We start from the raw sequence: 55,141 nt of genomic DNA on the forward strand, positions 1-55,141 counted from the left end.
TGCTATTTGGAAACTACAAGACCGTGGTCGTATGTTTGTAAAGCATGGCGATCCTGTTTATGAAGGCATGGTGATTGGTATTCATAGTCGCGACAATGACTTAGTTGTGAACCCAATTAAAGGTAAACAATTAACTAACGTACGTTCCTCAGGTACTGATGAAGCGGTTCGTTTAGTGACACCAATCGACTTGACTTTGGAATACGCTGTTGAGTTCATTAGTGATGATGAGTTGGTTGAAGTAACACCGAAGAGCGTACGAATCCGTAAACGCCACTTGAAAGAGCATGACCGTAAGAAAGCTTCCCGCGAGTAATTTCGCGAAGTTGCTACACTGAGGCGCTTTAATCAGTCATCTAGTGAGTTAATAAGAGTCACCTTTGGGTGGCTCTTATTTTTCCTCCAGAGCAATATTCTTAAAATCTTAGTAAATTAATCATTTCATGCTGCCATCCATTGAACAACGCCTTGCCCAAGAGTTATCTGCTAAACCTGCACAAGTGGCTGCCGCCATCGCATTGATGGATGAAGGTGCAACCGTTCCCTTTATTGCACGTTATCGCAAAGAGGCAACTGGCGGTTTGGATGATACGCAGTTACGTTTATTAGAGGATCGACTCAGTTATTTAAGAGAGTTGGAAGAGCGTCGTAAAGCAATTGTTGCGTCGATTGAAGAGCAGGGCAAGATGACTCCGGAGTTACTCAAAGCCATCCTTTTGGCAGAAGATAAGACGCGCCTAGAAGATCTCTATCTTCCTTATAAACTCAAGCGTCGCACCAAGGCGCAAATCGCTCTGGAGGCTGGATTAGAGTCTTTAGCTAATGACTTATTGGCTAACCCCATGTTGGATCCAGAAGTGGAAGCAAGCAAATATCTCAAAGAAGCATTTACATCCGACCAGGGTGATAACCCTGGTGTGGTTGACACCAAGGCCGCTCTTGAAGGCGCTCGTCAGATTTTGATGGAGCGTTTTGCTGAAGATGCTGGACTGGTGCAATCACTTAGAACGTATTTGCAGGAGCATGGCGTTGTGGAATCTAAAGTCATTGCTGGCAAAGAACAAGAGGGTGAGAAATTTTCAGATTACTTTGATTACTCAGAACCTATCTCAGCAATTCCGTCGCATCGTGCCTTGGCATTATTTCGAGGTCGTCGTGAGCAAATGCTCATGGTCAACTTGCGTCTAGACACCGAAGAAGAAAAGCCCAAATGGGACGCACCGCATAATCCTTGCGAGTCCCGTATTGCCAATCAGTTCAAGATTAAAAACGAAGGTCGCCCTGCCGATCAGTGGCTCGCAGACACTGTACGCTGGACTTGGCGCATCAAGTGCTCGATGCACTTGGAATCTGAGCTGATGAGTGCGTTGCGTGAACGCTCTGAAGCGGAGGCGATTAACGTCTTTGCACGTAATCTCAAGGCTTTACTCTTAGCAGCACCTGCAGGACCAAAGGTTACTATTGGCTTAGATCCAGGCATGAGAACCGGCGTTAAAGTGGCCGTAGTAGATGCAACAGGTAAGGTGGTAGACACCGATGTGATTTATCCACACCAACCTAAGAATGATTGGGATGGCTCATTGCATACGCTTGCTAAATTAGCTGAGAAACATCAGGCTAACTTAATCTCCATCGGAAACGGTACCGCCTCACGTGAGACCGATAAGTTAGCGCAAGATTTAATCAAAGCTAAACCTGAACTTAAGCTAACCAAGATTGTGGTCTCTGAAGCAGGGGCATCGGTTTACTCTGCCTCTGAGTACGCCTCAAAAGAATTACCTGGTATGGATGTGTCATTGCGTGGAGCGGTATCGATTGCGAGAAGGCTCCAAGATCCCCTAGCCGAGCTAGTGAAGATTGATCCAAAGTCTATTGGCGTGGGCCAATATCAGCACGATGTGATGCAGACTCAGTTGGCTAAGTCATTGGTAGCAGTGGTGGAGGATTGCGTCAATGCGGTTGGTGTTGACGTGAACACGGCATCTGCACCCTTATTGGCAAGAGTCTCAGGCTTAAGTACTACGGTTGCTGAAGGAATCGTGACTTATCGAGATAGCCATGGCGCCTTTCAGACGCGGGCAGATTTGCGGAGCGTGCCTCGCTTAGGCGAGAAGACTTTTGAGCAAGCAGCTGGTTTCTTGCGCATTATGAATGGCAAAGATCCTTTGGATGCTTCTGCTGTCCACCCAGAATCCTATCCTTTGGTAGAAAAGATTCTGAAAGATATCAAGAAGGGTGTTAAAGAGGTCATTGGCGATATCGCAATACTCAAGGGGCTCAATCCAGAAAAGTATGCCGATGAGCAGTTTGGCCTTCCTACAGTTACCGATATCATTAAGGAATTAGAAAAACCTGGCCGCGATCCACGTCCTGAGTTCACTACAGCGACATTTAAAGATGGTGTCGAAAAAATCAGCGATCTTAAGACCGATATGATTTTAGAAGGCGTAGTTACTAACGTGGCAGCCTTTGGGGCTTTTGTTGATATTGGTGTTCATCAGGATGGCTTAGTGCATATCTCCGCATTGGCCAATACCTTTGTAAAGGATCCGCACACGGTAGTCAAAGCAGGGCAGGTGGTAAAGGTCAAAGTGCTTGAAGTAGATGAAAAGCGCAAGCGTATTGCACTCACCATGCGACTCTCTGATGAAGCGCCTAAAGTGTCGGTAGGCTCAAAACCTGAGCAAAGGTCAAATAGACCTGGCACTTCAAGAACTCCAGAAGCTAGAAGACCGCAGGAAGATAGAAGATCTGCGCCTCAAATGAATAATGCAATGGCTGATGCCTTACGAAAGCTTAAGGGTTAAAAAAATCGTTACACTGAAGTGGTAGAGTGCACCCGACAATAGGCATAGAGATATCAGCTAAATGAATCCGATCAAATATATTCTTCTGACTTTGATGGCTCTGTACGTCTCTGCTTCTTTAGCTCAAACAGCGCCAACAGTAGCTGCAGCCTCAGACCTCAAGTTTGCTTTGGAAGAAATTGCTGCTAACTATAAGGTCGACAAGGGGCAAGAGGTGAGGCTGGTATTTGGTTCATCTGGTGTGCTCTGGCAGCAAATCAAAAACGGAGCGCCCTTTGGTTTGCTGATGTCTGCAGATGAGGCGTATATCGATGACTTACATAAAAATGGCTTAACAGTAGATCAGGGAAGTCTTTACGCTATCGGCAGAATAGCCCTCTTGCAGAAAAAGGGTAATCCAATCAAGCTTGCTACAGATAAAGATGGTTTGATTAAAGCCATTACAGAGGCCAAGAAAATTGCCATAGCCAACCCAGAGCACGCCCCTTACGGCAGGGCTGCAAAAGAATACCTCATTGGCATTGGTGTTTGGGATCTGGCCCAGCCTAAGCTAGTATTTGGAGAAAATATTTCTCAAGCAACGATGTTTGCCTTAACTGGCTCAGTAGATTTTGCAATTGCAGCCCTATCTTTAGCCATATCACCCCAAGTGCAAACTCAATCTACCTATGTATTCATTCCAGATCATTTTCATAAGCCCTTAAGACAAAAGATGGCCTTGATCAAAAATAGTGCATCTAGCGCAAAAGATTTTTATCAATACCTACAAGAACCTAAGTCTCGGCAAATCATGAGCAGGTATGGCTTTACTGCTCCGTAGTCATCTATTTGTAATATAGTTCGATTATTATAGAATTATGAAAAATACCGAAGCTATTCTGGCGTTCATGGCCCTAGGGCAAGAATCTCGCTTAAACGTCTATCGCCTCATCGTTCAAAAAGGCGATCAAGGTTTATTACCTTCACAAATCCATGAAATGCTGGGTATTCCCAACGCGACGCTCAGCTTTCATCTGAAAGAGCTCTATCAAGCCAATCTCATCACTGTCGAGCGCCAAAGTCGTAATCTGATCTACAGACCAAATCCAGGAATGGTAGAAGATCTTAGTCAATTCTTACTAGCTAACTGCTGTGACGGTAAGCCATGCAAAACCATCAAAACTATCAAAAAGGTGAAGGCTCAATGAAGCAGTACAACATCCTTTTCTTATGTACTCATAACTCTGCTAGATCGATCTTAGGTGAGGCTTTAGCATCCACTCATCCAAGCGGTAAATTGATCGGGTACTCAGCAGGCTCTACCCCGGGTACAAGCGTGAATCCTATTGCTGCTGATATTGCAGAGGAATTGGGTATGGACCGCACTCTTTTGAGATCGAAGAGTTGGGATGAGTTTGCTTTACCAGACGCTCCAAAGATGGATTTTATTGTGACGGTGTGCGATAACGCTGCTGGCGAAGTGTGCCCATTTTGGCCGGGTCAGCCTGCGACAGCGCATTGGGGGTTCCCCGATCCATCGCAAGTGCAGGGCACTGATTTAGAGAAAAAGGCAGCTTTTAATGAGGTCATGAATGGCCTCAAAAGACGTTTAGATATTTTGGCGGCAATGCCATTAGAAAAACTTGATTCTATGAGCCTGAAAGAGATCCACAGCAAAGCATGAGCTCCCTTACTAAAAAACTCTCCTTTCTAGATCGCTATTTGACGGTCTGGATCTTTGCAGCAATGGCCCTGGGTATTGCCTTAGGTCACTTTATTCCAGATGTGGAAAAGTTTATTAATTTCTTTCAGGTTGGAGCCACTAATCTTCCAATTGCTATTGGTTTGATATTGATGATGTATCCACCCTTTGCTAAGGTGCGTTACGAAGATCTGCCTGACGTTTTTAAAGATAAACGTATCTTTCTGATTTCGCTATTCATGAACTGGATCATTGCCCCAACTTTAATGTTCTTTTTAGCGATTACTTTTGTCCCAGATCAACCTGAGTATATAGCTGGTCTGATATTGATTGGCATCGCACCTTGTGTTGCGATGGTCATTATTTGGAATGATCTGGCCAAAGGCTCTACTGAATACGCTGCTGGCCTAGTGGCATTTAATGCCATATTTCAGGTGCTGTTCTTTAGTGTCTACGCCTACTTTTTCCTGACGGTATTGCCTCCATATTTCGGACTCGCAGGATTAAGCGTGAGCATAGGTATGGGCCAGATTGCGCAAAGTGTATTTATCTATTTAGGCATTCCTTGTATCGCTGGAATATTGACTAGGGTAGTGATGCTCAAGTTCATGACTAAAGCGCATTATCACGAGCATCTTGTGCCTCGGATTGGTAAGCTCACCCTGATTGCCTTGCTCTTTACCATCGTCGTGATGTTTAGCCTCAAAGGCGGGGTGATCTTGACGCTCCCGATGGACGTCCTTACCATCGCCGTTCCATTACTCATCTTCTTTCTGATCATGTTCTTGCTGACATTCTTTGTCACTGGCAAGATGGGGATCGATTACCAGCGTTGCTGCACGCTCTCATTTACTGCTTCGAGTAATAACTTTGAATTGGCGATTGCTGTAGCGATTGCGGTATTTGGAATTAATTCTGGAGCAGCCTTTGCAGCAGTCATCGGGCCCTTAGTAGAGGTGCCCATCATGATTGGCTTAGTGACTGTGGCCTTATGGTTTAAAGGGCGCTATTTCTCAAGAAGCGTTTAAGTTACAGGATTTGCAGTTCTTATTCGGCAATTTTTTTATGCTCTGTAAGGCCTAACTAGATTCTCTAAACCAAAGGCATCATTTGCATGCCTGAGTTGGTCAATTGACTCTCTCAGCGCTTTTACTTCTTTGCATTTGAGTTTTTGAAGTTTCTGACGATCCATGCCATAGGTATCTACTAGATAGCGAATTCTAGATAAGCATATTTGTAGACGAATAAGCCAGTAGATGGCAAATATCCCCGGTGCGAATAAGAGCAGCAAAATACTCATTGAAGAATCCATAAAAAAGACAGTCACTTAGACGGCCTATTGAAAATAATCTAGCGATGCACTTTTTAAGCTTACTTGACTAATAAAACAGCTTGCTTGGCTGTATTGCTGACTCTCTGAGCAACAGAACCCATCATGGTATCGACAATACCACTGCGACCTTTTGAGCCCATGACGATCAGATCAAACTTTTCTTTATTGGCAAGTGCAATGATCTCGTTGGCAATATTGCCGCGCTTAATGACCATACTATGTTTTACGCCAGCCGAATCTAATACCTTCTGGGATCCCTTGAGTTCTTTCTCACTCACTTCGCGCAGGTAGTCATCAATGACGCTATTTGCCACAAATTGTTTCACGTGACCCAGGCCAATATCATCATGAACGCTAATTAATGTCACCGTGCACTTGCTGCGCAAATCTTTTGCTAATTTCACAACATACTTAGCTGCATTAAGTGAAGATTTGGAGCCGTCAACCGGTAATAGAATTTTCATAACACCCTTATTTTTATAGTAAATAAATTAGAACCTCATGGATTCAATTTACTCTCTATATCTTCGTAAATCCACAAAGCTTTTTAATACCCCACTAATTTATGCATCTATTTCTTGAGAGGGATTTACTTCAAGAAGGCATCGTAGAAGGTTTTGATAATGAGAATGGTGACCAAAATGAAGAAGCCTTTACGAATAAAGGAGTTGCCATGCTTGATCGCAATCCTAGTGCCAATTTGACCGCCTACCAGATTGGCGCTGGCCATGAGTAAGCCGAGTTTCCAGTCAAAGTAACCTAGATAGAAAAATACGCAGAGCGCACCTAGATTGGAAGCAATATTGAGAAACTTGGCAGGCGCTGCAGACCGCAAAAAATCAAATCCTAAAACACGGGTGTAAAAGAGTTTATAAAAGGCGCCAGCTCCAGGCCCCAAGAAGCCATCATAAAAACCAATGATGCCGGCGCCTGTTGAGGCAATGGCTTTTTGTTTATGGTGATGGTGCTTGGGAGCGTGAACCAGACCAGCGCTCGATTTGATATTAAAGATTAGCAGTGCTAGCAATAAAAAAGGCAGGGCGCCTCTGAGCCATTCGGTTGGTAGGCGAGTAACGAGGTAGGCCCCTGCAACTGAGGCAAAAAAGGCACAGGAGGAGGAGACGATTACCAATCCCCAGGGGCTTTTATTAACTCGACTGTACTGAATGGCTGAGCCAATCGTACCTACGATAGAGCCAAACTTATTGACTGAGAGTAGGGTGGCTGGTGGAAAGCCCGGTAGGGCTGCAAACAGTGCTGGAACCTGAATCATCCCCCCGCCACCAATAATGGAGTCGACCAATCCCGCAAATAATGCGAAGGCAAACAATAAGCCAAGATCGAATACGGAGAGTTCAAGCATGTTGTCTATTCATTTTCTAGTTCTAATGGGCGCTACTACCCCATTTTAGAGGGTTTCATTTGGGTGTACTTGGATTGCCTTGCCTAGCTTGGTGGGAGTGGATAATCTAGTGCAAATGAAAGTCAATTCTGAAGGAGTCTCCTCTTCTAGGGTGTATTTACCTGCTGGGCAGAGCCATGCTTCTTTGCTAGATTTCTTTATTGCCAACTTCCCTCATATCGATAGAGCTGAGTGGGAATCTCGTTTTACAGAGGGTCTCATCATGACTCCGGAGGGAGAGGCACTTGCAGCTAGTGATTCTTACCTACCTAATACCCATTTACTGTATTTCAGGCGCTTAGCTCGTGAACCACAAATTCCTTTCGAAGAAGCCATCCTCTTTCAGGATGAGCATATTTTGGTTGCCGATAAACCTCATTTTTTACCAGTGACTCCAAGCGGTCTTTATCTTCATCAAACCCTATTGAATCGCCTAAAGAAAAAAACAGGTATTCAAGACTTAAGCCCTATTCATCGTATTGATCGCGATACTGCAGGACTAGTCATTTTTTCAGTCAAACCTCAAGAGCGGGCTCAATATCAAAATCTGTTTAGAGACCGAGAAGTTAAGAAAGTATACGAAGCCATAGCACCGTATTCAGAAGAGTTGATCAAAAAACTGCCAATGACTTATGAGAGCAATATCAAAGAGTCAGAACATTTCTTGCAAATGGAGGAAGTCGGGGGCATAGCAAATACAGATACCTACATTGAACTGATTGAAGTAAATATGCCTTGGGCTAAATATCGCTTAACTCCGGGTAGTGGCAAGAAGCATCAATTACGCTGCCACCTTAATGCCCTCGGGGTTCCAATACGTCATGATCAGATCTATCCAATCCTGACCCCTTATCAAGAGTATGATTTGGACTTTTCTAAACCCCTACAGCTCTTAGCAAAAGAGATTCATTTCAAAGACCCGGTAACGGGGCATGAACGATTTTTCATGAGTGAAAGAGTATTAGCTTTAATTCCGTATGACTGTTAAGCCCGCCAAACGATTAGCTGTAGCCCCAATGATGGAATGGACTGACCGTCATTGCCGCTCTTTTCATCGCTCGCTAACTAAAGATGCTGTTCTCTATACCGAGATGGTGACGACAGGCGCTCTGATTCATGGAGATGTACCCCGACATTTAGATTATTCGCAGGATCAGCATCCAGTCGTATTGCAACTAGGCGGCTCCGAACCTTCTGATCTTGCTAAAGCTGCAGACTTAGCTCAGCAGTGGGGCTACGATGAGATTGATCTTAATTGTGGTTGCCCATCTGAGCGCGTGCAACGTGGGGCATTTGGTGCTTGTTTAATGGCTGAGCCACAACTGGTTTCCGATTGTGTCAAAGCCATGAAAGCTGCTGTTGATATCCCGATCACAGTAAAGCATCGCTTGGGCTTAGATTCGATGGATGCTGCAAACTCTGAGAAAGATTATCAATTTGCTTTGAACTTTATTCTTGCGGTAGCGGATGCGGGTGCTAGCCAAGTTACCATTCATGCTCGCAATGCTGTTCTCAAGGGTTTATCCCCAAAAGAGAATCGTAGTAAACCACCATTGCATTATGAAGTCGCCGCAAAACTTCGTCTAGATGCGCAAAAACAATTTCCTAATCTCAAAGTCCTGCTCAATGGTGGCCTAGAAACTAATGAGCAAATTGCTGGCCATTGGGATGACTTTGATGGCTTTATGGTGGGTAGGGTGGCATATCATTTTCCGGCGATGTTGCTTGGTTGGGATGATTTGATTAAGACTAATGGTGAAGCTGCTGGATATCTATTTAGTGAGACCGAGTGGCATCGCATACAGATTGCATTAGTGAGGCAGGTGCAGGCATGGTTTGACGAGTGCCAATCTAAAGGCAAACCGTTTTATATCGGAGCATTTACAAGACATATCCTTGGCCTAGCCCATGGTAGGGCAGGCTCACGCTACTGGCGCCAGCGCCTTTCTGATCACCATGCCTTGGCTAAAGTACAGAGTAAGGCAGCTATTTTGGACTTCTTTATCGATGCTAGCCTCACCTTGGGAGATTGGGCTGCCTTTGAGTTTGCTGAGGCTTAAATCACCTATCTAAGCCATTTTTGACAGGGTTTAGGCTCAAAAGCTATAATCTAGGTCTTCAGTGGCGGACGTAGCTCAGTTGGTAGAGTCCCAGATTGTGATTCTGGTTGTCGCGGGTTCGAGCCCCGTCGTTCGCCCCACTTAGCGCTAGATCCTAAATTTTTATTGTCGAATAGCTGAAAATCTTGATGCGCTACTCTGGCTTGATACCAGACTTCTTAATCAAATTTGTCCAAAGTTCAATTTCAGATTTCAAGAAATTGTTATAAGCGTTAGTACCCAAGGGTGGAATCACAAAGCCAACAGACTCAATGCGTTGTCGAACTTCAGGTGTTTGCAAAGCTTGAATCATGGCAGCTTCTAACTTATCCACGATAGGCTTAGGAGTTCCTTTAGGGGCGCTAATGCCAGCCCAAGATAGCGCCTGAAATCCTGGATAGCCACTTTCTGCCACAGTCGGAATGGTTGGGTAGAGCGGATTGCGCTGCAAACTGCTCACCGCAATCGGACGCAATTTACCAGCCGCAACATAAGGTAGTGCCGCATCTTGATTGATAAAGATCATCGGGATTTCATTGGCGAGAATAGCGTTCATGAGCGGGCCACCACCACGATAGGGTATGCCAACAATCGGGAGTGGATTGCAATTGGTTTTGTTCTTCACATCTTTACAGGTGTTAGTTGCTTGTCGCAGAAGCTCCATCGCCATGTGGCCTGAAGAGGCATAGGTGTATCCATAGTCAAGCTTGCCAGGATCTTTGCGCGCAAAATCCACAATATCTTTTAGGGTTTTAAATGGACGCTCTGGGTTCACTACTAATACGTTGGGGCCTAAATCAATTAAAGAGATATGGGCAAAGTCTTTCATGGAATCGTATTTAAGATTGGGATCTAAACCATGAGCCACCGCATTCTGACCAACACCTGTCATCACTAAAGTGTAGCCATCAGCTTGCGCACCAGCAGCTCGCTCAGCACCAATGACACCACCACCACCGCTAATGTTTTCAATCACAAAAGCCTGCTTAAATATTTTGGTTAACTGTTCTGCAGAAATACGTGCCATAAGATCCGTGGTTCCTCCAGGCGGGAAGGGCACAATGATTTTGACGGGCTTGCTTGGATAATCGGACTGGGCTAATACTGGAAGATGACTTGCGTAACAGAGGGCGCTAATCAGAAATATCTTAGTGAGCTGAGTGAAGAAAGAAAGCCTAGTCATGTATCGATTCCTATTAACAAATTCTGAAGGTAATAAACGCCTAAAGTAAGGTTAAATGTAAGGGTAATTAAATAAGAATCAGAAAACAAGTGCAGGTATACCCTTTCCTGCATATCAAGCATTAATATAGGGATATTCACAGTTGCGCCTAATTTACTATGCCCAAAAAGACTAAAGAATCTCTGCGAAGTGCCCGTTGGTTTGAGCCTGATGATCTCAGGTCATTTGGGCACCGATCTCGCGCCATGCAAATGGGCTACGGCCCTGATGATTGGTCTGGTAAACCTGTGATTGCTATTGTGAATACATGGTCAGACATTAACCCTTGCCATACACACTTTAAGCAACGTGTCGATGATGTGAAGCGTGGCGTATTACAAGCCGGTGGATTTCCAATTGAGTTACCAGCGATTTCGCTTGCAGAGCAATATGTCAAACCAACGACCATGCTCTATCGAAATATGCTCGCCATGGAAACCGAAGAGCTGATTCGTTCTCATCCAGTCGATGGCGCAGTTCTCATGGGTGGCTGCGATAAAACTACGCCAGGCCTAGTGATGGGCGCTCTTTCAGCTGGGCTGCCATTCGTATATTTACCTGCTGGCCCAATGCTGCGTGGTAACTGGAAAGGCAAGATTCTCGGCTCTGGTTCTGATGCTTGGAAGTATTGGGATGAACGCCGTGCTGGGAATATCTCTGAAGCCCAGTGGTTAGAGATGGAGGGTGGTATTGCGCGGAGCCACGGTACCTGTATGACCATGGGTACCGCCGCAACGATGATGGGTATCTCTGAAGCATTAGGTCTTACATTGCCAGGTGCGTCAAGTATTCCGGCAGCAGATGCCAGCCATCCACGCATGGCTGCAGCTTGCGGAAGAAGAATCGTCGAGATGGTTTGGGAGGACTTGACCCCCGCAAAGATTCTCAACAAGACTAGCTTTATCAATGCAATCCATGCTGCCATGGCCATGGGTTGTAGTACCAATGCCATCATTCACTTAATTGCTATGTCACGCCGTGCTGGAAAAGAATGCACGGTAACCTTAGAAGATTTTGATCTAGCGAGTAGGAAAGTACCTGTGATTGCCAATATCAGACCGAGTGGCGATCAATACTTAATGGAAGACTTCTATTATGCCGGCGGTATGCCTGCGCTACTTAAGCAGATGGGAGACCATCTGGACCCAAGTGCGCTGACCATCACCGGTAAAACGATTGGTGAGAACATTCAACACGCCGAAGTCAATAACGAAGATGTCATTAGGCCACTGCACAAAGCGATTTATAAAGAGGGTGCGCTAGCAGTACTCAAAGGCAATATTGCTCCAGGTGGAGCAGTGATTAAGCCAAGCGCCTGTGCTGATAAATTTTTAAAACACACTGGCCCAGCGCTGGTGTTTGATAGTTACCCAGAAATGAAAAAAGCCGTTGAAGATGAAAATCTGGATGTCACTGAAAATCATATTCTTGTATTAAGAAATGCGGGGCCTAAAGGTGGTCCAGGTATGCCAGAGTGGGGGATGTTGCCGATTCCGGTAAAGCTAGTCAAACAAGGTGTAAGAGATATGCTCCGCTTATCTGATGCACGTATGAGCGGTACGAGCTATGGCGCCTGCATTTTGCATGTATCGCCAGAATCCTATATCGGTGGACCACTAGCCCTTGTGAAGACAGGTGACCTCATCACAGTAGATGTGCCCAACAGAAAGATTCATCTAGAGATCAGTGATGAAGAGCTTGATCAAAGAAAAGCAGCATGGACGCCACCAGAACCTAAATACGAACGTGGTTATGGATGGATGTTTAGCAAACACATCTTGCAAGCAGAAGATGGTTGCGACTTTGACTTCCTAGAAACCAGCTTTGGGAAACCAGTGCCAGAGCCGGATATTTTTTAAAGATCAAGAGATGTTGGTGGAGTCGGGCGAGATTCGACCTCGCAACCAATGATTCAAAGTTGGTGAGTGCTGCTAGTAGTCATATTTGCCGTTAGCAGCAACTCAATGCATAGTATTGATCTATTCATTAGAATTAGCTCACCTCATTTAATGCTTTAGCCCATCGCTATTTATGAAAAAATTCGACATTCTCCCAATCCTATTTGGTGTTTTGCTATCAGTCATTGCGCTGTATTTCATGTTGAGACCCTCAACTGCTGCTAGTGCGCCTGAGTCAACCATCCCCGTGGTTAAAGTGGGTAATGTATCTTGGGATCAAACTGAGATGACGATTGGCGATATGAAAACGTTTGCGACTGCTACAGGCTTTGTGAGCCAGGCTGAGAAAAATGGTGGCGGACTGAATTACGAATCTGGATTTGTCAAAAAGTCGGGCTGGACCTGGAAAACCCCCTACGGCGTTCCTGCAAAGGATACTGAGCCCGCAGTTCACCTCAATCAATCTGAAGCGGCATCTGCTTGTCGTTATTTCGGTAAACGTCTGCCTACTGAAGCTGAGTGGACTTCTGCAGCATTTGTAGAGCAACGGGCTAACCCACCTGCAGGCTTTGTCAAGGGTGAGCGTTATCCGTTCCCCGGTGGAAGCACGCCTGCGGTCTCTCATTGCTTAAGTGGCTGTGGTGACTACAAAGGTGTTGCTCCAGCAGGTGCATTAAACCGAGGTACTGGTCATGTCCCTGCGGGCACCACTAAGCCTGGAGTCAATGGTCTATTGGATATGGGCGGTAATGTTTGGGAGTGGACGGCTACTGAGCGCAATGGTGGCTTTATTACTCGTGGCGCTTCCTGGTGGTATGGCCCGGAGAGACAAAAAGAATCTGATGTGGAATCTAAGTCAGCAGATATTGGGGTGGTTTACATTGGATTTCGGTGTGTGGCTGATGCCGTGAAACAATAAGGAATGACCAATCTTGCAGTTGACCCGGCCGCCATTGAAATCACCCCTGAATACCAGGAGGTAATCGATGCCATCGAGCGTCACGACCCTTATATTTTTGTCAGTGGTAAAGCAGGTACTGGTAAAACTACTTTAATTGGCTATCTACGTGAGAACATTCACGGCAACGTAGTGGTCGTTGCACCAACTGGCGTTGCTGCATTGCAAGTGAAGGGTGTCACGATTCACTCCTTTTTTCGCTTGCCACCTCGCTTGATCTTCCCAGAAGAGGATATCAAGCCTCTCAAAGATAAGCGACTGTACAAAGATATTCGGCTCCTGATCATTGATGAGATCTCGATGGTCAGAGTAGATGTAGTAGATGCCATTGATCTATTCCTGCGCGCTAACGGACCTCAAAAGAGTGAACCCTTCGGCGGCATACAGGTGATGTTTGTAGGAGACTTGTTTCAGCTGCCGCCGGTGGTATCTCAAACGGATATGCAAGTGCTCTCAGAGCGCGGTTACGAAGGTCCTTACTTCTTTTGCGCTAATGCGCTGCACCGTAAAGATGTCACGATGGTAGAACTGTCTAAGATCTTCCGCCAAAAAGACGCGCACTTTGCTAGCTTACTTAATCAGATCCGCATCAATCAAGACATTGATGAAGCGCTCAGTACTTTAAATGCCGTCTGCTATGAAACCAAAAAAGAAATTGATGAGCAAACCATCACGCTAACCACCACTAACGCCCGTGCGGACCAAATTAATGGTGCAGGATTACGAGCACTTACAAGCGATGCCAAGGTCTATATGGGAAATAGCACTGGTAAGTTCAATGTGGATGATCGCAATCTACCATCACCCAATCAGCTCACTCTCAAGGTGGGTGCCAAGGTTATGTTTACGGCAACCGATAGCAATTTTCCGAAGCGCTGGGTGAACGGTACTATTGGTGTCGTGCGCGAACTACTACCCAACACTGTAAAAGTGATGGTGCAAAACGGTCCTTACTCCAATACGGTAGAGGTCAAGGGACATCAGTGGGAATCGTATCGCTATGACCACGACATGATGTCTGGCAAGATTTCACCAAACATCATTGGCACCTTTGTGCAGATTCCGCTAATGCTCGCTTGGGCTGTCACCATTCACAAGAGTCAGGGTAAGACTCTGGATAAGATCAAAGTAGACCTCTCCTCAGGGGCATTTGCCTCAGGGCAAGTCTATGTCGCCTTGAGTCGCTGCACATCCATCGAAGGTATTACTCTCGAGCGCCCCATACAACCCAAGGATGTCAGCTGTGACCAAGAGGTGAAGCGTTTCTATCTGAATTGCTTGCCAAGTTAGATTTTCTATCGGCTTGACTCCGCGTTAAAATAGTTATAACATTGTTATTACTATGAAAAAACAGCTGCACCTTCAAATCCGTCAAATAGGTAACTCTCGTGGAGTGGTTATTCCTAAGGCTATTCTTGAGCAGGTAGGTTTTGACGATCAGGCTGATTTGGTGATTGAGGGTGACAAACTCGTCTTAAGTAAACCCAAAAAAAATCCCCGCGAGGGTTGGGCTGAGGATTCAAAAGTAATTGCCGCGGCTGGTGAAGACGGCTTAGTGCTGGGCGACTTTATGAATGAGGGTGATGAGGATTGGGTTTGGTAAAAAGTATCGTTTCTCGTGGAGATATTTGGCTAATTAACTTAGATCCAACCATAGGCAGTGAAATTAAAAAGACTCGACCATGTGTTGTTGTATCTCCACAGGAGATGCATGACTTTTTGCGAACCGTCATTATTGCGCCAATGACTACAAAAGGTAGGTCAGCATCCTATCGCGTGCCAATTACGCATGATGGTAAAAAAGGTTTGGTACTTTTAGACCAGATTCGTACTATAGATAAAGCACGCCTAGTCAAGCGATTAGGTGCCGTCAGTAACAAAACATTGGGGGCTACCCTCGATATTCTCCAGGCAACTTTTGCACCTTAGTGAAAAATTAAAAGCCAGCCGCCAAGCCATCCCGACGATGATCACTTCCGGCAATATAAGCATCCTGAGTTTCTTCACCTAATAGGGCAATCGCTTGAGCGCTTCCAAAGTCTAGGCTGTTCGCTGGCATGACAGTCACTTCATGTCCCATTGCTTTTAATCCTTCGACTACTGCAGTTGGCATGGAAGCTTCAACAGTGAGCTTACCCACATCATCAATTCTCCAGCGAGGCGCATCTGAACAGGCCTGAGGATTGAGGTATTCATCAACAAAGCGCATTACAAACTGAAGATGTCCCTGTGGCTGCATATTGCCACCCATCACACCAAATGCCATAGTGGGTTGATTACCCTTAGTAAGGAATGCGGGGATGATGGTGTGAAAAGGACGCTTACCTGGTGCCACTTGATTCGGATGGCCATCGACCAAACTAAAGCTCATGCCACGGTTATGAAAGGCAATGCCACCTGGAGCAACTACACCAGAACCAAAGCCTTTGAAGTTCGACTGAATATAAGAAATCATCATGCCGCTCTCATCCGCAGCGCACAAGTAAACGGTGCCTCCAGCATGTGGATCTCCAGCGCCGTAGCTGCCTGCTTGATTGTGATTAATCAGAGCAGCACGGCTAGCCAAATAATCTCTGTCTAATAGGGCGCTCGCTGGCACTTTCATGGTGCTGGCATCGGATACATGAGCGTAAGCATCAGCAAAGGCGATACGCATGGCTTCTACTTGCAGGTGGATGCGCTGCGCAGAATTCGCTGGATATTGTTTTGCATTTGCCGCTTGTAAAATACCGAGTGCCATCTGGGCTGCAATGCCAGAACCATTGGGAGGAATCTCATGCAAGGTGTAATCGCCATAATCAAATGCCAATGGCTCAACCCAGTCCGTTTGATTAGCAGCAAAATCTGCCATGGTGAAACAGCCACCCGTGCTTTGAGCAAAGTCAACCATGCTTTGAGCTAATTTTCCTGTGTAAAAAGATTCGCCTTCAGTGTTGGCGATCTCACGCAAAGTATTGGCTTGGGCGGGGTAGCGCCAAAGTTGACCGGCAGTAGGTGCCTTGCCATCAATCAAAAAGGATTCACTAAAACCAGGTTCATTCTTCAAAACGGGAATGGCTTCGCGCCATTGACGGACGATTACTGGTGAGACTGGAAAGCCGTTTTCAGCATAGTCAATAGCGCGCTTGAAGAGTTGCGCAAAAGGCAGCTTGCCAAATTTACGAGATAACTCAATCCAACCCGAAACCATGCCAGGTACGGTCACGGTATTCCAGCCAATCAAATCCATGGCGGTTTTGCCAGAAAAATATTCCGGCGTCCAAGCAGCTGGGGCACGACCGGAGGCATTCATACCATGGAGTTTTTTCCCATCCCAAATGAGAGCAAAGCCATCGCCACCAAGACCATTCATCGTGGGTTCAACCACGGTCAGTGTGATCGCAGTCGCTAAGGCTGCATCAACTGCATTGCCGCCATGTTGTAAAGCCTCAATGCCTGCCTGTGTTGCCAATGGCTGTGAACTAGCAACTGCATTTTTAGCAAGGACTGGGGCACGGCCGCCACCAAAGGGAGGGGAAATTAACATGGATCTGATCTATTCAATAAGAAGGTGTGAGCAAAAGGAATGGGCAATTAGTCAATTTTAACGTTGGCTGCTTTTACTGCCTTCGCCCACTTGTCCTGCTCGCTTTGCGTGATCAAAGTTAATTGCTCGGAGTTAGCAAATTGTGGGTGAATACCTTGGGTTGCTAAACGCGCTTTGAAGTCGGGGTTAGTCAGAATCTTACGGATCTCCCTTTCCAGCTTGGCAATGATTGCTGGAGAAGTACCCTTAGGTACATAAACCGCGTAAAAGTTTTCCACATCAAACTGCTTCATACCATCTTGTCCTAAGGTGGGGACATTGGGCATTAATGGTGAGCGCTCTGCTGCAGCAATAGCAATAGGGCGTAACTTACCACTCTGAATATGTGGCAGTGATGCTGTCACGCTATCAAACATCATGAGCGTGTTACCGGCAATTAAATCAGGTAAGGCGAAAGAACTACCTTTGTAAGGAATATGTGTACCGGTGGCTCCGATACGTTGCATAAATAGAGTGGACTCTAAGTGAGAGAGGCTGCCATTACCTTGAGACGCATAATTGAAGTCACCTTTTTTCGATTTAATGAAAGTAATTAACTCCGACAGGTTTTTAGCTGGAACTGTGGGGTTGACAACAATCAGGTGAGGAATAGTGCCAACGAGAGCAACAGGTGCAAAATCCTTTGTAAGGTCTGCTGGCGGATTTTTGAAGAGTGCTTGTGAAATAGACTGATTAGTCATCGCACTGAAGTGAATGGTGTAACCATCTGGAGCGGCCTTGGCTGCTGCGCCCAAGCCAATCATGCCACCTGCCCCCGGTTTATTTTCAATCACAATCGCTTGTCCGAGAGCCTCGCCCAAGGGAGCCATAACGGCACGAGCAAATACGTCGGTAGAACCACCTGCAGGAAATGACAAAACTGCGACGATTGGTTTTTTAGGCCAATCCGTATCTGGTGCAGCTAGCACTTGTCCACACAAGCTTGAAATGATTGCAAGCCCGAGGAATGGTTTTGAAAAACGATTCAAGAAGTTCATGACATTGTCCAGTGGGTAAGTAGGTAAAAATAAGTAGGTAATATAGTATTGGAAATCACCCAAGGGGTGTAAAGCGAATAATAAAAGTTAAATTGAGACAACTATGACTGCAGCACTTCAAACACCTTCAGCTATTGATATGTCGGCCTATTGGTTGCCATACACGCCAAATCGTTACTTTCATCAGCATCCAAAAGTAATGCAGTCAGCCATAGGAGCTTACTACTTTGATGACCATGGTCGTAAGTTATTCGATGGATTATCGGGCTTGTGGTGCTCACCTTTGGGGCATGCTGATCCACGAATTGGTGCAGCCATTCAAAAGCAGTATGAAACCATGGACTATTGCCCTGCATTTCAGATGGCGAGTGAGGCTACTTTTACTTTGGCCAGTCGCATTGTTGATCTGGCGCCAACAGGCTTAGATAAAGTATTTTTTACCAACTCTGGATCTGAAGCTGTAGATACAGCACTCAAAATGGCGGTTGCCTATCATCGATGCATGGGTAATGCCTCACGCTTTCGGATGATTGGGCGCGAGCGCGCTTATCACGGTGTTGGTATTGGTGGCATCTCCGTTGGCGGCATTGTGGCCAATCGCAAGGCATTTGCTGGAATGATGATGCCCGGAGTAGATCACCTACCGCACACATTCAATCTCTCACAAATGGCTTACTCAAAAGGGCAGCCTACGTGGGGCGCACACTTAGCTGATGAGCTAGAAAATATTGTCACTTTGCATGATGCCAACACGATTGCTGCAGTAATCCTAGAGCCAGTGCAGGGATCGACGGGGGTGATTGTGCCCCCACAAGGTTATTTACAGAAGATTCGGGATATTTGTACAAAGCACGGCATCTTGTTGATCTTTGATGAAGTTATTACGGGCTTCGGGCGCTTAGGAGCGAACTTTGGTGCAGATCGTTTTGGTGTGACGCCAGATATGATCACTTTTGCAAAAGCCATTACCAACGGTGTGATTCCGATGGGCGGTGTATTGGTGCGCGGAGATATTTACGATGCCATCATGTCGCAAGGCGGGCAAGAGCAAGCGATTGAATTCTTCCATGGCTACACTTACTCTGGCCATCCTATTCCTACAGCTGCCGCTCATGCCGTACTGGATATTTTTGAATCTGATGATTTAGTCGATCGCGCTAAAGCACTGGAACCGGTCTTAGAAAATTCCCTGCACGCCCTCAAGGGAAAAACAGGCTTACTGGATATTCGTAACTTTGGTCTTTCTGGTGCGGTCGATTTAGTGCCCATTGCTGGTAAGCCAGGATTGCGAGCCATGAAGACTTTAGAGGCTTGTATTGAAAGAGGTGCCTTAGTGCGTATTACGAACGACACGATTGCAGTTGGCCCTCCATTTATTTCAACGCCAGCCGAAGTCGAGTTCTTGGTGAGTGTTCTGAGTGATGCGATTGATGATGCTATGAAGATCAGCTAATGACGAGCGCTAGCAGAATGCTAGTTAAATAAGTGATACAGAATGGGGATGGCTACCGCGCTAATGACCCCATTCATTCCCATAGCAAGACTGGCATAAGTTCCTGCCTCAGGATGAATGCTAAATGCACGCGAGGTACCAATGCCGTGAGCGCCAATGCCAATAGCAAAACCACGCTGCCACCATGCTTTCATTCCCAGCGCATTCAGAATAAAGGGGGCCAGAATAGCCCCGAGGATGCCGGTAGTGACGGCAAAAATGGCGGTTAAGGTCGGGGATACGCCAATACGCTCAGCAATACCCATGGCAATAGGTGCGGTAACTGATTTGGGATACATGGCACCCGTAATGCTGGAGTCGGCGCCGAGTAATTTAGCAATGTTTACTGCGCCCACAATGGATACCAAGCCACCTGCAATTAAAGAGGCCAGCAAGGGAAGTGATCGACCCTTCAAACTACTCAAGCCTCTATAAATAGGGATGGCTAGAGAGACGGTTGCAGAGCCCAATAAGAAGTGGATAAATTGCGCACCCTCAAAGTAGGTGGAATACGGCATTTCAACAAATTGAATGATGCTGGCGACCAGAATGATCGCAATTGCTACTGGGTTGGCTAAGGGATTCTGTTTGGCAGCTTTATAAATCGAGAGACCTACTTGATAGGCCGCCAAAGTAATAAAGAGGGCGAATAAAGGGCTGCCCGAGAGATAAACCCAAATCTCCACAATCGAGTGTTTTTCGTTCATTGCCCTGTCTCTTTTGGCTTTGCGCTCAAAAAGCGGACCACTATCGCGCTCGTGGCAATGGTGAGAATCACGCTACCGACCAAGGCGCTGATGATTGCTAGGGCATTGGCCTTCAGTTGGGGTAAAAATAGCACCACCCCAACGGCCGCCGGAACAAATAAGAGGCCGAGGTATTGGCTAAAGCCATCGGCCACCAATGCGAGTTCATGATTAATCCCTTTGCGGAGCACCAGCCAAATAATCAGTAGCACCAAGCCAATCACGGGACCAGGGAGGGTGGGTAGGGCAAATTTGGAGACTAGCTCACCCAGGCTTTGAAAGAGAAGGATTTGGACAAGGCCCGAGATCATGTCTTGATCTTACTGCTCTGCAATATATGTTGCAAAGCAATAAATTATTTCTTCGTTAAGATAATTACTACAACAAGAGGGTCTTTGTCTCTTGGATAAGGCTTGATATAAAAAACACTAAGGAGAATGGGCATGGCTGACTTAAACGTCAACGGTAAAAAGTACAAGGTGGATGTTGATCCAGAAACCCCTTTGTTATGGGCGATTCGTGATCATGTTGGATTAACGGGTACTAAATATGGTTGCGGTGTGGGTCAGTGTGGTGCATGTACTGTTTTGTTTGATGGCCAAGCAATCCGTAGTTGCGCTATTCCGGTAAGTGCAGCCGTAGGTAAAAAGATTGAAACTATTGAGAGCCTGGAAAAAAATGGCCAGCTCTCTAAAGTGCAAAAAGCGTGGGTTGACAATCAGGTGCCGCAATGTGGCTACTGCCAGTCTGGCATGGTGATGGCAACTACGGCCCTATTGCGCAACACCCCAAAACCAACTGATGCTCAGATTGATGCTGCGGTCACCAATATCTGCCGCTGCGGAACCTTCCAACAAGTGCGTGATGCTATTCATGCTGTGAGCAAGGCATAAGGAGCAATCATGACAAAAACTATTAATACAAACACTACCAACGCTACCAACACTTCACGTCGCCACTTTATTGTTGGATCAAGCGCTATCGCAACTGGTCTAGCAATTGGCTTTGACTTCTCCTTCATCTCATCAGCAAATGCTGCTATGGGGACTGGCACAACTGCTATGGCCCCACTCGCAACACCAGAGATTGGTGTTTGGGTGGTGATTAAGCCAAACGATGACATCGTTGTGCGTATCGTCCGCTCGGAGATGGGTCAGGGAACTATTACTGGCTTAGCCCAAATGGTTGCTGAAGAATTACAGTGCGACTGGAAAAAAGTATCTTACGAGTACCCATCGCCAGCTGAGAGTCTCAAGCGTAAGCAAGCATGGGGTAGCTACTCTACTGGTGGTAGTCGCGGTATTCGTACTTCTGAGCAGTATGTTCGTAAGGGTGGAGCAGCTGCTCGCATCATGTTGGTACAGGCTGCAGCTAATCAATGGAATGTCCCAGTGTCTGAGTGCGTAGCTAAAGACAGCGTCATTACACACACCCCATCTGGTCGTAAAACTACTTTTGGAAAAGTATCAGTTGCTGCATCTCAGTTAGAAGTGCCAAAGGAGATTGCTCTTAAAGATCCTAAAGAGTGGACTGTGATCGGCAAGTCATTGAATCGTATTGATGGCACGGCTGACAAGGTCACCGGTAAGCAAATCTATGCCATTGACCTCAAGTTGCCTGGCATGCTGGTTGCCACTATTAAAGAGTCTCCAGTATTTGGCGGTAAGGTCAAAAGCTACGATGCCACCAAGGCTAGCAGTATCAAAGGGGTGAAGAAGGTCATTCAAGTAAATGATTCTTCGATTGCCGTGATTGCTGATACTTTCTGGCAGGCAAAGACGGGTTTAGATGCCGTCAATATTGTTTGGGATAACGGTAGCAATGGGGATGTTTCTAGCGCAACGATTAAGAAAATGCTCGAAGAGGGGCTGACAGCTAACGATACTTTTGTAGGCAACTCCAATGGTGATGCTAAGGAAGCGATTGCTAAGGCATCTAAAAAGATTGAGGCAACCTATTTCTATCCATTCTTAAACCATGCAACGCTAGAGCCACAAACTGCAACGGCAAAGTGGACGCCAGATTCTTGCGAAGCTTGGGTTCCAACCCAAGATGGTGAAGCATCCTTGGCTGCGGTAATTGCTGCTTCAGGCTTGCCTTCAGAAAAATGTAATGTGTATAAGGTCAACCTCGGTGGTGGATTTGGTCGTCGCGGCGCCTTCCAGGATTACACAACTCAGGCTGTCAATATCGCCAAGCAAATGCCGGGCACACCAATCAAATTGATTTGGACTCGCGAAGAGGATATGACGCAGGGTCGTTATCACCCGGTGATGATGTGCAAAATGACTGCCGCGATTGACGATAAGAAAAATATTACTGGCCTAGATATGCGTTTGTCCGGCCAATCTATTTTGGCAACAGTGCGTCCAGCAGTAGTGGCGGCTAATAAGGGTAAGGATCCTGTAGTGTTTCAGGGATTAGATCCTGCGGGTGAGCATGGCATTACTTATAGCTTTCCGAATTTGATGGTTGACCATGCAATGCGAAATACCCATGTGCCACCAGGTTTCTGGCGTGGCGTGAACGTCAATCAAAATGCCGTCTTCCTGGAAACCTTTATGGATGAAATGGCTGAAGCTACCGGTGTTGACGCTGTGGAATTCCGTCGCAAGCATATGGAGAAATTCCCTCGTGCAATCGCCGTTCTCAATGCCGTAGCAGATGGCATTGGTTGGAATAAGCCAGCTAAGCCAGGTGTTTTCCGCGGTGTCGCCCAAATGCGCTCATTTGGAAGTTATGTAGCTGCCGCTTGCGAGTTATCAGTCACTAATGGGAATGAAGTAAAAATTCATCGCATTGTGGCTGCAACCGACCCTGGTTATGTAGTCAATCCAGCACAAGTTGCTCGTCAAGTTTCTGGTTCGTTTGTGTACGGCTTATCCGCTCTCTTCGAAGAAGAAATTACGATCGAGAAGGGCGCGGTTGTGCAGAAGAACTTTGATACCTTCAATTCCATTCGCCTGTCTCAGATGCCTAAGGTAGAGACGATCATCATTCAAGGTGGTGGTAAGGATTGGGGTGGTGTTGGAGAGCCAACGATTGCCGTGGCAGCACCAGCGGTTCTCAATGCGATCTACCGTGCCACAGGCAAGCGCTTGCGCACAGTCCCATTGAAAAACAGCGGCATTAAGTTGGTTTAATGATGATAGGCAAGCAGGAATGAGACGAACGCTAGCAGCTTTATTGCTAGGGACCTCGACTCTTTTCCTGCCTTGCTTAGCGCACTCTCAAACCTGGGTGGGGGATTCGATTGTGAATCCCCTTACTTCTTCCCCGGGGGATGCTGTGAAGGGGCGTGCAATAGTAGCTAGTCGTCAAGTCGGTTTATGTTTGCTGTGCCATAGTGGACCATTTCCGGAAGAGCGCTTTCAGGGTAATCTAGCGCCGGACTTAATTGCTAGCGTCGGCCAATCCACTCCAGCTCAATTACGGGCTCGATTAGTTGATCCAAGCCGCTTGAACCCAGGAAGTATCATGCCGGCGTACTATCGTACTTCTGGTCTGAGTCGTGTGGCCCCCAAGTTTGCTGATCAGACCATTCTGACTGGCCAAGAGATAGAAGATGTTGTGGCTTTTTTAGTGAGCCTTCAATAACCAACTGAAATTATGAAATCAATATGACTGAGTTCAATCCGAGTTCAAACCCCATCAAACTGAGTCGGCGTATGTATTTGTCTGCGCTGGGTCTTTTAGGTCTATCCACTTGGATGGCTCCGAGTTTGACGATGGCTAAAAAGCCAGATGCAATGGAAGCGATCGCAAAAATCGCTGGCTCGAACACTATTCGTGATGGCCGAGTGAAGTTGGTGATTCCGCCTTTGGTGGAGAGTGGCAACTTGGTGGTTCTCAAGCTCTCCATAGAAAGCCCCATGACAGCAAATGATTACGTTAAGGCGGTGCATGTGATTGCTGAAGAGAATCCATCCCCCAATATATTCACTGCGTATTTCACACCCCGTTCCGGCCGCGCTGAGTTAACTACTCGGGTGAGGTTGGCTGACTCACAACGGGTATGGGCTATTGCACAAATGAGTGATGGTAGCTTTTGGCAGGGATATGCCGATACGCTAGTTACTCTTTCAGCTTGCACGGAGATGATATGAGTAAGACCTCCCGCACTGGTATCACGATGCCAGTCCAAGCAAAAAAAGGTGCCATTATTGAAATTCGGGCAATTGCTCAGCATGATATGGAGACAGGCTATCGATATACAGAGGATGGAAAGCGGATCCCACGCGACATCATTCGCCTCTTTACCTGTCAATACAACGGCGAGGAAGTATTCAGAGCGGATTTTTATCCAGGCATCGGCGCTAACCCCCTTATTATTTTCACTACCGTAGCAGTAGCCTCTGGCACGCTCGTATTTAAGTGGGTGGGGGATGGTGGCTATGAGGCAGTAAACCAGGCGCAAATTACCGTCTCGTGAATCTGTTCGTTTTCTGCCTTCGTGTATTACCGCTATTGCTCATTCTGATTGGCGTTGATTCTAGTCAGGCACTTGAAGTCTCAAAAGATACTCGGCAATCAAGCTATTACTTGATGACACCAGAAAATCGGGCAATGCAAGATGACGCTAATCTTAACCCCGCTTTATTTTGGGTCATGGATGGTCAGAGCCTCTGGAAAGAAAAGACCGGAACAAAGAACATCGCATGTGCATCCTGTCATGGTGATAGTGGGCAAAAGATGGCTGGTGTAGCCACACAGTTTCCTAAGATGCAGAAAGGCAAGTTGCAGACCCTGGAGGGGCAAATTAATCAGTGTCGGTCATCACGACAAGAGGCCCCGGTACTAGCTTATGAGAGTAAAGAACTCCTAGCCTTAACAACATGGGTAGCAAGTCAATCCAAGGGTATGCCAATCGCCGTTCAAGAAACGCCTCAGAATAAAAAAGATCTACAACAAGGCCGTCAGTTCTTTAATGAAAGAATGGGTCAACTCAACTTATCTTGCGCCCAATGTCATCAAGATCGCGCTGGCTTGAAATTAGGAGGAAGTCTCATTCCTCAGGGGCACCCAACTGCCTACCCAATTTACCGAATTGAATGGCAGACCATGGGGTCTTTACAAAGACGTTTACGCAACTGTATGAGTGGGGTGCGCGCTCAGCAGTTTGAGTACGGCTCGCAAGAGATGGCTCAGTTAGAGTTGTTTCTGATGTGGCGGGCTAGAGGCATGCCCCTAGAAACTCCAGGGGTCCGGCCTTGAGTACAGCTTAGTCTGAGAAAACGACTGAAGTTGCACCATTAATCAAAACACGGTCATGCAAATAGTAGCGCAGGGCGCGTGAGAGTACGGTGCGCTCTAGATCTCGACCCTTGCGAACTAAGTCTTCAGGCGTATCGCCATGGGTGACACGAGTCACGTCTTGCTCAATGATTGGACCTTCATCTAAATCACTGGTCACAAAGTGTGCGGTCGCGCCAATCAACTTGATGCCGCGAGCATGGGCTTGATGGTAAGGCTTGGCGCCTTTAAAGCTCGGCAAGAATGAGTGGTGAACGTTGATGCAGCGTCCAGATAATTTGGTGGATAAATCATCCGACAGAATTTGCATGTAGCGCGCCAAAATAACCATGTCGACTTTTGCATCAGCAACAATTTCAAGGAGCTTTGCTTCTTGCTTTGCCTTCGTCTCTGGCGTCACCGGTAAGTGATAAAACGGAATATCCGCAAAATCAATACTAGAGTAAACCTCACGCGGATGATTGGAAACAATCCCACTGATAATCATTGGCAACTCACCAATACGCCAACGATAGAGAAGATCTACCAAGCAATGATCTAGCTTGGATGCCATGATCAGCACTCGCTTTAAATCTTTTACAGCGCGCAAGTCCCAAGTGAGATCAAAGCGCTTAGCAATGTCTACAAAGCCAGCTTTGAGAGATTTGGTATCAGCGCTACAGCTAAAGCTCACGCGCATGAAGAAGCGTTTAGAGGCTTTGTCATCAAATTGCTGAGCTTCCTCAATATCACCACCTAATTCAAAGATATAGGTTGAAACGGCTGCAACAATGCCCGGTCTATTAGGGCAAGTAAGTGTGAGGTAGTAGTTTTCTGTGGTCATGACTTTAAAAGGGGGAAAGATTACTTTTAGGACGTAATTTTAGACTGCTTATTTGGTGGTAGTGAGGCTATCTGCTGGACCTAGGTAGGGCTCGCTCATATCTTTGATTTTGGGAACGGGGATATCCGAACAAATCGGCTTTGGTCCTAAGGCATTCAGAAAATTGCAATCTTGCTTGGTTGCCGCGGAGGCGGCGTGTTCCAAAGGGGACTTGCCAGTGGTTACAGTAGAGATAGCACTAGCTGCAGTTGAAGGGTTGGCTACTGCTGCCGATACCGCTACTGAGCCTGCAGAGCTTGCAGCGGTAGTGGCAGATCCTCCTAAAGCCATTAATGGCGCTGCACAAGCACTCAAATTGAAGCAAAGAACAATGCATCCAAAAGCAGTCCAGCCCGATGGGTTTGGTCTGCTTTGACGGACATTCAAAATGGGACGTTTATTTGCGCTGGCAAACAACGTTGAACACTCCAGCTGCCCAAGACTCGCTTACTACAGGCTCAAATTCACTATTGGGAGTTTTGTTGTCTGAAACCACCTTGCCGCTACCTTTATTGCCAGCGAACTCTTTGTATTCGATTGGTCGGTAGCTAATGGCTGGGCAGTCGTACTCATTGATGCCGATGATTGAGCTAACAGGCTGTTTTGTTTTTGGGTTAACGCCAGGTTTCTTCAAGTCGAGCATAGACATGATTTGTGCTTTTTCGCCAGATGCGCTGACCGTATCAAGATCAACATACACCACCATCACCGCATTAGATCCTAATTCTTTCCACTCAGCGAAGCTGCTAGAAAACGGTAGTAAGGAGAGGGTGGTAAAAAGAGTTAGTACGTATATTTTTTTCATAATCAATAGCATTGTCAGTAAGTAGTTTGAGTCTCAACAGGGCTCTTAGGAATCATTCTAAACGCCCCAGCTTATTTTTCCTTAATACTCAGGTCTAGTTGTCGGCTGATCTTTTGGGGTTTCATTTGTAAGGGAAGGTATTCATTTCGAGCCCAAAGCGCGCTCATGTTACGGTACAGCTTATTCTGTACCCAGCCAGATTGTCCAGTTTGGTACACAAAGAGGGACTGCTCTAAGTCAGCGAGGTCATAGAGTGTGCGCAGACTGGGAGCCTGCTTAGTTTCAAAAGGATTATCAGCCCTCAGCAGTTCGAGACGCCCTACATTGATGCTAAAGCTGTCGCCAGGAAACGGCTGCGTTAAATTGAAGAAATTTCCAAGCAGTGGTACCTTGCTTAAAGGGCGATGCTCGGAGACTGCAATATGCGCGTTACCCCATACCCAATTTTTAGGGTTGCTACCAAATTGGGAACTAAGCTGCTCAAGCGCCTTATCAAACGCCGCATTCGAAGCATCTACACAACTCTCAATCTGTTCAGTTTTGGGGTCGTTACACCAAGGGCTGTTGGGGTTTTGTAATTGCAATATCAGCGCATGTCTAAAGCTACGCGTACCGTAATTCTCTGTGAATAAATAAGTTAAGCGTGAGAAGAGTTTGCGTGTGAGTTGGTCAGCCCAAGCATTAAATAGGAGCGCACCACTACTATCGATTTTCATGTCCCCATCAAAGTTCTTGCTAAGCTCAATTGCTTGTTGGGCTAGTGGATGTGTTGACTGTACCGATTTAAATAATTCTAATAATGGGGTGGCACCCAAAGACAAGGTATCTGCTTGCATAGTTTTCATGGAGGCGAGGTCATGTGTTGACTTGCCCTGAATGAGATCCACAATTCTGTCATAGCGGGTTGGTAGATCCCAATCGCCGGTCAATGGATTTGGATCGTTATTGGCTAAGATTTTCTGGTTGGCTGTAGCGATCCAATGAGCCTCTGGGTTATTGCTATTAGGCAGTTGCTCGAAGGGGACGTAGCCAGTCCAATCATATTGCTTCTCCCAGCCCAAGGCTGGCGCCACGCCATACAAACCTTGATGCAAAGTGCGTTTTGGGGCGACCCCAGTAGTTTGAAGCGAAATGTTCCCATCTACATCCGCCATCACCACGTTTTGCATGGGCGCATAGTTTTTGCGTAGCGCCTGCTTGAATGTATTTAAATCTTTGGCGTGATTCATATCCAGCAAACCGGCAACGGACTGGTTTTCAATATCCAGCGCTGTCCAGCGTAAAGACAAAACAAAACGATCGGTGTCGATGGCTCGTTTTGCGCGTGCATAGGATTCAGAAATCACTGGACCATGCCGCGTCTCTTTGACTAAAAAGCGCACGGAGGGCTCGTCTTTAATGTCGATGATTTCTTGACGAACTTTAAAGGGTAGCGGGCCGTCTGGTCCTCGATACACTCCAGGATTTTTTGGATCTAGCTGCTCAATATATAAATCCTGAACATCTGGGCCGGTATTCGTAAAGCTCCAGGCAAACTTATCGGTCCTGCCCAGTACCACTGCCGGAATGCCAGGGAGGGTCGCACCAATGACATTGAGACCTGGCGCCTCTAAGTGAGCCATATACCAAATCGCTGGCGCCGATAAGCCTAGATGCGGATCGTTTGCCAGCAAGGGCTTTCCAGAGGCTGTCAGCTTTCCACTAAGCGCCCAGTTATTTGATCCAATACCTTCCTTGCCACCCGGCACTTCATTGATAGTCAATTCGGTTGCTGGTAGCTTCTTGGACTTTTGATCTCTTGTGAGTGGGTTTGGATTAAATACATCAATTTCTTGATACATTTTGGCAAAGTCAACGTTGCTCACAGGCTCACCAGGAGTATATGGTGGCATTACTTCCCATACTTGCTTAGTTGTTAAAAACTGCGATAGTTCGAGGCGTTGTAATTCTTTTTGCCAGTTACCGCCAAGATCGAGCGCCATCATGAGCATCCACGCCACGCTATCAGTAGGTGACCAATGCCCTGGTTTGGACCCAGTTAAAAAGTATTCAACTGGAAGGGCCCAGCCTAAGTGGGCATTACCAGCGTTAACTCCATCTGCATAAGACTGAAGTAATCTCTTGGTAGCAATAGGGTAGTGATCAAACTGTTTCTCAGCGGCACGCTTAATACCCAGCGTCCGAATAAAGCGATCAATTGCGAAGGTCTCTTTACCAAGAATTTCAGAGAGTCGCCCACTAGCTAGTCGGCGATTAATTTCCATTTGCCAGGAACGCTCACTTGCATGCAAATAGCCCAAGGCAAAGAGTGCATCAGTAGAACTCTTTGCTTGAATATGGGGAATGTCACTCTCATCAAAGGCAATCGAAACAGAATCCCCGAGAGACTTGATGATCCGCTTGCCAGAAGGATTAGTTTGAGCTGAGATGAGGTAGATTGTTCCGGCGGCGATGATCAAGACTAGGGCTGCAGAACCAAGCCAAAAGATACCTTTGAGGGCTGATTTCAGGCCTGAGCGTTGCGTGGGTATTTTCATGGGAATAGTTTAGTGGGTTTGCCTAAACTAGACCCTAAGCTTGATGAAAGCAGGCTTCCCACCTCCGATAGGGCTCACATGCTAAAATTTTGCTTGTCTTGGTTTATTTAGTACGGCTTTATTGCTCGTGCGAGCCCGAGTGGTGAAATCGGTAGACACAGCAGATTTAAAATCTGCCGACTCAAAAAAGTCGTGCCGGTTCGATTCCGGCCTCGGGCACCAATCGATTGATTTCAGGCATCCTTGAAATACCTTTACTTTCTCTCCCTACTTTTATTTGCCACCCCTAGTTTGGCTGCAGATTCCTTGGTTTTTACTTGTGAGCGTTCGGAAAACAACTACACCGAAACTTATCAACTCAAAGTCACGGCGGCCTCAAAAAATCAGAAAGCCAAAGTCTTTGTTGATAACCGAGATTTAGATCGGGCTAGCGAGTTGGGTCGGCAAACCATCAGGAGTGTTCTTATTTCTGAATTTACAGTCCTCATTTCAATGGAAGCCCAGTTTCCCCCGGAAAATTATGATGGTGTTCAGTATGGTGCTGGCTCTGTCATCACGGTGATTGCGATTAATCGCCCAACAGGCCAGTTGAGAAAGGCGGAGACAGTAAAAGGGGGAATTCTCTCTGCAACCCTAGGTGGGGGTACTAAGACTTATCAAGAGCAATGTCAGGTTATTAATAAGTCTTAATTAGGTTCAGTCACAAATCCTAGCTTCGTTAAGCCAGCACGACGTGAGGCTGCCAATACCTGAGCAACATATTCATACTTCACCGACTTATCAGCACGTAAATTGATTTCTGGTTGCGGCTCCTTCTGAGCAGCTTTTTCTGCATAGCCATCAAAAGTTTTTAAATCAATTGGTGTGCTATTCCAAAATATTTGACCCTGAGCATCAATCGAGAGTTGAACTGACTCTGGCTTGACTTCATTGCGCACGCTATTGGCTTTTGGCAACTCAACCTTCACCGCTTGCTGAATGACTGGCAGGGTAATGATGAAGATAATGAGGAGTACCAACATGACATCCACCATCGGAGTCATGTTGATTTCGGCCATGATGCCGCTTTCTTCTGGATCGTTCTGAAGATTAAAAGACATGTTTATTCTCCAGACTTCACGCGGGCACCAGTGACAAAGTAAGCGAGAAGATCATTGCCAAAGCGATTCAGATCGGCGACCAATAACTTGTTGGCACGATTAATCGCATTAAAGCCTAACACTGCTGGAATCGCTACAGCCAAGCCTAAAGCAGTCATGATGAGTGCTTCGCCAATGGGACCGGCAACCTGATCAATCTGCGCGCTACCTGAGCTGCTGATGGCGATCAAAGCATGATAGATGCCCCACACCGTTCCGAACAAACCAATAAATGGTGCAGTCGCGCCGGTCGAGCCAAGGAAGGTCAGTCCTTTTTGCAGCTGGGCTGCAACACCATCAATGCTGTTCTTTAGACTTCTCGCCATCCATTCGGAGTAGTTCAGCGTTTGCAAAAGTTCACGATGATTGGTTGATTGGCTTTGGTGATGGGTAGAGGCGCCATTTGCCGCTTTAGCAATCTGAAAGTAGGGATTACTTGCATGGCTGGTAAATGCATTCAGACCCTGGTCGTAGGAGGTGGCGCGCCAAAACTGATCGAGCTCAGGTTGGAGTTTGCGTAAATTACGCAAATCCCAAAAACGGGAAAGCAAAATTACCCAAGTCACAATAGAGCAGATCAGAAGTGCGATGGCAACAAAGCGGGTAACTGCATCGCCCTCAAGCCATAAATTTGCTAAGCCAAATGGTGTATTCATAATATTAATTCTTTAAATTAAATTTAATTAAAAGGTTGGTAGAAATTCTTTGGGGCGAACCATTGACTAAAAATGGTTTGAAGCGATAACGACGACCAATCTCCGTTGCTGCTCTGTCTAATCTTGGAAATGAGCTAGAACGCAATAAGGCAACATCCTCAACACTACCTGATTCATCAATAATCAATCTGACCACTACCTCACCTTGTTCTCCAGATCTTTTAGAGAAGGAAGGGTAGTAAGCATCTGCATCTGGTTGATATACGACGACTAGTTTACCAATGTCAGTCTGAATCGGTGTGCCACTGGATCCAGAGGTAGTGGCTGGTGCAACTGTGGCATTGGGAGCCTGTGATTCACTTTTAGATGGATTTGCTGGCGGTGTCTGCGCCTGTTGTTGGGTTTGTGGTGGGGTTGGTGCCTGCGTGGATTTTTCATCCACAGTTTTCTTCTTTTGTTCTTGCTGAGGTTTTGGGGGAGGCGCGGCCGGGGCAGCCTGTGGTTGTTTGGCAGCCTCAGGACTTACCAGATTAGCCATCACTCGCGCATCATCTTGATTGTTATCGTTATCAGGCTTCATGCCACTCTGAAAGCCAATCAGAAATAATAAATGCAAGGCAATAACAATGCCAATAATGATGCGTTCGGTCTTATCGAATGGTAGAAGCGCATTCATCCGATTTAAAAAGCTGCTCATGTGAATGAACTCACTAACTGAGATTCAATACTGTGTTTATCAAGATCTGATTGCATGAGCTCGTGTGCCATCTGCTGCAATTTCTGCGCATCTTTACTGCTGATGAATGTGATCGAGCCATATTCATTATGATCTAAGCGCTTACCCTGTGACTCTAGTTTTCGTTTGAGTTGACGGACTACTGCCTCGCTGGTATCAATGAGATTGATTGAATCTCCCAATAATTTACGTATGGATTTTCGCAAGAAAGGGTAGTGCGTGCATCCTAGAACAAGCGTATCTGCTCCCGCTTCCTGAATGGGCTCTAGATGTTCAGCAAGTAGCTCAAGCGTTTCTTCACCATGAGCTTGGCCCGCTTCAATTAGAGGTACTAAGCCGGCACCCGCTTGTTTAACAAACTGACAATTCGGAAGGGTGGCTAGTAAAGCGCTAAATTTATCACTCTTGAGTGTAGCCTCAGTTGCGAGTACTCCAACAATGCCATTACTTGACTGCATTGCTGCAGGCTTGATGCCTGGCTCTACGCCGATGATTGGAATATTGCTGAGCTCATGACGAATATCTGCAATGGCCTCGGCGGTAGCAGTATTGCAGGCAACCATAATGGCATCACAACCTTGCGCTGCTAAGTATTGGCATAGCTCCATGCTGCGGAAAGCTATCCACTCGCTAGACTTTTCTCCATAAGGGGCATTGATGGAGTCGGCTAGATATATGAAGTCATGCTCAGGAAGTTGGCGTAAAGCCTCATCCAAAATGGATAAGCCTCCAACGCCAGAATCAAAAACTCCGATGAGTGCCAAGTCAGGTCACTTAACTAAGGGCGGTTGATTCAATGAATAAATGACGCACTAATTGACTCAAGCAACCATGACTGGAATGCCGGCAATCTTTGCTTGCCACTCTTTGGGGCCTGTCTCATGCATAGAGATGCCGGCAGAACTGACCGCTACTGTTACTGGCATGTCTTTGACATCGAATTCATAAATCGCTTCCATGCCAAGGTCAGCAAAGCCCACTACCTTCGCTGTTTGAATTGCTTTAGAAACCAAGTAGGCGGCGCCACCAACGGCCATCAAGTAAGCGGACCGATGTTTTTTAATTGCCTCAATTGCAGAGGGGCCACGTTCCGCTTTGCCAATCATGGAGATCAATCCAGTTTGAGCCAGCATCATCTCGGTGAACTTATCCATACGGGTGGAGGTTGTTGGGCCTGCCGGGCCAACTGCTTCGGCTCCCACTGGGTCTACTGGGCCAACGTAATAGATCACACGGTTCTTAAAGCTCACTGGCAATTCTTCGCCTTTCGCAAGCATGTCGGCAATGCGCTTATGTGCTGCATCGCGACCAGTCAAAATTTTGCCGTTCAGGAGAAGCGTCTCGCCTTCATTCCAGCCAGCTACTTCTTCAGCAGTTAAGGTATTCAAGTTCACACGCTTCGATTTTTTGGTGTCTGGAGTCCAAGTAACGTCTGGCCAATCGGATAGTGAGGGCGCCTCTAGTTTGGCAGGGCCATCACCATGCAGATGGAAATGAACGTGGCGGGTAGCAGCGCAGTTTGGAATCATGGCTACCGGCAATGAGGCTGCATGGGTTGGGTAGTCCATGATCTTGATGTCGAGCACAGTGGCTAAGCCACCAAGACCTTGTGCGCCAATGCCTAACTTATTTACTTTGTCGAAAATTTCTAAACGGAGCTCTTCAATGCGGTTTTGTGGGCCCCGAGCAATCAGCTCCTGAATATCTACTGGGCCCATCAAGGACTCTTTAGCCATCAACATGGCTTTCTCTGGAGTTCCGCCAATACCAATGCCTAAGATACCGGGAGGGCACCAACCCGCACCCATCGTTGGGACAGTCTTGACTACCCAGTCAACGATCGAATCAGAGGGGTTGAGCATAACCATCTTGGCTTTGTTCTCAGAGCCACCACCTTTGGCCGCGCAAATGACTTCAACATCATCGCCAGGGACGATTTCATAATGAATCACCGCCGGGGTGTTGTCACCCGTGTTCTTACGCTTACCTGCTGGATCAGTCAAAACAGACGCGCGTAGCGGGTTATCTGGGTTCATGTAGGCTCGACGAACACCTTCATTCACCATTTCAGTCACGCTCATGGTGGCATCACCCCACTGAACATTCATACCAATTTTGAGGAAAACGACTGCAATACCGGTGTCCTGGCACATGGGACGGTGACCTTCTGCACACATCCGGCTATTGGTCAAAATCTGTGCAATGGCATCCTTTGCTGCGGCACCTTGCTCAAGCTCATAAGCCTTGCCCATGGCGGAGATAAAGTCTTTAGGGTGGTAGTAAGAGATGAATTGAAATGCATCTGCTACGCTCTGAATGAGGTCGTTTTGTTTGATATTTGTCATGGTTTTGGGCTTAATTATGTAAGGTTTAATCTATTTTAAGGGTTTGCCATAGAGCAAATCTAGCGTGTTTTCACTTATCTTATTAGCTCTTGGGGATGCGTTTCCCTAACTCTGCGCTATTTTTGCAGAAAAAGACGACTGATTATTGAATAGAAGGGCTGTAAAGCATGGAACCATTGATGCAAGAAAACCGCGTATTTAACCCCCCTGCAGACTTCATGAAGTCCGCCGCCATTCCGGGAATGGAGGCTTACAACAAGCTCTGTGCTGAAGCTAACAGCGATTATGACGGTTTCTGGAGTCGTCTTGCTAAAGAAAATGTTTTCTGGAAAAAGCCCTTTACTAAAGTCCTTGATGAATCCAAAGCACCTTTTTACAAGTGGTTTGAAGATGGCACTACTAATGCTTCCTATAACTGCTTAGATCGCCAAGTTGAAAATGGCCTTGGCAAAAAGACTGCGATTATTTTTGAAGCGGATGATGGATCTGTTACCAACGTAAGCTATCAAGAGTTGCTGGAGCGTGTTTGCAAAATGGCAAATGCACTTCGCAAAATGGGTATTAATTCTGGTGACCGCGTCATCATTTACATGGCGATGACTATTGAAGGCGTTGTTGCGATGCAAGCTTGTGCTCGTATCGGCGCAATACACTCTGTTGTCTTTGGTGGATTTTCTGCTCAAGCGCTGCGCGATCGCATCATTGACGTTGGTGCTGTTGCAGTCATTACTGCTGACGGACAGTTCCGCGGCGGCAAATCATTGCCCTTAAAGGCGATTTGCGATGAGGCACTCTCAACGGGTGAGTGCGGCAATGTAAAGCATGTCATCGTGAGCAAGCGCACCGGATCAGATGTCACTATGACACCGGGTCGTGATGTTTGGATGCAAGAAATCGTAGCTAATGAATCCACTACTTGCGAGCCAGAGTGGGTGAGTGCTGAGCACCCACTATTTATTCTGTATACCTCCGGCTCAACAGGCAAACCTAAGGGCGTTCAACACTCTACTGGTGGTTACCTCTTGTGGGCGATTCTCACAATGAAGTGGACCTTTGACATTAAGCCAAATGATGTCTTCTGGTGTACTGCCGATATCGGCTGGGTAACAGGTCATTCCTATATTACCTATGGCCCACTCGCAGTAGGTGCGACTGAGATTGTGTTTGAGGGTGTTCCAACCTACCCCAATGCGGGACGTTTTTGGGACATGATCCAAAAACACAAGGCAACGATTTTCTACACCGCTCCAACAGCGATACGTTCATTAATCAAAGCATCGAGCAATGATCAAGCAGTGCATCCCAAGAGTTACAACTTATCTTCTTTGCGTCTCTTAGGTTCAGTCGGTGAGCCGATTAATCCAGAAGCGTGGATGTGGTATTACGAGAATGTAGGCGGCTCACGTTGCCCAATCGCAGATACCTTCTGGCAAACCGAAACTGGTGGCCACATGATTTCACCATTGCCAGGTGCAACTCCTATGATTCCAGGCTCATGCACATTGCCATTGCCAGGTATTCAGGCGGCGATTGTGGATGAAGCAGGCGCAGACGTTCCAAATGGTCAAGGTGGTATTTTGGTTGTGAAACGTCCATGGCCCTCGATGATTCGTACGATCTGGGGTGATCCTGATCGTTTTGTGAAGTCTTACTTCCCAGAAGAGTTGGGCGGTACTTTATATCTGGCAGGTGACGGCGCAATCCGCAATAAAGATACTGGCTACTTCACCATTACGGGTCGTATCGACGACGTATTGAATGTCTCCGGTCACCGCATGGGTACGATGGAAATCGAATCATGCTTGGTTGCCAATCCATTGGTTGCTGAGGCTGCAGTAGTGGGTCGTCCTGATGAGCTGACTGGTGAAGCAATTTGTGTCTTCGTAGTTCTGAAGGGCGGACGCCCAACAGGCGACGAAGCGAAGAAGATTGCCACTGAGTTGCGGAACTGGGTAGGCAAGGAGATCGGCCCGATCGCCAAACCAAAGGACGTCCGTTTTGGTGATAACTTACCTAAAACTCGTTCCGGCAAGATCATGCGTCGCTTGTTGCGTGTGATCGCCAAGGGTGAAGAGGTGACTCAAGACACTTCCACTCTAGAAAATCCAGCGATTTTGGAGCAGCTCAAAGAGTCTGTGTAATTAGCCAATCATGCTTTTAGAGGTGAATCCTTCCGGCAAACGTATAATCAAGGGCTGTACGGAAGGGTGGATGAGCGGTTTAAGTCACACGCCTGGAAAGCGTGCGTAGGTTAATAGCCTACCGCGGGTTCGAATCCCGCCCCTTCCGCCAAGTCAATAGGTATTACAAGGGTTTGTAGAGATACAACACCCTTGTTACCAAAATCGTTACCAAAACCACGCTGGATTGCGGTTTGAATCTCAACTGGTTGGCACTCTAGGTATTTACAAAGAACTAGTCCCCGAGGTTTTGTATGATTCCTACTTTAAAATCAATAACTTACAGAACCAAGGTTTTTACTGAGATACGCCACCTCAAAATTGCCAAGAAATGGGACTCTGAAGGCTAAAACACTTCAACCCTATGACCCAATGTTGAGGTACCCCTAAAAGTCGTTTAAAACGACAGATATCGCGATCAGGTATAGAATTTGATCCATGTTGCTCCGTAGTAAAACACTCGTCCTATTGATGTGCCTCTTCTTAATTGCATTTAAGGCGGCCGCTGGAAGTATTTTTATCCAGGCTGCAATTGAGCGGGCAGAACTCGCGGGTAGTTACAGTACTTCCTTAATGTCACAGCAAGCACACAACGGCTCTGAATCTGCTGATGACAAAGAGCAGGTTCACACCATGTATCTCATGAGTCATGTGACTGCAAATATTAGCGATGTTGGGGTTACTTTTTTTGTTCCGACAATCACAGCCCACAAATTTGCTCTAGCGAATGAAGTTTTGTTTACGCAAAACTTCCCTGACTCAGCATTTAAACCACCCAAAGATATAGCCTAATTTACTTAGGTGGGGCATGCCTTAGGGGCGTGGCCCTTTTCTATTCGGCTAGCAGTACTTAGCCTTGTTTTGGGAAATATCATTATGTCTAAATTTTTAAAAATATTGCCTTTGGCATTATTGGTTTTATTCGTTTCTGCCTGCAGTAGCGTTAAGTTAGATGACGCTAATGGTGTCGCCACAGTTAATGCCGGAAGCTCTTCTGGTTACGATCCAATCAGCGATCCAAAGTCTAGTGTGTACGGCAAGCGTTCAATTTATTTTGAGTTTGATAGCTATACCGTTGATCCAAAATATGTCTCCACAATCTCTGCCCATGCCGCATATCTAAAAGCGTTTCAAAAGCAAAAGGCATTCATCATTATTCAAGGCAATACCGATGATCGTGGAACTGCTGAATACAACCTAGCCCTAGGCCAAAAGCGATCTGAGGCAGTTAAAAAGGCTTTACTCGCTCAAGGCGTTAGCGAATCTCAATTAGAGGCGGTGAGCTTTGGTAAAGAAAAGCCAGCCAACCCAGCCCAGACAGAGGCGGCATTTAAAGAAAATCGCCGCGCTGATTTTGTCTATCAATAACCAATGGACCACCCAATGAAAAACATATTTAAATTCAGTTTGATAGGAATTGCTTTCCTAGGTGGATGTGCAACAAATGTTACACCCAATAATCCAGTACAGCTTGCTAAAACCCCATCACCAATGACAGCTCCAGCTCCTGATCATTCAGGATCAGTAGCTAAGCGACTAAATGATTGCATCATTCGCGGAAATCAGAGTGCTGATGCTTTGCTGGTGGATAGTCAGGTTATTGCTGTGACAAGAAACAATTCCCATGCAAAGGCTCTCTTTAGCTCTGCAGATAAATTGACAGACGAGCAAGCTAAGGCATTAACGAATTATCTGGCCGAAGCAAATTCCTGCCGACCTATTGCTTTGGAGGGATTAAGTCCTGAAAAGAAAGCGGTCTATGAGGATTTCTTTAAAAAGATTGATGGCGTATATGCCGATCTTATTGCTAAAAAGATCACCATTGGTGTAGCTAATCAAGAAAGGCAATTACTTATGCAAGATGCGCATATGAAGAAGCTGGCGCTTCAATCTAAAAAGAATTAGTGAGGCTGATTTATGGCTAGATATAAATTTGTCTGTCGTTCTTGTAAGTTTGAATGCATCAGTAGCATTGGGAGAGAAGTTGGGCTTCACTCTTCTAGAGTGGCAATGGTCTGCAAGTCTTGTTCAACGATTGATGCTTATACGGTAGCCCATCCAGGAAGCATCAATACTGAAATTAGTATGCTGCCTGTTTGCACCAGTTGTAACTCTAGCAGTCATCTGTCGGAGTGGGATGGTCTTACATGTCCCCACTGCAATATGAATATGAGGGCCCTAGGCGGAGATGTAGATGCCGAGAGGCCTTTTAAGTATTGGTAAAGGAGAATTGTGATGAGCGAACATCAGAGAACCCTTGAGGAGCTATTTGAGCAGTTAGGGCTTTCCTCGCAACAGATTCATATAGAGCGTTTTATAGAAAGACACCAATTGAAACCGGGGTCTATCCTGTCCGATGCCATTTATTGGGCGCCAGATCAAAAGGCTTTTTTGATTGAGACTAAAGCGGATGACTCAGAGTGGTCAGAGGTGGTTGATCAATTGGCCAATATGCTCATTAGAAAGCCAAACCCATAAAAATATTGTTTAAAAAGCATTTTTAATGAATGCCAAGGGTTATCACCAAGGCGTTCCCCCTTAAAAGTAGCTATTCTGTTTTGAGCTAAAAATACTATGGAGGAGACATCCATGAATTCAGAGAACTTTACCAATAGACGTAAAGTCATCACAGCGGCTTTGGCTGGTGGAGCCAGTTCTTTATTGCCATCTTGGGTAATGGGTGCTGAGAAAACGAATTTACCAATAGCCTATGGTGAGCGCGAACTTATGGCCTTTCCTGAAAAGAAGCCCATGATTGTGTTAACTTCTAGGCCTCCACAATTAGAAACCCCATTTAAGTATTACGACAATCACGTCATTACGCCCAATGATGAATTTTTTGTGCGTTATCACATGGCCGGTATTCCAACATCGATTGACCCAAATACCTATAGATTAAAAGTTGGTGGCAACGTAGAAAAGCCTTTAGAGATTTCTCTAGAGTCTTTAAAGAAAAATTTCCTATCTCAACGCATTGTTGCAGTGAATCAATGCTCTGGTAACAGTCGTGGCTTGTTTGAACCTAGAGTCAATGGTGGCCAGCTCGGTAATGGCGCGATGGGTAATGCCGCTTGGGTTGGCGTTGCTCTAAAAGATATTTTGAAGGCCGCCAACCCTGGTCGTGGCGCCAAACAGGTCACCTTTGATGGCTTGGATCAGCCGGTATTGCCAAGCGATTCTGATTTTGTAAAAGGTTTAGATATAGATCACGCCATGGATGGCAATGTCATGGTTGCCTACCAAATGAATGGTACCGACATTCCTTTTCTAAACGGCTATCCAATTAAGTTAATTGTGCCTGGCTACTACGGTACTTATTGGGTAAAACATCTTAGTGAAATTAAGGTGGTTGATGATGTATATAACGGTTATTGGATGAATCCTGCTTATCGCATCCCAGATAATGACTGTAACTGTGTTGCGCCCGGCACCGCTCCTTCTAAAACGATTCCAATTAATCAATTTACGATTCGCTCTTTCATTACGAACTTCACAGACAATAGCGTTGTCACTGTTGGTAAGCCGGTTCAAGCCCGAGGCATTGCCTTTGATGCTGGCTATGGCATTAAGAAAGTACTGTTCTCTCAGGATAATGGGCAGAATTGGACGGAGGCTAGATTGGGTCAGGATCTTGGACGCTTCTCATTTAGAGAGTGGCGTGTTGAATTCACACCAAAACAAAAAGGGACATTGGACTTGCGGGTCAGAGCCTCTAATCATGCCGGCCAAGTTCAACCGATGACGGCTAGCTGGATGCCTGCTGGCTACATGCGGAACGTTGTTGAGACTGTCAAAGTCACAGCGGTTTAAGGAGAAGAATATGAAAAAAATTATCCTCCTTCTATCCGCTCTTGCTTTGGCACAAATGGCCCAAGCTAAAACAATTGAGTTGCCAGCAGATACTGTTTTATGGAGACCATCAGATTTGCCTGGTTATCAATTAACCCTACAAAAATGTTCCGCCTGTCACTCAGCCCATTATGCTGAATATCAGCCACCAAACACTGGGGTGGGATATTGGAATGCTCAGGTCTTGAGAATGAAAAATGTCTTCAAAGCGCCAATTACTGATGAAGAAGTGCCAGTGATTGTCGATTACTTAAATAAGACCTATGGGGCAAATAGGAAGTAGAGATTCGGAATCCAGCCCTATTAATACTTAAACCGCCTTCGGGTGGTTTTTTCATTAGAAGCCCAAAACAAAGTTCATGATGTATTTTTCTTAGGGATGAGATTGGTATTGACTTTTTCCGATTCCATCTTGGGTCACCGAGCTACAAAGGGCTATCTTAAGAAACGTATTATTTATGCATTGTGTCAGGTTTAATTATTTAACCCTAGAAATTACTTGCTCTAATTGTGAGGGCGGCAATGCTCCAGAAATTCTCTCAACTTCAGATCCATTTTTAAAGATAGCCAATGTGGGAATTGAGCGAATGTTGTACTGTTGACTGATTGCTGGATTCGCTTCCGTGTCGAGTTTGACATGGAGTATTTGTTCTCCATATTTAGCGGCGCTAGCCTGAAAGGTAGGTGCAAACATTTTGCAGGGTCCACACCAAGGCGCCCAAAAATCTACAATGACAGGCAACTTACTCTGAGTAAGGATTTCTTTTAGGCTTGCCTGGTCAGCTTCTATAGCTCCTAAAGCTAAACTTGATTTGCAAGCGCCGCAAATAGGTTTTTCATTTATCCGTTCAAGCGGCAGTCGATTAAATTTCTGACAATTTGGGCATTTAATAAGCATTACCAATCCCCTTTGCACTCTATTGGAGTCAAGTTAATTAATTTATATCATTTCCATTATCCGCTCTATTTGAGGCCTATTCAGCGGGCTATGGCAGTAAAGAGGATAATAAAAATACATCAAAAATAAGGAGTAATTAGATGTTGGACACACTCATTATGAGCAGGATCCAGTTTGGTGCAAATATTTCCTTCCATATTTTGTTCCCAACTATTTCGATTGCTTTAGGCTGGTTCCTCTTTTACTTCAAGATTCAACAAAACAGGACGGGGTTAGATTGCTGGAAAGAGGCATATCAGTTCTGGATCAAAATTTTTGCCTTAACATTTGCTTTGGGTGTCGTGAGCGGTATCACGATGAGTTTTCAGTTTGGAACAAACTGGCCTGGATACATGGAGACCGTTGGCAATATTGCCGGCCCATTATTGGCCTATGAAGTCCTAACTGCCTTTTTCCTTGAAGCAACTTTCTTGGGAGTCATGCTATTTGGCGCAAAGCGTGTTTCGCAAAGAGTGCATACATTAGCTACTTTTTTGGTGGCTTTTGGGACTAGTCTTTCAGCCTTTTGGATTATTGCTTTAAATTCATGGATGCAGACTCCGCAGGGTTTCATCATGATTGATGGCAGGGCGCATGCCGTTGATTGGATGGCTATCGTCTTTAATCCATCGATGCCTTATCGCCTCAGCCATATGATGTTGGCTTCATTTTTAACGGTATCGTTTTTTATTGCGGGTATTTCTGCTTACCGCTATTTACGTAATAGCCGCTCGGAAGCAAATTCAATGGTGATGAAAATAGCGCTTACTGCAGCCATGGTTTTAACGCCCATTCAAATTATGCTGGGGGATCTACATGGCCTAAATACCCTTCATCATCAACCTGCAAAGCTAGCTGCGATGGAGGGAATTTGGAATGGCGGTACTGGTGTGCCTGCAGTAATCTTTGGCATACCCAATAAACAAACTCGTACTAACGATTATGAGATCAGCATTCCGAAGTTGGCATCTTTTTACTTAACTCATAGTTGGGATGGTGAGGTCAAGGGATTAAATGACTTTGGAGATAAGATTCCGCCTGTTGCACCTGTATTTTTTGCTTTTAGAGTGATGGTTGGCGTTGGTGTCTTAATGCTCTTATTTTCATGGTTGGGACGTTGGCAGATGCGTCAAAATCGACCTCTCCCAAAGTTGATTGCCAAAGGTTTAGTGTTGATGACCTTTTCTGGTTGGGTTGCTGTCTTAGCCGGTTGGTATGTAACTGAAATTGGACGTCAACCATATTTGGTGACCGGAGTACTGACCACTGCGCAAGCTGCAACCACTTTGCCAACTAGCATGGTCTTTTCTACTCTTTTTGCTTACTTAACTCTATATGTGGGCTTGCTAGCTGCTTATATTTGGGTTGTCTTCTATCTGGCTCGCCAGGCTGACGATAAAGAAAGCCCCAAAATTCAACTTGAAAAGCAATCTGAAACTTCTTGGAGTCTTTTTAGGACTTAAGTTATGACCTCTATTGACTACACCCAAGCAACTATTTGGCTCCCGCTATTTTTCTTTGTCGCCATGGGATTTGCCATGCTGTCTTATGTGGTTCTGGACGGTTACGACTTAGGAATTGGAATGCTGCTCAATCGAGCATCAGACCATGACAAAGATATGATGATTGCATCGATTGGCCCTTTTTGGGATGCCAATGAAACTTGGATTGTTTTAGGTGTTGGCCTGCTACTTGTCGCATTTCCATTGGCTCATGGGCTGATACTTACTGAGCTCTATTTACCTGTAGCGGCAATGTTGATGGGGTTAATTCTTCGAGGCGTGTCATTTGACTTTAGGGTTAAGGTCAATATTGAACAAAAGCCGCTTTGGAATTTATTGTTTTATACCGGTAGTCTGATTGCTTCAGTCTCTCAGGGCATCATGATCGGCCGCCTGATCGTGGGGTTTGATTCAGGAATTTTGGGATGGGGTTTTTCACTGCTGGTTGGAATATGTTTACCAGCCGGTTACGTGCTGCTTGGGTCAACATGGCTGATTTTAAAAACAGAAGGACAACTTCAGCAGCAATCATTTCGATGGGCTAAAACCAGTTTATGGCTCACAGGATTTGGTATTGCATTGGTCTCGGCTGCCACGCCATACTTTAGCCCTGAAATCATGCATAAATGGTTTGCTTGGCCACAAATTCTTTGGCTCTCACCGGTGCCAATCGCAACCGCTATTTTATTTCTGCTCACAAATCACTCTATCCAATCATTAGAGCGGGGTGCTAGTAAGCTAGAGTGGTTGCCATTTGCCTTTGTTGTTGCGATATTTTGGCTGGCATTCTTTGGTATTGCTTATAGTATTTTTCCATATGTGATCATTGGCAAAATGACTTTGTGGCAAGCTGCTGCAGCCACTGAATCTCTATGGGTAATTTTTTGGGGGGCAATTATCGTACTCCCAACTATATTGGGGTATACGCTTTTTTCATATCGAATATTTAAGGGTAAGGCTAGTGCACTCACTTACTATTAGACCTGTTCACACCGTTTATTATTCATCTTATATATGACCTTGTACGTATATATATGTATACGTATATACGAATATACGCATATAACTGTATAAAGTAATTTGAAGATAAATCTATGATGAAGCCTGTAGATATAAAGATTGCGTGGCAAGGTCAGAGTGACTGTGGGTCATGCTCTATCAGAAACTCTGCTTTATTTGCAGAGTTAAACGAGGAAGACTTTTCGAAAATACACGCCCCAATTGATGATTTAAAGTATGAAGCTAATTCATTAATTTATTCCCAGAATGATTCAGCATCACATCTATTTACTCTGCGGGAGGGGTATATAAAGTTGCTTCATCTCAATCCAGATGGCTCCACGAGGATTGTGCGTGTTGTGACTCCTGGCGATTTATTTGGGATGGAAGCTTTATTAGGTGATCTTTACTCTCACTCTGCGACAGCTCTAACCAATATTCGTCTTTGCAGAATTCCTAAAAATATTATTTCTACCCTTGGTGAAGAGTCTCCACGCCTTCATCGTCAAATCGTTAAAAAATGGGGGGAGGCTTTATCGCAATCGGAGTCATGGTTCTCTGAGATTAATACCGGTAGGATCGAAGTTAGGCTTGCACGGTTTTTTCTAAAGCTAGCAAAGCCATCTGGTAATTCCGCAGTTGCGCCATTGTTTAAGCGCGAAGATATGGGGTTGATGATGGATGTAAAGTTTGAAACCATTAGTAGGGCCTTAGCATCCATGTCAGAGCAGGGACTCATATCAAATATTAGTAGGCTTACTGTCCAAGTCCCCAATATTGATACACTACGTGCTTTTTCAGAGCGCGGCCTTTAATTTTTGTGAAAAAGAAAGGCTGCCGAAGCAGCCTTGTAATGGCATTAATGCATATGCAGCAATTAAGCCTTCTTAGCGTAAGCAGAGCACCAGCCTTTGCCAGCAACTTTCTTGGTTCCAAATAAAGAACAGCCCCCAGTTGCATCGCCCGCTTTACCTTGGAACAAGGCGCAGTTATCGCACTCTTGACCAGCAGCATACTTTGCATACTTTGCTTTATCAACAGTTGTGGCAACCGCTTTGTAACCTAAAGCAGCGGCTTGTGGATCTGTTTCAGCAACCATTGCTTGAGCTTGAACTTTTCCGTTCAAAGCCAAGGTACAGGCACCAGCAGCAGACAAAATCATAAATTGACGACGGGTTGGTTTCATATATTTCTCCAGGTTAAATAATGCATTTATAAATAAGACTCAAAGCAACTAAAAAAGTAAAAACAGAAAATATTTGCTGAACTCTTGGGCCGCTAATATTTTTTTCTAAGACTTTGCCTATTAGCAGGCCCACTAGAGATCCAATGGCAAACGGAGCAGCAATCGAAAAATCTAAAATGCCTGACGCTAGCGATATTGCTGCACCCCCGGCAGAAACCATAGCAAGGACACCTAATGATGTAGCTACGATTGCCTTCATTGGAAGATCTGTAAACTTCTTAAGAGAGGGCACAATAATGAAGCCCCCACCAACTCCAAGTAATCCCGATAAGAAGCCCGCGCAGGCGCCAGCTAACATCAAAGATCTGGCGCAAGGCACTGTCCAAATTAATTTGCCAATTGACATATCGAGCTGGCATGGCGGCGGCTTAGTCAATTCGGGTGCTTTACCGGCAATCGTTTGAGTGGCCTGAATGAACATTCTGCCTGCGACGTAAATTAATACTCCACTAAACAGTAATAGCAGTGGTGTATTCGGAGCGCGTTGTGCAACCCATAAACCCACGGGTGAGAGGATAAGTCCAAAGAGCGCCATAAACAAGGCAGCCTTGTAACGCAGAACTTTGGCCCTTAAGCCAATGAGTGCACCGACCCCAGCAGACAGGGCGATTGCAGTTAGGGCAATGGGGCCGGCTTCCGAGATCGGCATGTGAAAGGCAAACACGAGCAGGGGCACTGAAAGAATGCCGCCCCCAGCTCCAGTAAGCCCCATCAGTACGCCAATGAATACTCCAAGCGCTGGAGCAATCAACATATTTTCCATTTGTTAATTTTCAAATGGACGAGCAAGCCACTCTCTACCTTTGAGCATGGCATTCCAATAAAGCCAAGGAAGCACATCTTTCTTTAAGATCCATGCAAGCTTAGTAGCCTTAAGTGGATTGATTAACCATGGGAATGTTGGCAGGAGTTTTCCGCCAAAACCAAATTCTGCAAGAACAATTTTTCCTCTCTCAACGGTAAGCGGGCAAGAGCCGTAACCATCGTATTTGAGTGGCATTGCTTGATGATGTTTGTGTGCTAATAAGTTCTCCGCAACTACAACAACTTGTTTTCTGGCGGCAGCAGCTGTTTTAGAGTTAGGTGATGAGCAGCAGTCGCCCAATCCAAATACATTTGGATAACGAGTATGTTGCAAAGTAAATTGATCAACTTCTACCCAGCCTGCTGAGTCAGCCAATGGACTGCCCTTAACACAGTCCTGTGGCCCCTGAGGAGGAACGACGTGTAGCATATCGAATGACTTTTCAACTTGTGTTGTATTGCCATCAGCATCTTTGACTGCAAAGGTCGCTTTCTTGTTGGGCCCATCAATTGAGATCAGATTGCAATTAAAATTTAATTGAGCGTTATATTTTTTTACATACTCCATTAAAGGTGGTACGAAGTCTGCAACACCGAATAAAGCTGCGCCAGCATTGTTTAGTTCCACTTCAATATTTTTGAGTTTTCCTTGTTGCTCCCATTCATAGCAAGATAAGTACATTGCCTTTTGTGGAGCACCAGGACATTTAATTGGCATCGGCGGTTGTGTGAAAATTGCCTTGCCTGATTTCATTTGCTTTACTAGCTCCCATGTGTAAGGGGAGTAGTCATAGCTATAGTTTGAAGTCACACCATTTTTACCAATGCTTTCTATCAAGCCTGGTATTGCATTCCAATTTGTTTTTAACCCTGTTGCTACTGCAAGATACTTATATTTAATTGGGTCTCCATACGAAACATTTACTTCATTCGCATCTGGGTTAAATCCAATAATTTTGTCTTTAATCCAAGTAACGCCTTTGGGTATGACATCTTTTGTATTTCTTTTGCTATTTCGAACATTAAACGCGCCTCCACCCACCAGAGTCCAAGAGGGTTGGTAGTAGTGATGCTCTGATGGCTCAATAACACCAATTTTTAGTGTTTGATCTCGGTTTTTTAGGCTTGCAGCCAGACCCAAGCCTGCCGCACCACCACCTGCAATTAACACGTCATATTCTGTATTTTGATGTTGATTACTCATCTTTGCGTACTTCCTTAGCCAATGGTTATAAAGGGATACTGCTTATATTACTTAAAGTAATATGTATATAATGATTAGTTATTATCATATTTTTACCAGCATTATTAAATAATTGCACCTAGAAATTTCACTTAGGCGAGATAGAGATGAACCCTGTTGTAAAAGGCTTTTTTGATAAAGATACCTGGACTGTGACTTATGTTGTTTATGAAAAACCAGGTTCTGCTTGCATCATCATTGATTCGGTTTTGAGCTATGACCCAAAATCAGGGCGTACACATACCAAAATGGCCGACGAGGTTATTGAGTTCATCAAAAAGAACAACCTCAAGACCGAATGGATTTTAGAAACCCATGCACACGCTGACCACGTTACTGCTGCTCCATATTTGAAGTCTAAATTAGGGGGTAGGGTAGCAATAGGCGATCATATTTCAATAGTGCAGGGTGTCTTCAAAGATATATTTAATTTGGAACATTCATTTGTGACCGATGGATCACAATTTGACCATTTGCTAAAGGATGACGAAGAGATTCATTTTGGCAATCTAAGTTTAAAGGCGTTATTTGTTCCGGGACATACACCTGCATGTATGGCATATCAGGTTGGCGACGCTATTTTCGTTGGTGATACGATGTTTATGCCTGATGTTGGTACTGCTCGCTGTGATTTCCCGGGTGGCGATGCCCATGTCTTGTATCAATCCATGAAAAAGCTTTTGAGTTATCCCCCGCAGACACGTTTATTTATGTGTCATGACTATCCTCCTAATGGTCGCCCAGTACAATTCGAAACTACCGTTGCGGAAGAAAAAAAATCCAACATTCATATGCATGATGGAATTTCTGAGGAGCAGTTTATTGAGATGCGTACAAAACGTGATGTGACTTTGGAAATGCCGGTCCTTATTCTTCCGGCAATACAAGTCAATATTCGAGCAGGTGTATTTCCTCCAAAAGAATCAAATGGAGTTTCCTATCTAAAGATCCCCGTTAATGGAGTCTAGCCCCTCATTCGGAGTGCGGTCTTACTTATAGATTTTTGATGATTTAAGCCTCGATAGCCTAAATAGCCGGCTATTCAACTCCATGCATACATGCGTAAATACGTATGTATGCATCTCTAAAAGTTAGCTAGTTTGATTTAGATCAAAATCTAGTTGGTTATTTCTAGATTTACTTGACTTTGACTGCATATTCAATAATATATATAAATATATATTATTAATTAATTAAATAAGGTCAAGCAAGATGACTAAAAAAGTAGAGCAGGTTAAACCGGCGCCGTATATGAAGCCACTTGTAGCGGGAATTCTTCTCGGAATGGTTCTTTTGGCAACTTTTGTTGTCACTGGCCATGGGCTTGGTGCTACAGGATTTACTACTCGCTTAACAGCTTGGGTTGGAATGTACGTTGCACCTGTAGCAACCAATGCAAATGACTACCTAGGTGGGATGGTTGAGGAGGGCAAGCCATTAAATGCATGGATTACTTGGCAAGTGATTGGCGTAGCTCTTGGAGCGCTTACTTCTGCATTTTTTGCGCACAGAATTCAATTCAAGATGGACGGTGCAAAGTTTTTAGGTGGATCTAAGCGTCCATGGACAGCCCTTTGTGGAGGCGTGCTTGCAGGTTTTGGTGCAAGGATTGCGGCTGGCTGTACTAGCGGCCTTGGTTTGTCCGGTGCAGCAGTACTCAGCCTGGCCGGTTTTACCTTCCTGGGAACATTTTTTGCCGTAGGTTTGTTAGCAAGCCGTTTCTTGAAAGAGGAGAAATAAGATGAGTGAGATTCTTTCAGGTCTTCTACTGGGATCCGCCTTTGGCTTTGTATTGGAACGCGCAGGGTTTGGTAACCCAAATAAGTTAACTGGCCAGTTTCGTTTAACAGATTGGTCTGTATTTAAAGTGATGTTCACGGCTATTGTGTTCGCCGCCGTAGGCCTCTTAATTTTGGAGCAGACAGGTCTTGTGGATGCGGGTAGCTTATTTGTACCACCTGCATTTTTAGGCGCTGCTGCATTAGGCGGCGCCTTAGTTGGCGCAGGCTTTGCAATCGGTGGTTATTGTCCGGGCACCTCAGTAGTGGGTTTGATGTCTGGACGCATTGATGCAGCCATATTTTTGCTTGGCTTATTGTTAGGGACCGTATTGTTTGCTGGCATCTATCCAAGTATCGAGTTCTTGACGACTTTGGGTGAGTATGTAAAAGCAGATTCATTGCCTGACGCATTCCACATATCGGGTATATCAATCGATGTTGGCTTGATTATTGCGGCCGTCGGAGTATTTATCTTGGGCTCTTGGATGGAGAAGAAGTCCAAAGGCCCGGTTAGTTCCCAGGTTTAATCAATTAAAAGGAAAGTTATGTCTAAGAAATCAACAGTAGCTGCGTTGGCAATGGCTTTAGCTGGTTTGGTGGCTGCGCCATTGGCACATTCAGCAGATGCCCCTGCTAATCCATCAGGCGCAGAGCAGAAGAACCCCTGCGGTCCTAAAAAAGAGTCGGCAAATCCATGCGGCCCTGCAAAGAAAAAAGCAGCTAACCCATGTGGTCCTGCAAATCCTTGCGGCCCTAAAAAGCGTAAAGCTGCAGAGTAATTAAATATATATATGCTTACTCAATCTAATCTCTGGTTGGCCGCACAAGCGCTAGCAAATATTCAGATGCGATATGCCGAAACCGGGCGCACCTTGAATGAAGCTGCTTTATGTGGCGCCAAGGATTTTATTGAGTGGCAGCACTATCCAAGTAATGATCTTGTGGATGAGCATAGTGGTTATGAGTTCTACTACCATGCGCATTCTGCAAATGAAATGCCTAATGGTGAGCATGGCCATTTTCATGTAATTAAACGTGATGCAAATATCTTTCATCATCTTATTGGCATTTCTTTAGACCAGAAGGGTTTGCCAGTTCGCTTATTTACCACTAACCAGTGGGTTACCGGCGAAGAGATGGCTAATTCGGACATTGTCATCAAACTCACTAAAGAGTTTCAAGTGACCACAAAAGGTCGTATGGCTCCAGTAAGCAATTGGATTAGCGCTTTAATTCAATTATTTGCTGTAGAGATTGAGGGTTTGCTTTTAGAGCGAGATCATAAGATTACTCGACTAGTGGAAGAGCAGGGCAATCGTGAGCTGGTATTGAACTCAAAAAAGCATCATGTTTTAACAGAATGCAAGATTGATTTGATGGGTCGTCTTTCAGACAATTTGTTAGTTGTAAATTCATAAGGGAGTAGAGATGAAAAAAATTCAATGGCTTTTAGCATTTGCCCTAACCGGCTTGGTGAGCCTAGTTCAGGCAATTACCTTGCCTGGTCCAGTAGTCAGTGCCGATTGGTTGTCCAATAATCTATCTGATGTTCAGGTAATTGAAGTAAGAACGGATTTAGCAAGCTACATCAGAAACCCTGAATTTGATACCGACAAAAAGACTGGTAAGAAATTCCTAGTAGAGGTTGGTGGCCATATTGCTAATTCCACTCTCCTAGATTTTAAGAAGGTACGTGTAGAGCGTCTGGTAGATGGAAAAAAGATTAAGTTTCTGATTCCAGAAAAAGCAGATTTTGATAAGTTGGTTCAATCTTTAGGCATCAACTCTGATAAGCCGATTGTGCTCGTGCCTATTGGACAGGATATGTCCGATATCGACGAGGCATTAAGAACTTATTGGTCATTCAAGGTGTATGGCGAAGATCAAGTAGCTGTATTAGATGGCGGAATTGCTGGTTGGCTTGGTGAGGGACGTGAATACGTAACTACCAATACTCAAAAGGCAACTGGTAATTGGTCTGCGAAAGCATATCGCAAAGAATTAATCGCTAGTTCAGATGATGTAGCTGCTGCATCTAAAGCAGGTAAGCCGCAATTATTGGATGCGCGTCAGCCTGCTCAATACTTAGGCCTTGCAAAACGTCCGGATGTGCTGACCTTTGGTCATATTGCGGGCTCGAAAGAGTTAGCGCCTGAATTATTAGCAAAGCCAAGCAATGGCGCATTGTATTTCTGGCAAAAGAATACCTACGATGCATTGATGGCGGCCAATGGTTTAAGTGTTAAAGGACCAACAATTGCCTATTGCAATACTGGCCACTTAGCGGCTGGTGGTTGGTTTGTTATGTCAGAGCTAGTAGGCAATAAATCTACTAAGTTATACGATGGCTCTTTATACCTTTGGACTTTAGAAGGTCGTCCATTGGTTGGTGTGCCGCTGAATTAAGAGAAGGTCCGCTATGCCCGTTATTAAAACCAATATTAATCTAAAGAAGATGCAGTCATCGGCAGATGATGCTTGTCGCTTGATGAAAGTACTCTCAAATAGAGATCGAATGATGTTGTTGTGTCAAATAAGTCAGGGTGAAATGTGCGTTAGTGAGCTTGAGGAATGTTTAGACATTCATCAGCCTACCTTATCCCAGCAACTCACCGTCCTTAGAAATGAAGAGCTAGTCAATACCAGGAGAGAGGGCAAACAAATTTACTATTCGCTTTCCAGTCGAGTGGCCCTGGAAGTGATGAATGTGCTTTATCAAAATTACTGTAGTAAATAACCAAAAGGAGTCTTAATATGAAATGCAATGTCGGAGGTGTAGATCGAGTATTACGTATAGCGGTAGGCTTGGTATTGATTGGTCTAGCTGCATCTGGAACCGTGGGTGTATGGGGTTGGATTGGTATTGTGCCCCTAGTAACTGGTTTATTTAAATTTTGCCCAGCTTACACGTTACTTGGAGTCAATACCGGGAAAAATTGTAGTTAATATAAAGTCTTTTAGCTTTAATAAGATGTAGAAAATCGTGTGCAATATTCTTATATACAAATATACGTATATATGCATATTTACCTTGCCTTATTCATAGCTTGAGCAGAATAGAAAAGCCAGCCCTTTGGGGGTTGGTTTTTTTTTGCGTCAGGTATCTGGGTTTATTGCGGAGGAATGCTCCGCCTAGCGTGACCAATCTTCTTGGCTCTCACAGCTATCTCCCAATTGTTACCAAAATAATTACCAACAGCTAATCTAGGCATCCTTAGCCATAAATTGAAATTAGATAGGGCGACAGGGTGACCCCGCCTTGTTTAAATATCGATCCCCCATTTTTCTAGGTTGGCCTTACCACCCATACCGAGCCCCTAAGAAGGCAAGTTCGGATAATTTTTTCTAAAAATTAGTCAAATACGCCTAGTTGTTCGCAGATTCGCTCAGTGGATTCTTTGGATAAAAACGCTTGAGGATTCTTTGCCTGCAACTCATTGCCAAGGGATTGGGCTTGATTGATCATCCATTGAACGTGCCTAGAAATTTGAATGCGGTAAGCAGAGGGAATGTTAATTATTGAGATTGTTAGCCTCAAACGATTGGCTGCCAGATGCAGCGAGTAAGCTAATTCTGCAATTTCAGAATTTGTGGTCAATTTGTTCCGTTTTTTGGTGCGTTTTTGCATGATTTTTCTAACTTTCTATGTGTTTTTTTGTCATTTTTTGACAGTAATTTTTCTACCAATTTTTTATTTTTGAAAAACACACAGCTAACCCAATCAACTTTTAAGAACATTGTTGAGTTAGCTGTGTGCCTAGTTGTAAGCATTTGCGACAAGGGGCTGAAAATGGGGTTAAAAGTCCAGTCCACCCTCTCACGCGCGCGTATAAGAGATCACTGAAGCGTTTTTGGGAGCAGCAGATCTCTTATGTTTTCTTTCCGAATATATCTTCCATGAATGGAAGATAGGTCGCTCAGTGGGCGATTAATCATTCGAAGAAACTCAGGGGTAGAGAAGTCCTCAAATTCCCAGCGATGGCTTATCAGATCTTCCAGGCCCTCAAAAACAATCGCTTCAAGAGTGTCAAACAAGATCTGTTGAATTGCTTGTTCATTATCGTCATAGCTAACCTTTGAATACTGTTGTGCCAATTCAAGTGCGGTTTGAAAGCACCTATGAATATCGTCGTGCTCCGTACCGTATTCCATCAAAGCATCGATAATCTCGAAGTAATGATCATCTGTTCCAAAAATATTTAAATATGCGTCCATGTTATTTCCTTAATTTATTTTGTAGATTTCAGTTGTATGGGTGAGATTTAGAATTTGCTCCATAGTTACAAACTGACTGATATCTGATTCAGTGTGTTTACCCATCCGGATGGGGCATTCCAGATTAGTCGACAGAAAGCGGGTGATCTCCAGTAGTTTGAGGACATCTTTTTTGTCAATTTTTCTATAAACCCGTTTAAGCCAAATTCGTCCCCGTCCATCTACATCCTGGAAGGGGAATGTGACCCGGATAATGTTCTCCTTTAAGGATGTTTGGACTAGGATTTCTCGTTCTACTGGGCCCGTTTCCCGAAGCCAGCGAAACTCAAACGCCTCGTCCATGCCATTGGTAGTGGCGTCTAGGAGTGTGGAGAGTTGATCAAATGAAACTGTATTTTTAGACATTACATTTTTCCTATGGGGGAATTAGTTGGAATCACTGGCATCGGTTTGATTTGTTCGATTGCCAGCAACCCACTTTTGGTTAATAAAAATTACAAAAAAATGAGGCTGATTCCTTGATTCCTGATTCCCAGCTCTGTATTAATCTTTGGAATCACATTTTTAGATATTCAGAACTGGGTCAGAGTCAGTAGAGGGAGCTCTTTTTAGCTCCCATCTACCACTGACATCTTCATGACCTTATAAGAGAGCGTCACAAAGAATCACTGGGAATCAGCGGAATCATTAGGGCCATTCGGTGTCCTTAACATCATTAGGAGTGAACTCAATTGAGAACTTTCCATCTGAATGTTTGTTCAATTGCCCCGTGGACACTAAGTAATCAATTTGTTCATTGATTACTTTGCTTTGACCTGTTACTCCGGGGTGAATCGATCTTTTAGAAACCTTTTTGGCTCCCTCGGAAAGAAGTAGGGCCACTTGCTTGATGATTTGCTCATGCATTCCACGCATTTTTTCCTTAGCGGCCGTATCTTTGGCAATTTGTTGTTTTAACTGCCGCTCTTCGACTGAGCTACGTTTGCAATAGCCAACCCGATAGGATTTATCAACCATGTGCCCCAGAGCATGCTGGACCATAATTGAATGAGTCTCGGTGGCAAATTCCAGCTCCTCAAACTCAGCCTCAAATCGACGCTTGCGCAGTCTCATATAGCGACTGGGAAGGCCGGGCTCAGCAAAGATATATGCAGTCCCATGAACATCTCCGGTCCATGCTGACGCCCCTCGAATTTGGATATCTTCCGTATCATTTCGTTGGGCTTTGGAGTTATGGGCCACGATCCAAAGCGGAGTATTGTTAGTCGAGCAGGCATGTTTGACATGCGATATTGCGTCACTGACCTCGCTGTTATCTGATTCATTCTCTAAATCAAATGTAGCAGCTGCTGTATCAAACACAATGAGTGGCGGTACGCCTACTTTTCGTCCGTTTTCTCCTTCTTGAATGACAGTCTTTTCTGATACCTTCCACTCAATGAAAGCCTCAAGATATTCTGGCTTGATGCGGCGCACTTCAATCACGCTAAACCAATCGTGCATTTCCTCGCTTGTAGCAGTAACTCCTCCCCATTTTTTCATAGCGTAGATTATGTTTTCTGCCTGCCTAGCATCTTCCGTCAGATAAACAACTTTTCTACGTAATATTGGCTTGAGTTCATAGTCAGTAGGGCAGAGGTGTGCTGCTGCCATAGCCAATTGAAATAGCATTGAGCTTTTCCCCGTTCCAGGTGCACCGGCGATAGCAAAAATTTCATCACTTAAAAATCCGTCGATAACAAAATTGGTTGCAACAGGAGCCTCATCAGAGTAGTTGTAGTCCTTGAAGTATTCCTGCAACCATTCCAATGTCGGTTTCTCGTTTGTTCCTATTGAGGAATACTTGGCATA

64 protein-coding genes and 3 tRNA genes (2 of these 67 running past the window's edge) are annotated in these 55,141 nt (G+C 45.3%); 43 read left to right on the forward strand and 24 right to left on the reverse strand.

The genetic code is table 11. The features are described from left to right. From typA to arsB, 6 genes are all read left to right on the forward strand, one after another. On the forward strand, nt 1-316 hold the end of the coding sequence (gene typA, locus ICV89_RS03455; RefSeq protein WP_215309721.1) for a translational GTPase TypA. 1,502 nt of this gene lie to the left of the window's left edge; 316 of the gene's 1,818 nt are visible here — the last part of the coding sequence; its start codon lies beyond the left edge, outside the window; its stop codon occupies nt 314-316. A 127-nt stretch (nt 317-443) separates the two neighbouring features. Continuing rightward, on the forward strand, nt 444-2,807 hold the full coding sequence (locus ICV89_RS03460; protein ID WP_215309722.1) for a Tex family protein: 2,364 nt from the start codon (nt 444-446) through the stop codon (nt 2,805-2,807). Nucleotides 2,808-2,868: 61 nt separating this feature from the next. After that, on the forward strand, nt 2,869-3,627 hold the full coding sequence (gene modA / locus ICV89_RS03465; RefSeq protein WP_215309724.1) for a molybdate ABC transporter substrate-binding protein: 759 nt from the start codon (nt 2,869-2,871) through the stop codon (nt 3,625-3,627). Between the two features lie 37 nt (nt 3,628-3,664). Beyond that, on the forward strand, nt 3,665-3,994 hold the full coding sequence (locus ICV89_RS03470) for a helix-turn-helix transcriptional regulator (RefSeq protein WP_215309725.1): 330 nt from the start codon (nt 3,665-3,667) through the stop codon (nt 3,992-3,994). Then, complete coding sequence (locus ICV89_RS03475; protein ID WP_251370899.1) at nt 3,952-4,470, forward strand: arsenate reductase ArsC; 519 nt, start codon at nt 3,952-3,954, stop codon at nt 4,468-4,470. The genes ICV89_RS03470 and ICV89_RS03475 overlap by 43 nt, the downstream gene beginning before the upstream one ends. Next, nucleotides 4,467-5,516: an ACR3 family arsenite efflux transporter gene (gene arsB / locus ICV89_RS03480; RefSeq protein WP_215309726.1), complete on the forward strand. Its 1,050-nt coding sequence runs from the start codon at nt 4,467-4,469 to the stop codon at nt 5,514-5,516. The genes ICV89_RS03475 and arsB overlap by 4 nt, the downstream gene beginning before the upstream one ends. 35 nt (nt 5,517-5,551) lie before the next feature. Here the strand turns inward: arsB and ICV89_RS03485 are convergent, their stop codons facing one another. The 3 genes from ICV89_RS03485 to ICV89_RS03495 form a co-directional block, all read right to left on the reverse strand. Beyond that, nucleotides 5,552-5,788: a hypothetical protein gene (locus tag ICV89_RS03485; protein WP_215309728.1), complete on the reverse strand. Its 237-nt coding sequence runs from the start codon at nt 5,786-5,788 to the stop codon at nt 5,552-5,554. A 71-nt stretch (nt 5,789-5,859) separates the two neighbouring features. Further along, complete coding sequence (locus ICV89_RS03490) at nt 5,860-6,285, reverse strand: universal stress protein (RefSeq protein WP_215309730.1); 426 nt, start codon at nt 6,283-6,285, stop codon at nt 5,860-5,862. Between the two features lie 125 nt (nt 6,286-6,410). Further along, on the reverse strand, nt 6,411-7,184 hold the full coding sequence (locus tag ICV89_RS03495; protein ID WP_215309732.1) for a TSUP family transporter: 774 nt from the start codon (nt 7,182-7,184) through the stop codon (nt 6,411-6,413). Between the two features lie 115 nt (nt 7,185-7,299). Between ICV89_RS03495 and ICV89_RS03500 the strand changes: the two genes are divergently transcribed. The 3 genes from ICV89_RS03500 to ICV89_RS03510 all read left to right on the forward strand — a co-directional run bounded on the left by ICV89_RS03500 (nt 7,300) and on the right by ICV89_RS03510 (nt 9,423). Beyond that, nucleotides 7,300-8,211, forward strand: coding sequence for a pseudouridine synthase (locus tag ICV89_RS03500; protein ID WP_215309734.1), 912 nt, complete (start codon nt 7,300-7,302; stop codon nt 8,209-8,211). Beyond that, the gene (gene dusA / locus ICV89_RS03505; RefSeq protein WP_215309735.1) at nt 8,201-9,283 is read left to right on the forward strand and encodes a tRNA dihydrouridine(20/20a) synthase DusA; all 1,083 of its coding nucleotides are present in this window, start codon (nt 8,201-8,203) and stop codon (nt 9,281-9,283) included. Before ICV89_RS03500 ends, dusA begins: the two co-directional genes overlap by 11 nt. Nucleotides 9,284-9,347: 64 nt before the next feature. Continuing rightward, a tRNA-His gene (locus tag ICV89_RS03510) sits at nt 9,348-9,423 on the forward strand. A gap of 53 nt (nt 9,424-9,476) precedes the next feature. Here the strand turns inward: ICV89_RS03510 and ICV89_RS03515 are convergent. After that, entirely contained in the window at nt 9,477-10,505 is a 1,029-nt protein-coding gene (locus tag ICV89_RS03515; RefSeq protein WP_215309737.1) for a tripartite tricarboxylate transporter substrate binding protein, read from the reverse strand. 158 nt (nt 10,506-10,663) lie between these two features. On the opposite strand from ICV89_RS03515, the gene araD reads away from it, so the two are divergent. The 5 genes from araD (at nt 10,664) to ICV89_RS03540 (ending at nt 15,329) form a co-directional block, all read left to right on the forward strand. Continuing rightward, entirely contained in the window at nt 10,664-12,403 is a 1,740-nt protein-coding gene (araD, locus tag ICV89_RS03520; protein ID WP_215309739.1) for an L-arabinonate dehydratase, read from the forward strand. A gap of 172 nt (nt 12,404-12,575) precedes the next feature. Then, a complete protein-coding gene (locus ICV89_RS03525; protein ID WP_215309741.1) occupies nt 12,576-13,361 on the forward strand; it encodes an SUMF1/EgtB/PvdO family nonheme iron enzyme in 786 nt (261 codons plus the stop codon). Nucleotides 13,362-13,364: 3 nt separating this feature from the next. Then, nucleotides 13,365-14,690, forward strand: coding sequence for an ATP-dependent RecD-like DNA helicase (locus tag ICV89_RS10980; protein ID WP_215309743.1), 1,326 nt, complete (start codon nt 13,365-13,367; stop codon nt 14,688-14,690). 52 nt (nt 14,691-14,742) lie between these two features. Continuing rightward, a complete protein-coding gene (locus ICV89_RS03535; RefSeq protein WP_251370900.1) occupies nt 14,743-15,003 on the forward strand; it encodes an AbrB/MazE/SpoVT family DNA-binding domain-containing protein in 261 nt (86 codons plus the stop codon). Between the two features lie 5 nt (nt 15,004-15,008). Beyond that, a complete protein-coding gene (locus ICV89_RS03540) occupies nt 15,009-15,329 on the forward strand; it encodes a type II toxin-antitoxin system PemK/MazF family toxin (protein ID WP_215310306.1) in 321 nt (106 codons plus the stop codon). Nucleotides 15,330-15,336: 7 nt separating this feature from the next. Here ICV89_RS03540 and ICV89_RS03545 read toward each other — a convergent pair whose 3' ends face one another. Together ICV89_RS03545 and ICV89_RS03550 are read right to left on the reverse strand one after the other, a co-directional pair. After that, a complete protein-coding gene (locus tag ICV89_RS03545) occupies nt 15,337-16,926 on the reverse strand; it encodes a gamma-glutamyltransferase family protein (protein ID WP_215309745.1) in 1,590 nt (529 codons plus the stop codon). A gap of 47 nt (nt 16,927-16,973) precedes the next feature. Beyond that, nucleotides 16,974-17,963: a tripartite tricarboxylate transporter substrate binding protein gene (locus ICV89_RS03550; RefSeq protein WP_215309747.1), complete on the reverse strand. Its 990-nt coding sequence runs from the start codon at nt 17,961-17,963 to the stop codon at nt 16,974-16,976. Between the two features lie 103 nt (nt 17,964-18,066). Here ICV89_RS03550 and ICV89_RS03555 point away from each other — a divergent pair, with 103 nt between their 5' ends. After that, entirely contained in the window at nt 18,067-19,416 is a 1,350-nt protein-coding gene (locus ICV89_RS03555; RefSeq protein WP_215309749.1) for an aminotransferase class III-fold pyridoxal phosphate-dependent enzyme, read from the forward strand. Nucleotides 19,417-19,436: 20 nt separating this feature from the next. Here ICV89_RS03555 and ICV89_RS03560 read toward each other — a convergent pair whose 3' ends face one another. Together ICV89_RS03560 and ICV89_RS03565 are read right to left on the reverse strand one after the other, a co-directional pair. Next, the gene (locus tag ICV89_RS03560; protein WP_215309751.1) at nt 19,437-20,162 is read right to left on the reverse strand and encodes an LrgB family protein; all 726 of its coding nucleotides are present in this window, start codon (nt 20,160-20,162) and stop codon (nt 19,437-19,439) included. Then, complete coding sequence (locus ICV89_RS03565) at nt 20,159-20,512, reverse strand: CidA/LrgA family protein (RefSeq protein ID WP_215309752.1); 354 nt, start codon at nt 20,510-20,512, stop codon at nt 20,159-20,161. The genes ICV89_RS03560 and ICV89_RS03565 overlap by 4 nt, the downstream gene beginning before the upstream one ends. 132 nt (nt 20,513-20,644) lie before the next feature. Between ICV89_RS03565 and ICV89_RS03570 the strand changes: the two genes are divergently transcribed. From ICV89_RS03570 to soxA, 6 genes are read left to right on the forward strand one after another with little or no spacing between them, the layout of a single operon-like run. Next, on the forward strand, nt 20,645-21,094 hold the full coding sequence (locus tag ICV89_RS03570; RefSeq protein WP_215309754.1) for a (2Fe-2S)-binding protein: 450 nt from the start codon (nt 20,645-20,647) through the stop codon (nt 21,092-21,094). A 9-nt stretch (nt 21,095-21,103) separates the two neighbouring features. Further along, nucleotides 21,104-23,344, forward strand: coding sequence for a xanthine dehydrogenase family protein molybdopterin-binding subunit (locus ICV89_RS03575; RefSeq protein WP_215309756.1), 2,241 nt, complete (start codon nt 21,104-21,106; stop codon nt 23,342-23,344). Between the two features lie 19 nt (nt 23,345-23,363). Beyond that, a complete protein-coding gene (soxX, locus tag ICV89_RS03580; RefSeq protein ID WP_215309758.1) occupies nt 23,364-23,798 on the forward strand; it encodes a sulfur oxidation c-type cytochrome SoxX in 435 nt (144 codons plus the stop codon). A 23-nt stretch (nt 23,799-23,821) separates the two neighbouring features. Continuing rightward, a complete protein-coding gene (locus ICV89_RS03585; protein WP_215309760.1) occupies nt 23,822-24,307 on the forward strand; it encodes a SoxY-related AACIE arm protein in 486 nt (161 codons plus the stop codon). Next, the gene (locus ICV89_RS03590; RefSeq protein WP_215309762.1) at nt 24,304-24,633 is read left to right on the forward strand and encodes a thiosulfate oxidation carrier complex protein SoxZ; all 330 of its coding nucleotides are present in this window, start codon (nt 24,304-24,306) and stop codon (nt 24,631-24,633) included. Before ICV89_RS03585 ends, ICV89_RS03590 begins: the two co-directional genes overlap by 4 nt. Continuing rightward, nucleotides 24,630-25,415 (forward strand): sulfur oxidation c-type cytochrome SoxA, encoded by a 786-nt coding sequence (gene soxA / locus ICV89_RS03595; RefSeq protein ID WP_251370901.1) that lies wholly within the window; start codon nt 24,630-24,632, stop codon nt 25,413-25,415. The genes ICV89_RS03590 and soxA overlap by 4 nt, the downstream gene beginning before the upstream one ends. A 7-nt stretch (nt 25,416-25,422) precedes the next feature. On the opposite strand, the gene purU is transcribed toward soxA, so the two are convergent. After that, nucleotides 25,423-26,277: a formyltetrahydrofolate deformylase gene (purU, locus tag ICV89_RS03600; protein WP_215309764.1), complete on the reverse strand. Its 855-nt coding sequence runs from the start codon at nt 26,275-26,277 to the stop codon at nt 25,423-25,425. Between the two features lie 163 nt (nt 26,278-26,440). Between purU and ICV89_RS03605 the strand changes: the two genes are divergently transcribed. Continuing rightward, nucleotides 26,441-26,692, forward strand: coding sequence for a hypothetical protein (locus ICV89_RS03605; protein WP_215309766.1), 252 nt, complete (start codon nt 26,441-26,443; stop codon nt 26,690-26,692). A 21-nt stretch (nt 26,693-26,713) separates the two neighbouring features. Here ICV89_RS03605 and ICV89_RS03610 read toward each other — a convergent pair whose 3' ends face one another. Both ICV89_RS03610 and ICV89_RS03615 read right to left on the reverse strand, forming a co-directional pair. After that, on the reverse strand, nt 26,714-27,121 hold the full coding sequence (locus ICV89_RS03610; protein ID WP_215309767.1) for a surface-adhesin E family protein: 408 nt from the start codon (nt 27,119-27,121) through the stop codon (nt 26,714-26,716). A 71-nt stretch (nt 27,122-27,192) separates the two neighbouring features. After that, entirely contained in the window at nt 27,193-29,658 is a 2,466-nt protein-coding gene (locus ICV89_RS03615) for a penicillin acylase family protein (protein ID WP_215309769.1), read from the reverse strand. Nucleotides 29,659-29,791: 133 nt separating this feature from the next. Between ICV89_RS03615 and ICV89_RS03620 the strand changes: the two genes are divergently transcribed. After that, nucleotides 29,792-29,880: transfer RNA gene (locus ICV89_RS03620), tRNA-Leu, on the forward strand. Nucleotides 29,881-29,901: 21 nt separating this feature from the next. Further along, complete coding sequence (locus ICV89_RS03625; protein WP_215309771.1) at nt 29,902-30,348, forward strand: hypothetical protein; 447 nt, start codon at nt 29,902-29,904, stop codon at nt 30,346-30,348. Here ICV89_RS03625 and ICV89_RS03630 read toward each other — a convergent pair. From ICV89_RS03630 to ICV89_RS03650, 5 genes are read right to left on the reverse strand one after another with little or no spacing between them, the layout of a single operon-like run. After that, on the reverse strand, nt 30,345-30,758 hold the full coding sequence (locus ICV89_RS03630; protein WP_215309773.1) for a biopolymer transporter ExbD: 414 nt from the start codon (nt 30,756-30,758) through the stop codon (nt 30,345-30,347). The two genes, ICV89_RS03625 and ICV89_RS03630, sit on opposite strands and share 4 nt — an antisense overlap. A 2-nt stretch (nt 30,759-30,760) precedes the next feature. Further along, nucleotides 30,761-31,453, reverse strand: coding sequence for a MotA/TolQ/ExbB proton channel family protein (locus ICV89_RS03635; protein ID WP_215309774.1), 693 nt, complete (start codon nt 31,451-31,453; stop codon nt 30,761-30,763). Between the two features lie 4 nt (nt 31,454-31,457). Continuing rightward, nucleotides 31,458-32,150 carry an energy transducer TonB gene (locus ICV89_RS03640; protein ID WP_215309776.1) on the reverse strand — a complete coding sequence of 231 codons (693 nt, stop codon included), beginning with the start codon at nt 32,148-32,150 and terminating at the stop codon, nt 31,458-31,460. Further along, the gene (gene murI, locus ICV89_RS03645; protein ID WP_215309778.1) at nt 32,147-32,953 is read right to left on the reverse strand and encodes a glutamate racemase; all 807 of its coding nucleotides are present in this window, start codon (nt 32,951-32,953) and stop codon (nt 32,147-32,149) included. The genes ICV89_RS03640 and murI overlap by 4 nt, the downstream gene beginning before the upstream one ends. 57 nt (nt 32,954-33,010) lie before the next feature. Then, nucleotides 33,011-34,534 (reverse strand): fumarate hydratase, encoded by a 1,524-nt coding sequence (locus ICV89_RS03650; protein WP_215309780.1) that lies wholly within the window; start codon nt 34,532-34,534, stop codon nt 33,011-33,013. A 167-nt stretch (nt 34,535-34,701) separates the two neighbouring features. On the opposite strand from ICV89_RS03650, the gene acs reads away from it, so the two are divergent. The 8 genes from acs to ICV89_RS03690 all read left to right on the forward strand — a co-directional run bounded on the left by acs (nt 34,702) and on the right by ICV89_RS03690 (nt 40,846). Next, complete coding sequence (acs, locus tag ICV89_RS03655) at nt 34,702-36,675, forward strand: acetate--CoA ligase (protein WP_215309783.1); 1,974 nt, start codon at nt 34,702-34,704, stop codon at nt 36,673-36,675. Nucleotides 36,676-36,735: 60 nt separating this feature from the next. Next, nucleotides 36,736-36,826, forward strand: a tRNA-Ser gene (locus tag ICV89_RS03660). Nucleotides 36,827-37,152: 326 nt separating this feature from the next. Next, a complete protein-coding gene (locus ICV89_RS03665) occupies nt 37,153-37,506 on the forward strand; it encodes a hypothetical protein (protein ID WP_215309784.1) in 354 nt (117 codons plus the stop codon). A gap of 84 nt (nt 37,507-37,590) precedes the next feature. After that, a complete protein-coding gene (gene pal, locus ICV89_RS03670) occupies nt 37,591-38,082 on the forward strand; it encodes a peptidoglycan-associated lipoprotein Pal (RefSeq protein WP_215309786.1) in 492 nt (163 codons plus the stop codon). A 15-nt stretch (nt 38,083-38,097) separates the two neighbouring features. Next, nucleotides 38,098-38,619, forward strand: a complete 522-nt coding sequence (locus tag ICV89_RS03675) for a hypothetical protein (RefSeq protein ID WP_215309788.1) — start codon at nt 38,098-38,100, stop codon at nt 38,617-38,619. 330 nt (nt 38,620-38,949) lie between these two features. After that, nucleotides 38,950-39,192, forward strand: a complete 243-nt coding sequence (locus tag ICV89_RS03680; protein ID WP_215309790.1) for a DUF2789 family protein — start codon at nt 38,950-38,952, stop codon at nt 39,190-39,192. Nucleotides 39,193-39,303: 111 nt separating this feature from the next. Continuing rightward, entirely contained in the window at nt 39,304-40,524 is a 1,221-nt protein-coding gene (locus tag ICV89_RS03685) for a molybdopterin-dependent oxidoreductase (protein WP_215309792.1), read from the forward strand. 10 nt (nt 40,525-40,534) lie between these two features. After that, on the forward strand, nt 40,535-40,846 hold the full coding sequence (locus tag ICV89_RS03690; protein WP_215309794.1) for a cytochrome c, class I: 312 nt from the start codon (nt 40,535-40,537) through the stop codon (nt 40,844-40,846). Between the two features lie 195 nt (nt 40,847-41,041). Here the strand turns inward: ICV89_RS03690 and trxC are convergent, their stop codons facing one another. Further along, nucleotides 41,042-41,461, reverse strand: coding sequence for a thioredoxin TrxC (trxC, locus tag ICV89_RS03695; protein ID WP_251370939.1), 420 nt, complete (start codon nt 41,459-41,461; stop codon nt 41,042-41,044). A gap of 140 nt (nt 41,462-41,601) precedes the next feature. On the opposite strand from trxC, the gene ICV89_RS03700 reads away from it, so the two are divergent. The 3 genes from ICV89_RS03700 (at nt 41,602) to ICV89_RS03710 (ending at nt 44,816) form a co-directional block, all read left to right on the forward strand. Then, nucleotides 41,602-42,963: a cytochrome ubiquinol oxidase subunit I gene (locus tag ICV89_RS03700; RefSeq protein ID WP_215309798.1), complete on the forward strand. Its 1,362-nt coding sequence runs from the start codon at nt 41,602-41,604 to the stop codon at nt 42,961-42,963. A gap of 3 nt (nt 42,964-42,966) precedes the next feature. After that, nucleotides 42,967-43,983 carry a cytochrome d ubiquinol oxidase subunit II gene (locus ICV89_RS03705; protein WP_215309800.1) on the forward strand — a complete coding sequence of 339 codons (1,017 nt, stop codon included), beginning with the start codon at nt 42,967-42,969 and terminating at the stop codon, nt 43,981-43,983. 113 nt (nt 43,984-44,096) lie between these two features. Then, entirely contained in the window at nt 44,097-44,816 is a 720-nt protein-coding gene (locus ICV89_RS03710; protein WP_251370902.1) for a Crp/Fnr family transcriptional regulator, read from the forward strand. A 62-nt stretch (nt 44,817-44,878) separates the two neighbouring features. Here the strand turns inward: ICV89_RS03710 and ICV89_RS03715 are convergent, their stop codons facing one another. From ICV89_RS03715 to ICV89_RS03725, 3 genes are read right to left on the reverse strand one after another with little or no spacing between them, the layout of a single operon-like run. Next, nucleotides 44,879-45,187: a high-potential iron-sulfur protein gene (locus ICV89_RS03715; protein ID WP_215309802.1), complete on the reverse strand. Its 309-nt coding sequence runs from the start codon at nt 45,185-45,187 to the stop codon at nt 44,879-44,881. 13 nt (nt 45,188-45,200) lie between these two features. Further along, nucleotides 45,201-46,001, reverse strand: coding sequence for a sulfite exporter TauE/SafE family protein (locus ICV89_RS03720; protein ID WP_371817872.1), 801 nt, complete (start codon nt 45,999-46,001; stop codon nt 45,201-45,203). Nucleotides 46,002-46,013: 12 nt separating this feature from the next. Beyond that, entirely contained in the window at nt 46,014-47,255 is a 1,242-nt protein-coding gene (locus ICV89_RS03725; RefSeq protein WP_215309806.1) for an FAD/NAD(P)-binding oxidoreductase, read from the reverse strand. Nucleotides 47,256-47,401: 146 nt separating this feature from the next. Between ICV89_RS03725 and ICV89_RS03730 the strand changes: the two genes are divergently transcribed. The 8 genes from ICV89_RS03730 to ICV89_RS03765 all read left to right on the forward strand — a co-directional run bounded on the left by ICV89_RS03730 (nt 47,402) and on the right by ICV89_RS03765 (nt 52,021). After that, nucleotides 47,402-48,262, forward strand: coding sequence for an MBL fold metallo-hydrolase (locus ICV89_RS03730; protein ID WP_215309808.1), 861 nt, complete (start codon nt 47,402-47,404; stop codon nt 48,260-48,262). 244 nt (nt 48,263-48,506) lie between these two features. Further along, the gene (locus ICV89_RS03735) at nt 48,507-49,034 is read left to right on the forward strand and encodes a YeeE/YedE thiosulfate transporter family protein (RefSeq protein ID WP_215309810.1); all 528 of its coding nucleotides are present in this window, start codon (nt 48,507-48,509) and stop codon (nt 49,032-49,034) included. Between the two features lies 1 nt (nt 49,035). Next, the gene (locus tag ICV89_RS03740; protein ID WP_215309811.1) at nt 49,036-49,602 is read left to right on the forward strand and encodes a DUF6691 family protein; all 567 of its coding nucleotides are present in this window, start codon (nt 49,036-49,038) and stop codon (nt 49,600-49,602) included. Nucleotides 49,603-49,620: 18 nt separating this feature from the next. Beyond that, entirely contained in the window at nt 49,621-49,854 is a 234-nt protein-coding gene (locus tag ICV89_RS03745; RefSeq protein ID WP_215309813.1) for a hypothetical protein, read from the forward strand. 12 nt (nt 49,855-49,866) lie between these two features. Then, complete coding sequence (locus ICV89_RS03750) at nt 49,867-50,493, forward strand: hypothetical protein (protein WP_215309815.1); 627 nt, start codon at nt 49,867-49,869, stop codon at nt 50,491-50,493. A gap of 10 nt (nt 50,494-50,503) precedes the next feature. Then, the gene (locus ICV89_RS03755) at nt 50,504-51,481 is read left to right on the forward strand and encodes a sulfurtransferase (protein WP_215309816.1); all 978 of its coding nucleotides are present in this window, start codon (nt 50,504-50,506) and stop codon (nt 51,479-51,481) included. A 13-nt stretch (nt 51,482-51,494) separates the two neighbouring features. Beyond that, entirely contained in the window at nt 51,495-51,812 is a 318-nt protein-coding gene (locus ICV89_RS03760; protein ID WP_215309818.1) for a metalloregulator ArsR/SmtB family transcription factor, read from the forward strand. Between the two features lie 17 nt (nt 51,813-51,829). Next, a complete protein-coding gene (locus ICV89_RS03765; RefSeq protein WP_215309820.1) occupies nt 51,830-52,021 on the forward strand; it encodes a DUF2892 domain-containing protein in 192 nt (63 codons plus the stop codon). A gap of 406 nt (nt 52,022-52,427) precedes the next feature. Here ICV89_RS03765 and ICV89_RS03770 read toward each other — a convergent pair whose 3' ends face one another. The 4 genes from ICV89_RS03770 to ICV89_RS03785 all read right to left on the reverse strand — a co-directional run. After that, complete coding sequence (locus ICV89_RS03770) at nt 52,428-52,673, reverse strand: hypothetical protein (RefSeq protein WP_215309822.1); 246 nt, start codon at nt 52,671-52,673, stop codon at nt 52,428-52,430. 239 nt (nt 52,674-52,912) lie between these two features. Then, complete coding sequence (locus ICV89_RS03775; RefSeq protein ID WP_215309823.1) at nt 52,913-53,290, reverse strand: hypothetical protein; 378 nt, start codon at nt 53,288-53,290, stop codon at nt 52,913-52,915. Nucleotides 53,291-53,299: 9 nt separating this feature from the next. Continuing rightward, nucleotides 53,300-53,695 carry a hypothetical protein gene (locus tag ICV89_RS03780; RefSeq protein WP_215309825.1) on the reverse strand — a complete coding sequence of 132 codons (396 nt, stop codon included), beginning with the start codon at nt 53,693-53,695 and terminating at the stop codon, nt 53,300-53,302. A gap of 282 nt (nt 53,696-53,977) precedes the next feature. Then, nucleotides 53,978-55,141, reverse strand: partial view of an AAA family ATPase gene (locus ICV89_RS03785; RefSeq protein WP_215309827.1) — the 3' portion only. The gene runs 936 nt beyond the window's last position; the window shows 1,164 of its 2,100 coding nt (coding positions 937-2,100); its start codon lies beyond the right edge, outside the window — the gene reads right to left on this strand; its stop codon occupies nt 53,978-53,980.

Source organism: Polynucleobacter sp. Adler-ghost, from assembly GCF_018688495.1.
Classification (GTDB): Bacteria; Pseudomonadota; Gammaproteobacteria; order Burkholderiales; family Burkholderiaceae; genus Polynucleobacter.

Bases quoted from the DNA above. Each gene is read 5' to 3' on its own strand.
- ICV89_RS03460 (WP_215309722.1), top strand. From the start codon at position 444: ATGCTGCCATCCATTGAACAACGCCTTGCCCAAGAGTTATCTGCTAAA.
- modA (WP_215309724.1), top strand. From the start codon at position 2,869: ATGAATCCGATCAAATATATTCTTCTGACTTTGATGGCTCTGTACGTC.
- ICV89_RS03470 (WP_215309725.1), top strand. From the start codon at position 3,665: ATGAAAAATACCGAAGCTATTCTGGCGTTCATGGCCCTAGGGCAAGAA.
- ICV89_RS03475 (WP_251370899.1), top strand. From the start codon at position 3,952: ATGCAAAACCATCAAAACTATCAAAAAGGTGAAGGCTCAATGAAGCAG.
- arsB (WP_215309726.1), top strand. From the start codon at position 4,467: ATGAGCTCCCTTACTAAAAAACTCTCCTTTCTAGATCGCTATTTGACG.
- ICV89_RS03485 (WP_215309728.1), bottom strand. From the start codon at position 5,788: ATGAGTATTTTGCTGCTCTTATTCGCACCGGGGATATTTGCCATCTAC.
- ICV89_RS03490 (WP_215309730.1), bottom strand. From the start codon at position 6,285: ATGAAAATTCTATTACCGGTTGACGGCTCCAAATCTTCACTTAATGCA.
- ICV89_RS03495 (WP_215309732.1), bottom strand. From the start codon at position 7,184: ATGCTTGAACTCTCCGTATTCGATCTTGGCTTATTGTTTGCCTTCGCA.
- ICV89_RS03500 (WP_215309734.1), top strand. From the start codon at position 7,300: ATGAAAGTCAATTCTGAAGGAGTCTCCTCTTCTAGGGTGTATTTACCT.
- dusA (WP_215309735.1), top strand. From the start codon at position 8,201: ATGACTGTTAAGCCCGCCAAACGATTAGCTGTAGCCCCAATGATGGAA.
- ICV89_RS03515 (WP_215309737.1), bottom strand. From the start codon at position 10,505: ATGACTAGGCTTTCTTTCTTCACTCAGCTCACTAAGATATTTCTGATT.
- araD (WP_215309739.1), top strand. From the start codon at position 10,664: ATGCCCAAAAAGACTAAAGAATCTCTGCGAAGTGCCCGTTGGTTTGAG.
- ICV89_RS03525 (WP_215309741.1), top strand. From the start codon at position 12,576: ATGAAAAAATTCGACATTCTCCCAATCCTATTTGGTGTTTTGCTATCA.
- ICV89_RS10980 (WP_215309743.1), top strand. From the start codon at position 13,365: ATGACCAATCTTGCAGTTGACCCGGCCGCCATTGAAATCACCCCTGAA.
- ICV89_RS03535 (WP_251370900.1), top strand. From the start codon at position 14,743: ATGAAAAAACAGCTGCACCTTCAAATCCGTCAAATAGGTAACTCTCGT.
- ICV89_RS03545 (WP_215309745.1), bottom strand. From the start codon at position 16,926: ATGTTAATTTCCCCTCCCTTTGGTGGCGGCCGTGCCCCAGTCCTTGCT.
- ICV89_RS03550 (WP_215309747.1), bottom strand. From the start codon at position 17,963: ATGAACTTCTTGAATCGTTTTTCAAAACCATTCCTCGGGCTTGCAATC.
- ICV89_RS03555 (WP_215309749.1), top strand. From the start codon at position 18,067: ATGACTGCAGCACTTCAAACACCTTCAGCTATTGATATGTCGGCCTAT.
- ICV89_RS03560 (WP_215309751.1), bottom strand. From the start codon at position 20,162: ATGAACGAAAAACACTCGATTGTGGAGATTTGGGTTTATCTCTCGGGC.
- ICV89_RS03565 (WP_215309752.1), bottom strand. From the start codon at position 20,512: ATGATCTCGGGCCTTGTCCAAATCCTTCTCTTTCAAAGCCTGGGTGAG.
- ICV89_RS03570 (WP_215309754.1), top strand. From the start codon at position 20,645: ATGGCTGACTTAAACGTCAACGGTAAAAAGTACAAGGTGGATGTTGAT.
- ICV89_RS03575 (WP_215309756.1), top strand. From the start codon at position 21,104: ATGACAAAAACTATTAATACAAACACTACCAACGCTACCAACACTTCA.
- soxX (WP_215309758.1), top strand. From the start codon at position 23,364: ATGAGACGAACGCTAGCAGCTTTATTGCTAGGGACCTCGACTCTTTTC.
- ICV89_RS03585 (WP_215309760.1), top strand. From the start codon at position 23,822: ATGACTGAGTTCAATCCGAGTTCAAACCCCATCAAACTGAGTCGGCGT.
- ICV89_RS03590 (WP_215309762.1), top strand. From the start codon at position 24,304: ATGAGTAAGACCTCCCGCACTGGTATCACGATGCCAGTCCAAGCAAAA.
- purU (WP_215309764.1), bottom strand. From the start codon at position 26,277: ATGACCACAGAAAACTACTACCTCACACTTACTTGCCCTAATAGACCG.
- ICV89_RS03610 (WP_215309767.1), bottom strand. From the start codon at position 27,121: ATGAAAAAAATATACGTACTAACTCTTTTTACCACCCTCTCCTTACTA.
- ICV89_RS03615 (WP_215309769.1), bottom strand. From the start codon at position 29,658: ATGAAAATACCCACGCAACGCTCAGGCCTGAAATCAGCCCTCAAAGGT.
- ICV89_RS03630 (WP_215309773.1), bottom strand. From the start codon at position 30,758: ATGTCTTTTAATCTTCAGAACGATCCAGAAGAAAGCGGCATCATGGCC.
- ICV89_RS03635 (WP_215309774.1), bottom strand. From the start codon at position 31,453: ATGAATACACCATTTGGCTTAGCAAATTTATGGCTTGAGGGCGATGCA.
- ICV89_RS03640 (WP_215309776.1), bottom strand. From the start codon at position 32,150: ATGAGCAGCTTTTTAAATCGGATGAATGCGCTTCTACCATTCGATAAG.
- ICV89_RS03650 (WP_215309780.1), bottom strand. From the start codon at position 34,534: ATGACAAATATCAAACAAAACGACCTCATTCAGAGCGTAGCAGATGCA.
- acs (WP_215309783.1), top strand. From the start codon at position 34,702: ATGGAACCATTGATGCAAGAAAACCGCGTATTTAACCCCCCTGCAGAC.
- ICV89_RS03665 (WP_215309784.1), top strand. From the start codon at position 37,153: ATGTTGCTCCGTAGTAAAACACTCGTCCTATTGATGTGCCTCTTCTTA.
- pal (WP_215309786.1), top strand. From the start codon at position 37,591: ATGTCTAAATTTTTAAAAATATTGCCTTTGGCATTATTGGTTTTATTC.
- ICV89_RS03675 (WP_215309788.1), top strand. From the start codon at position 38,098: ATGAAAAACATATTTAAATTCAGTTTGATAGGAATTGCTTTCCTAGGT.
- ICV89_RS03680 (WP_215309790.1), top strand. From the start codon at position 38,950: ATGAGCGAACATCAGAGAACCCTTGAGGAGCTATTTGAGCAGTTAGGG.
- ICV89_RS03685 (WP_215309792.1), top strand. From the start codon at position 39,304: ATGAATTCAGAGAACTTTACCAATAGACGTAAAGTCATCACAGCGGCT.
- ICV89_RS03690 (WP_215309794.1), top strand. From the start codon at position 40,535: ATGAAAAAAATTATCCTCCTTCTATCCGCTCTTGCTTTGGCACAAATG.
- trxC (WP_251370939.1), bottom strand. From the start codon at position 41,461: ATGCTTATTAAATGCCCAAATTGTCAGAAATTTAATCGACTGCCGCTT.
- ICV89_RS03700 (WP_215309798.1), top strand. From the start codon at position 41,602: ATGTTGGACACACTCATTATGAGCAGGATCCAGTTTGGTGCAAATATT.
- ICV89_RS03705 (WP_215309800.1), top strand. From the start codon at position 42,967: ATGACCTCTATTGACTACACCCAAGCAACTATTTGGCTCCCGCTATTT.
- ICV89_RS03710 (WP_251370902.1), top strand. From the start codon at position 44,097: ATGATGAAGCCTGTAGATATAAAGATTGCGTGGCAAGGTCAGAGTGAC.
- ICV89_RS03715 (WP_215309802.1), bottom strand. From the start codon at position 45,187: ATGAAACCAACCCGTCGTCAATTTATGATTTTGTCTGCTGCTGGTGCC.
- ICV89_RS03720 (WP_371817872.1), bottom strand. From the start codon at position 46,001: ATGTTGATTGCTCCAGCGCTTGGAGTATTCATTGGCGTACTGATGGGG.
- ICV89_RS03725 (WP_215309806.1), bottom strand. From the start codon at position 47,255: ATGAGTAATCAACATCAAAATACAGAATATGACGTGTTAATTGCAGGT.
- ICV89_RS03730 (WP_215309808.1), top strand. From the start codon at position 47,402: ATGAACCCTGTTGTAAAAGGCTTTTTTGATAAAGATACCTGGACTGTG.
- ICV89_RS03735 (WP_215309810.1), top strand. From the start codon at position 48,507: ATGACTAAAAAAGTAGAGCAGGTTAAACCGGCGCCGTATATGAAGCCA.
- ICV89_RS03740 (WP_215309811.1), top strand. From the start codon at position 49,036: ATGAGTGAGATTCTTTCAGGTCTTCTACTGGGATCCGCCTTTGGCTTT.
- ICV89_RS03745 (WP_215309813.1), top strand. From the start codon at position 49,621: ATGTCTAAGAAATCAACAGTAGCTGCGTTGGCAATGGCTTTAGCTGGT.
- ICV89_RS03750 (WP_215309815.1), top strand. From the start codon at position 49,867: ATGCTTACTCAATCTAATCTCTGGTTGGCCGCACAAGCGCTAGCAAAT.
- ICV89_RS03755 (WP_215309816.1), top strand. From the start codon at position 50,504: ATGAAAAAAATTCAATGGCTTTTAGCATTTGCCCTAACCGGCTTGGTG.
- ICV89_RS03760 (WP_215309818.1), top strand. From the start codon at position 51,495: ATGCCCGTTATTAAAACCAATATTAATCTAAAGAAGATGCAGTCATCG.
- ICV89_RS03765 (WP_215309820.1), top strand. From the start codon at position 51,830: ATGAAATGCAATGTCGGAGGTGTAGATCGAGTATTACGTATAGCGGTA.
- ICV89_RS03775 (WP_215309823.1), bottom strand. From the start codon at position 53,290: ATGGACGCATATTTAAATATTTTTGGAACAGATGATCATTACTTCGAG.
- ICV89_RS03780 (WP_215309825.1), bottom strand. From the start codon at position 53,695: ATGTCTAAAAATACAGTTTCATTTGATCAACTCTCCACACTCCTAGAC.